The sequence below is a fragment of the Streptomyces sp. NPDC040589 genome (assembly GCF_055594445.1).
In genome coordinates this window covers 1-57,671 of sequence record NZ_JBVIWP010000009.1, presented here as the reverse complement: position 1 = coordinate 57,671, position 57,671 = coordinate 1, and the positions used below count along the sequence as shown (strand labels likewise).

Genomic DNA, 57,671 nt, shown 5'->3' with positions numbered 1-57,671 from the left:
GTCGACGGCTTCGACGTTCTTCTCGAAGTTGCCCGGCTGCCAGCGCGGGTCGACGGTGCGTATGTCGGTGGCTTCGTACTGGCCGGCGGGCTTGGCGGTGCCGGTGATGAACCCGCGGCCGAGGGGGGAGTAGGCGACGAAGCCGATGCCGAGTTCATCCAGGACGGGGAAGAGCTGCTCGACGTCCCGTTCGAACAGGGAGTACTCGGTCTGCAGGACGGATACCGGTTGCACGGCGTGCGCCCTGCGGATCGTCTCGGGTCCGGCCTCGCTGAGGCCGAAGTACTTCACCTTGCCCGCGTCGATCAGCTCCTTGACGGTGCCCGCGACCTCCTCGATGGGCACCTCGGGGTCGACGCGGTGCTGGTAGAAGACGTCGATGTGCTCCACGCCGAGGTAGCGCAGGCTGTTCTCGGCGACCTTGCGGATGTTGTCGGGCCGGCTGTTGACAGGGCCGCCGATCTGCTCCGGAGACACCGACATGTCGACACCGAACTTGGTGGCCAGGACCACGTCGTCGCGGAAGTCCCTGACCGCCTTGCCGACCAGGATCTCGTTGGATCCGGTGCCCCAGCCGTACATCTCGGCGGTGTCGAAGAAGGTGACGCCCAGGTCGTGCGCGCGGCGGAGGGCAGCGACGCCGGCCGCCTCGTCGGTGGGTCCGTAGGCCATCGTCAGGCCCATTGCGCCGTAGCCGATCGCCGAGACCTCAAGGCCCTGGCTCCCCAGTGTCCGATGCTGCATGACGCACTCCTCTGAAAGAAACTGAAAGGTGTTGTTTGCCGGACCGTTGTGTCAGTGCGTTGCGGCGGTCAGTCCGGCACGGTGGACGCGGGTGTGCTCGGCGACGCGTCGGCCGAGGTGGCGAGCGGTGTTCATGTCTGCGTCGTGGACCGCGGGGGTGTCGTTGAAGCTTTGTGCGCCGGCGCCGAGGTAGAAGCCGAGGCGGTTGTCGTCCTGGGGGCTGGATGTGGTGGTGTTCCAGCCCGGCAGGAGGTCCAGGCTCACCCAGAGCATTCCGTGCTGGGCCGCCAGGAGTGAGAGGTACTGCAAGGTGTGCAGCTTGTCGCCGCTCATGGAGCCGGAGTTGGTGAATCCCGCCGCGAGCTTGTCGCTCCAGGCGCGGGTCATCCACCGCTTGCTGCTGGCCTCGGCAAAGGCGTGGAACGCCCCCGACGCGGTGCCCATGTAGGTGGGGGTGCCGAAGATGATGGCGTCCGCGGCGTCCATCAGTTCCCAGTCGGCGTTGCCGAGGGAGGCGACGTCCACACGGTGGACGTGCGCCCCGGCGACGGAGCGCGCGCCGTCCGCGACGGCCGCGGCGATCTGCGCGGTGTGGCCGTAGCCGGAATGCGACGCGATGACGATCGAGATATCGGACACGGGTGTTCCTCTCCTGCCGCGATGGCGGCGTGTTCGGTGGTGGTGTCGGCGGATGACGAGCTGTCCGCTGCGGCGGTCGGCCGCACTGCTCCACGCGTGGCACCGACGGCCCCGGCCGGGTTGCGGCGCATGCCCGGGTCTCGCGGGCCGGCGCCGACCACCATCAGCGTGGATCGTCGATCCGCTTTGAACGGTAGCACCGATAAGGCGACGATACGCAAAATAGGGTATCGTTGTTCCATGAGTGAGGGACGACGCGCCGCGCGGCGCCAGGCGCTTCAGGTGGCCGCCAAGCTTTTGGAGGAGGGCGGCAGCGAGGCGGTCTCCACGCGCGCTGTCGCCGCAGCCGCGGGCATCACGGCCCCCGCGCTGTACCGGATGTTCGACGACAAGGACGGACTCCTGGCCGAGCTGGCCGCCTACGGATTCGAGATGTACCTGGCCGAGAAACGGGAGGCGCTGGCGCTGACCCCAGACGACCCGGTAGCAGACCTCTACCGCGGCTGGGACCTGCACGTCGACTTCGGAGTGCAGCACCCCGCGTTCTACATGCTCATGTACGGAACTGTGCGGCCCGGGCGGCGGCCTCCGGCTGCGGACGAGGCGCACGCCCTGCTGGTGAGACTGCTGGGCCGGGCGGCCGACGCCGGGCGCCTTCGGGTTCCGGTGGCGCAGGCGACCCGCGTCATCCACGCGGCGACAACGGGCGTCACGCTGGCGCTGATCGGCGAAGAGCCCTCGGAGCGGGACCTGACCACTTCGACACGGCTGCGGGACACCGTCATCGCCTCGATCACCACGGACTCGCCCGCCTCATCCGGGTCGGACCTGGCCTCGCGCGCACTCGCCCTCGATGCCGCACTTCAAACCGCGCTCACCACCGAGCCACCGGCCGCGGGTGCCGGGGTGCCCCTGCGAGACACGGAGACGGCTCTGCTGCGCGAATGGCTGCAGCGGCTGGCAGACTGAACCGGCCGCGTGCACCGCAGCAGGTGGGCGCAGTCGGTTATGACACCCGCGCGGTGGGTGTCCAGTCGCAGGGGCAGGCTGCAAGGGGCTTTGGGGGTGTTGGTGCCCCCGGCTGTCCGAAGATGCGCAAGGGCGTCGAGATCGGCAGGTTCCGTGGGCGCTTCGGCTTCGGCGGATCCAGCCAGCCCCCGAGGCCCCAGCGCGTTTACCGGTGGCTTTCTGGGGGTTGTCGGTGAGCTTGCGAAGATGGGGGCGCGCCGAGCAGGTCGCAAGGCTGCGGTGCAACTGGCCCGCGGTGGGAATGTGCCGCCACGTTGCCACCCGCCTGGAGCGAACGCATCCGGTCTCCATCGGGACCCGGGATTGGCCGTGACGGTTTGAGTCGGCCCCACTCGGACGGTCTGAAGTGGCCCCACCCAGAGATCGATTGGTGCCGTGTGACGGTTTGAAGTGGCTCCGGCTGTTGGCGCGAGGTGGCCCCACCGCCGTCGTCTGGTGGCATGATCGCGGCATGACTGCAGTGCTGCCGCGGACGATCCGGGCCGTCGACACCGAGCAGCTCATGCTGCTGGAGGAGGAAGCGGCGCGGTTGGGCTTCAGCCAGCGGCTCCCGGTCGACTGGCTGCGGGAGCACGTCGAGGCTGCGGCGGTGCACTATCTGTTCCCGGCGATGGAGCATCGGCTCGGTCATCGGCCGGAGGTGTCGCCGCAGTGGCGGTGCGAGCTGTTGCTCACGGTCCGGACCGGCGAGGAGGTGTTGAGCCTGCTCGACGTCCTGCCCGCCACTTTCCAGGGGCTGCTGGAGACGCTGGACGCGACAACGAAAACGGACATTGCCTCCCGCATGAAGGGGGCGCTCGCCTTGCCGGAGTGGATTGAGGGGGGTCGGTGATCTTCCGTGGTCCGCGGGGTCAGGGGACGGCCTTGAGCTGCTGCTGGGCCTTGGTGTGGGCGAGGCGGTAGGACTGGGTGCCGGTCTCGATGATCGCCCCGTTGAAGGTGAGGCGGTCCACGATCGCCGCGCAGAGCCGGGGGTCGGTGAAGGTCTTGGTCCAGCCTCCGAACGACTCGTTCGAGGCGATCGCCACGCTGTTCTTTTCCTCCCGCTCCGTCAAAACCTGGAAGAGCATCTCGGCGCCCCGGCGGTCCAACTCCAGATAGCCCAACTCGTCGATGCACAAAAGGTCGACGCGTCCGTAGCGGGCGATCGTCTTGGTCAGCTGCTTTTCGTCCGCCGCCTCCACCAGCTCGTTCACGAGCTTCGCGGCGAGGGCGTAGCGGACCCGGTAGCCGGCCATCGCGGCGGCGGTGCCCAGCCCGATCAGCAGGTGGGACTTGCCGGTGCCGGAGTCACCGATCAAGCACAGGGGCTCGCCCTTGCGGATCCACTCGCAGGTCGCGAGGTTGTTGATGACCGCAGGGTTGCTGTTGGGGTTGGCGCTGTAGTCGAAATCCGACAGCCACTTCTGGCGCGGGAAGCCGGCGGCGCGGATCCGGCGTTCGGAGCGGCGCCGGTCGCGGTCCTCGCACTCGGCCATCAGCAGCTCGGCGAGGAACCCGCGGTAGGACAGGCGCTCGCGTTCCGCCCGGCTGACGAGGTCCGGGAACTGGGCGCGCGTGGTGGGAAGCCGAAGCACCCGGCAGGCGGTGTCGATGGCGGCGTCCGAGGCCGGCTCGGTCAGGGTGTGGTGCGGGTGGGTCATGACGACTCCTTCCGGGGACCACGCAGCAGCTGGTCCCATGCCTCCAGGGCGGGCAGCGGTCGGGTATCGGTGGGCAGCTGCGCGACCCGCCGCATGGTCAGGCTGGTGACCTGCGGATCCGGGACGGGCGCCACGGGCTCGGGGCTCGGGGTGCCGGCGCTGACGGTCGGGGACCGGCCGCCGGCCTCGGCGACTTTGCGGGCCTCCAGGGCCACGACATCGTGGGTGAAGGCACCCACCGCCAGGGCGGCCCGGATGCCGGCGATCACATCCGCGTGCCGCAGGTGCCGGTGCAGCAGCAGGACCTGCACCAGCGCCTTGGTGCCCTCGACGTCGCCCAGGGCCGACTTCGCCGCGGCCCACAGGGCTTCATGGGTGGTGGTGAAGGAGCCGTCCGCCGGGCCTGGTCGAGGGCTTCGGAGCCGGCGAAGGCGCCGGGCTTGCGCAGCAGGACCTCCAGGAAGTGGTCCAAGACGATGCGTTCCTCGCCCCGGCCGGTCAGCCGCGGGTGCCGGGCGATCTCGGTGCGGCCGTCGCAGCCGATCAGCTCGGTGGACCGCAGCACGACCCGGATCTTGTGCCCATCTGAACCGGGCCGGGACCGAGTAACGGCACATCTTCACGGTGATCTTCGCGTAGCGGTCGACCCGCGGCGTCAGGGTCAGCCCCGTCTCGAACGCCTCGTCGGGCAGCGGCATCAGCAGAGGCGCCTCGTGCGCGAAGTCCTGGCCGATGGTGCGGATCCGCAGACCGATCCGGCGGGCCTCCTCGCGCCGCTCGAACTCCAGAAGCCGGGCATTGAGCTCGTCCAGGCTGCCGGTCTCCGGCACCGGGGTGAGGTAGTTGCGGCGGAAGTAGCCGACCTGGCCCTCCACCCCGCCCTTCTCGTGGGCACCGCGCAGGCCCGGCTCGCAGTAGAAAGGAACGAAGCCATAGTGCTGGTGGAAGGCGGTCCAGCGCGGGTTCTCCTCCCGCGACCGGCTCCGGAAGATCACTTTGGTGACCGCCGGGGTGAGGTTGTCGAACCGGACCTGACCGCCGGGGACACCTCCGAGTACGGAGAAGGCGTGCACGTGTCCTTCGAGAAACGCCTGCTGGCCGCAGGAGACCGAGATCCGGTGCACCGCCTTGCCGGAGTAGGCCAGACGCAGGGCGAACAGATAGCACCGGGTCATCGCTCCGGACAGGTTCACCCAGACCTCACCGAAGTCGACCTCAGCGTGGTCGCCCACGACATCGGCGGGGCAGTGGCGCTTCGGACATTGCTGCTGGAGGAGAGGAGCTACCAGGATCTGACCCTCTTTGACGCGGTGAGCGGTGGCGAGTGGGAGCGAGGGCTCTTCCAGCTCTTCCTGGAGCACGAGGAGGTCTTCCAGAAGCTTCCGGGTTACGCGCACGAAGCGCTGGTCGCCAGCCACCTGCGGCACGCCACGCACGTCGGCCTCCGGCCGGGAGTTCTCGATGCGTTCCTCGCACCGTGGCGAGGGGACTCAGGGCAAGCGGCGTTCTACCGTCAGTACAGCCAGATCAGGCAGGCGGACACGGTCACGTACGAGCACTTGCTGGGCGGTATATCGCTTCCGGTGCGGCTCGTCTGGGGCTGCGAGGACCGCATTCTTCCTCCGCAGTACGCCGAGTGGTTGCACGAACGCGTTCCGCACGCTGAGCTGCACTGGATCGAGGGCGCCGGCCACCTTCTCCAGGAAGACGCGCCGGGCCGGCTGTTGGCCTGCCTGACAGCCGGTTTCCCCTCGGCCTAAGCCGCGGTGCGCGCGGGGGTAGCTCGGCGGACCGTACGCAGGGCTCCTCGGGCAACGGGGCGTCCCCGCGCCCGCGGTGGTAGCTCCGGGTCCTTGGCCGCGGTCGGCTGGGAAGGGCTGCTGAGGGTCCGTCATGGGCGCGGATTTTCGCACAATGCAAGTTTCAGAAGGGGGTCCATCCCGCTTTGAGTGAGAACGGGTTCTGCGAACGAATCCGGGGTCGACGGGGGTCCGGCGGCACATAATTGATCTTGCCCGCGCGAAGGACTGTTTGTGAGGGCCGGGCTGTCGAATTCGCTTAAGCAGGCAGGCCGCCTGCGAAGGCGGTGATGGCGTCGGCGAGGGCGTGGGGGCCGGTGAGGAAGGCGTCGTGGGCTTCGCCGGGGATCTCGACGAGTCGGGCGTCAGGCAGGGCCTGGTGCAGGCGGCGGGAGACATCGGTCAGCCAGCGGGGGCTGAGTTCGCCGATCACGAGGAGCGTCGGGATGCCGAGGGCGGCGAAGCGGGCGAGGTCGTCGCCGAAGCTGTCCATCGCGCGCATCTCGCGGGCCCACGTCGGAGTCATGGACGCGCGGATGGCCCAGAACGGGGTATGGCGGAACTCCTCGATGGCTTCCTCGGGGAACTTCAGGAAGTTCCGCAGCCCGAGGGTGAGGGCCTGGCCGAGGTTGCCGGCCTGGACGGCCTCCTCGAAGGGGGCGAGGGCGTCGCCGCCGACGGGGCCGCCCAGCGGGATCGGGGGCTCGTAGAGGATGAACGCCGCCGGGGGCTGGTGCAGGGCGTGGGCGAGGGTGACCAGTCCGCCGTAGGAGTGGCCGAGCAGGATCGCGTCGGGTCCGGCGAGGTCGAGGACGGCGGCGATGTCGTCGGCCTCCCGTTGGATGGTGTGCTCGCCGTTGTCGCCACTGGCGCCCCGGCCGCGGCGGTCGATCGCGTAGGTGGTGAAGCGCGGGGCCAGCAGGTCGGCGAGGTTCTGCCAGTCCTGGGCGGCGTTGAGGGCGCCCGGGGAGACAACCAGGGGGCGGCCCTGGCCGGTGATCGTGACGGCGATCTTTGTGCCGTCGGTGGAGGTGACGTGGGCCTGGCGGGGAGCAGGGGCAGTCATGGTCTTCTTCCTTATGTCGCGCTCTCGGGGAGAGGCACGGCGCGGGCGGCCGGCCCGCCCGCGCGGCCTTGTCGGCGGTACGGCGGGGCGCCGCCTCCCTCTGCACGGTAACATCGAAACGATGCACACATCGTTTCGATGTGAGAGCCTGGGGTCATGCTCGAACTCGCGATCCTCGGTTTCCTCGCCGAAGGCCCCCTGCCCGGTCACGAGCTGCGCCGCCGCATCACACACCTGACCGGCTACAGCCGTCCGGTCAGCGACGGCACCCTCTACCCGGCGATCAACCGGCTGACGAAGGCCGGGCTGATCGAACGGCGCCCCGCACCCGAGGCGGGCGGCGGCCGGTACGTGCTGAACCTGACCACGGCAGGACGCGAGGACATGCTGCGGCGGCTGCGGGAACCGGCCCAGTACGAGATCACCGACTTCTCCCGCTGGTTCGTGATCCTGGCGTTCCTCTCGCTGCTGCCCGACCGCGCCGAGCAGCACGCCGTGCTGCGCCGCCGCCTGGACTTCCTGGAGGCCCCCGCCAGCTTCTTCTACGACGGCGACACACCGCTGCGCGCCGAGCAGCTCACCGACCCATACCGGCGCGGCATGCTGCTCACCGCCCGCGCCATCAGCCGCGCCGAGCGCGCCTGGCTCCACGAGGTCCTGGACGGCGACGGCATCCGAGGAGCGGACGAGCAGCCCCGCCCCCAGACCTACACCCCTGACCGGAAGGACTGAACATGCTTGCGTCCTGGTACGACCAGCAGGGCCCGGCCGCCGAGGTGCTCCAGCTCGGTGAGCTGCCCGACCCCACCCCCGGCCCCGGTGAGGTCCGTGTCCGCGTCACCGTCTCCGGCGCCAACCCCGGCGACACCAAGAAGCGGCGCGGCTGGACCGGCTCGGCCATGCCCTATCCGCGGGTGATCCCGCACAGCGACGCCGCCGGCATCGTCGACGCCGCCGGCATCGTCGACGCCGTCGGCGACGGCGTCGACGCGCGCCGCGTCGGGCAGCGCGTGTGGTTGTACGGCGCCCAGTCCTACCGCCCCTGCGGTAGCGCCGCCCAGTACACCGTCGTCCCCGGCGACCTCGCCGTCCCACTGCCCGACCATCTGCCCGACGACCTCGGCGCGAGCCTGGGCATCCCCGGCATCACCGCGCACCGCACCGTCTTCGCCGACGGCCCCGTCGACGGCAAACTCGTGCTGGTGAACGGTGTCCTCGGCGGGGTCGGCTCGCTGGCCGCCCAGCTCGCCCGCTGGGGCGGGGCCACGGTCATCGGCACCGTCCGACGCGGCACCGACCTTGACCGGGTCGACCCCGCGGTCGTCACCCACGCCGTCGCCCTCGACTCGGGCGACCCTGCCGCCGCGATCCGCGCCCACGCACCCGACGGCGTGGACCGGATCATCGAGGTCGCCCTGTCCGACAACGCCGACCTGGACGACGCCGTCGCCGCGAACGGCGCCATCATCGCCGCGTACGCCACCCGCTCCGACCGCACCGCGATCCCGTTCTGGACGTTGCTGTTCAACAACGTCACCCTGCGCCTGCTCGGCAGCGACGACTTCCCCGCCGAGGCCAAACGCCAGGCCGCCCGCGACCTCACCGCCGCGGCCGCCGTCGACGCCCTCACCGTCGATGTCGGCGCCCGCTTCCCGCTCGCCGGCATCGCCAAGGCCCACGACCGCATCGACGCCGGCGGCCGCGGCCGCGTCCTGATCGACATCCCCCAGTAGAGAAACTCTGGCGCGATCTCCTCATCCGCACAGCTGAGCACGAGGGTGCTGCGGGCTGGGTGGACGTGCACGGTGCTGCAACCCCGCCTCGCCCTTGGCCCGGCCCTCACCGGCCCGGCGCCTCACCCCGGTCAACGATCCAGCCACCCGCTGGCGAAGCCAAGGTACAGGTCTTCAGGATGCCGCCCTGGACGGGCAGTGGCCCGAGGAACGACGCAAGCCGCGGCGGCGGAAGTCGCGGCTGGACCCTTACAAGTCGCTGATCGACGGGATTCTGCAGGCGGATCTGGACGCGCCGGCCAAGCAGCGGCACACCGCTCAGCGGATCTTCGATCGGCTGGTGGACGAGCATGGTGCCGGTGACATCTCGTATCCCATGGTCCGCGCCTATGTGAACCAGTCACTCGGTCAGGGCACGGCTCGCTGCGTTGATGTACGTCTTGATGGCGCCGGTGATGAACGCGCGGCTCCTGTCAGGGCTGAGGGCCTGGGCCTGGAGCTGCTCGTACATCACGCCGTAGTGCTGCACGTCCGACGGTTTCTCCAGGTAGACATCGCTGGTGAACTGTCCCACGTACACAACTGCCTCAGGGCTGCCGGCGAACTTCAGGATGGAGAACTGTCCTGACAGGCCCGGGTGAGCGCCCACGGTGTCGGGGAGGACCTGCACGGTGATGTGCGGCTCGGCACTGAGCGCGTTCAGGTGCTCCAGTTGTTCGCGCATGCTGTCGGGGCTGCCGACGACGCGGCGCAGTACCGATTCGTCCAGGACGACCCACAGGCGCAGCGGGCAGGCCGGGTCGTAGATCCGGTGCTGTCGGCGCAGCCGCACCCTGAGGAGCGTGGCGGCTTGGTCGGCGGTGAGCGGGGGGAACGTTTCCTCGATGACGGCTTGGGCGTAGGCGGGGGTCTGCAGGAGACCGGGGATCACCATGGGCTCGTAGGCATGAAGGGTGGCGGCGTCTGCCTCCAGGCCGATGTAAACACTCTGGGGAATGTCGCCGTATGCGTGCCACCAGCCCTGCTGTCCGGATTCCTTGGCCATCCGCATGAGCGAGTCGATGACCTGCTGGTCCGTCACTGCGTAGATCGCGCACAAATCGCGTACATCGCGGGGGCTGATAGCGCGGCGGCCGTTCTCCAGGAGACTGATCTTGGGCTGGGAGACCATGAGCCGTACGGCCGCTTCGGTGCTCGTCAGTCCACTGTCCTGGCGGAGTCGGCGGAGCTCGGCTCCCAGACGACGTCTCCTGACGGTGGGGTTGATGTTCGCCGCCACGAGCTGTGCACCTCCGGCCCGAAGTCACTGTGCGGACCGGATGTTGTCATGGGACAAGGATTGTTGATCGCGCGCCATGCCGTAGTGATGACAGGCAGCCGAAACGGACTGTGACTTCGTCATGTGCCTCGCGGCAGGAACGCCAGGCGTTCTACCGGGTCGAAAACAGACACTCACTGCATGGCGGACACGCTCGCGTCAACAATCAGCCCGCTGCGTAGCCCTGCCGGCCTGACGCAGCGACACAGTGACATCAATTCTCGGTTCTGGCACAGATCTTGGGGAGCAGTCGCAGAGCGTCACCTCGCTGTTCGATCGTGAGGGGCCGGGTCGAGTGATGCTGCGGCCGTCATCTCAGGTGATTTTGAACCGTTGAGGCCCGGTCGTCGCTCATTGCGGTGTAGACGGTCACGACCGAGGCGGCAGCTTCAACTTCGGCCGGTCCAACGATCCGCAGCCACGCGAGCTCGCAGAGTCCGTCGAACCGCCGGGCACGGGCAGCGGTGTCCGCAGGCCATGGGTGCGGGAGCACCGGGAGGTGGATCAAGGAGATCTCATCGATGAAGCTACCGGCGATCTGCGGGGGCTTGTCGACCGAGACGTGGTGGAGATTGGAGAGGGAGATTACTACGTCCGGCTTCCACGGCCCCTCCCTGAGGGTGATCTCCAGGGAGTCTTCCTCGGCGAAGGCGTCGAACGAGATGCGACTGATGGTGTAACCGACGCATGCTGAGAGTGTGCGTGCGGCGTTGGTGCATCGATTCTTGAAGGCGTCTCGCGCCTCAGTCATATCCGTCACAGCGAGAGGCTACGAGCCCAGTGGCCTGCGTCGATCGGGTTGGCTGGACCAGCCACTGGTACAGGACGATGAGGGTCATTGAAGCAGGATCATCTTGCGGAGAAGTTCGAATCCGGCTCGGCCGTAGAGCTGTCTCTTGATCTTCTTGGTGCGGTTCACGGCTCCCTCGATGCTGCCGGAACTCCAGTGCAGGGTCAGCCCCGCTGTCACGGCGTCGAGGTCGCGGAGCAGGTGGAGTGCGAAGCCGGTGAGACCGGGTAGCTGGCTGGCATCGACTGCGTCGATCCAGGCAGGGAGCCTGGCACCCAGACGGTCGCTGAGTATCTCGCCGAAATCGCGGACATGCCCGGCGGCCATGTCCAGTTCGGGGCAGCGTGCCAGGACATCCTTCAGGCCGGCGCGGTCGTCCTCGCTCAGCGCGGTGGGGTGTCGGGTGAGCCAGCCAGTGACCTGGCGCACCGTCGGCGGCCGGGGCGGCGCGCCGGCCGGAGCCCCGCGGAGGGTGGCGATGTGGGCGCGGACCATCTGGTAGGTGACGGGCGCGTTGTCGGCAACGAGTTCACTGTGGAGGTGGGTGACGCTGGTGCATCCCGCGGCGAATCGGCGCCCCAGGTAGGGCTTGTAGGGGTCCAGCCTGCTGGGTCGGGGCCGGTTTTCGCGGATGGTGTCCTGCCAGCGTGCGGCGTTTGCGTACCGGAGGACGGTGTTGAGGCCCCAGCCCAGCTGCCGGGCAATCGCCCGGCGTGAGTGACCTTGAGCAAGGAGCTCGTGGACCAGAGCGTGAGCTGCCTTCTTCCGCTCGGCCCGCCGGCCGGCGGGCACCAAGTCGTCCTGCGGCCGACCGGAAGCCAGTCGGGTGGACTCCAGCAGCGTGCCGCTGGGCGAAGGGTTGCGTAGGCAGTCGCGATGGGCGGCAACGCAGGTCTCCACCCCTCGGCCCAGGCCCTGCCATAGATGGAACCGGTCAGCGACCTGCAGAGCATCGGGGGCCCCGCGGCGGGCGCCTTCGGCGTAGGCGCCCGCCCGGTCCCGGCAGATGATCTCCACGCCGGGGTGGCGGATCAGCCAGGCGGCCAGCGGCCCGGCTTCACGCGTCGGGAGCACATCGACCACGCGATGGTCTTCGACGCTGGTGAAGACGGTGGAGTAGGTCTGGCCGCGACGGATCGCGAAGTCGTCCACGCCCAGCACACGCGGAGTACTGAACTGCGGATCAGGCAGTGCCATGACCCTGCGTAACAAGGTCATCCGTCCCGCGCCGAAGCCCAGCCGGGCGCCGGCCCGCCCGGCCAGCGCGAGCCCCACCCGCTCCAAGGCGCGGTTGAGCCGAGTCGTGAACCGTGCGTACGGGGCAGCCAGCCGGGAGAACGGCTCGGCGAACGTCCGACGCGGGCAGTCCGCCGACCCGCAGATGAAGCGCCGGACCGTCAGCCGGATTACAACACCCCTGCTCAGCGAGCGGAAGATCCTTCAGCCTGCGCTGGTATCGGTCGTGGACTCGGTCCGAGAAGCGGCCGCAGTCCGGACATACAACCTGGGCCGCGCGGCCTCTCGCCACCACCTCGGCCGTGCCGAACCCGGCCGTAATCGCCTCGACATCCACATCCTCGAGCCCGTCGAACACCAGCGAGTCCCAGAACGGTGCATCGGTCTGCATGACCAGCACCATCACCGTCCACGACCGACCACAGCAGCGACCGGCCAGCACCTGAGGGAGCGTCACTTCCGACTGTCAGACGACAAGGCGCACGCCGTCTCACACGAGCCAGTCTCCTCGCAGTGGAACATCGAGGTAACGCTCCGCGACGACTCCCCAAGATCTGTGCCAGAACCGACTTTTGATGTCACTCGCGTGCTGCGGGGCTGCCCGCTTGGTCGCGATGAGAACCGGAACATCCCGTTAGGGAACCGTCCCCTTGGGGCGGCAGGGTCTGACGTCGGGGATCTTGGTAAGCGTGCTGCCGCAGGGCTGCATCTGCGAGAGACTTCCGGGGTGCGTGATCGTTTAGCAGTGTCTTCGAAGTTGTGGTTGCGTCGTTGGTCAGCTGACGATGCGCAGTCGGTGCTGACCGCACTCGCGGACCCCGCGATGTCGTGGCAGGTCAGCGAGCCGATCGCGTCGCTGGATTCTGCTGATCGATGGCTGGCGGTTCAATCTGATCAGTGGGCCAGAGGCGTCGCCTTCGCGTTCGCGGTGGTCGACGGCGAGGACACCGTGTTGGGCAATGTCGCGGTGAGTGCAGTGAATCGGCGCCATGCGACGGGCTGGGTGTCGTACTGGACGACGCAGAGAGCACGAGGCCAGGGCGTCGCATCAAAGGCTTGCCGGGCGCTGGCTCGTTGGGCCTTCGACGACGCAGGTGTCTTCCGGTTGGAGTTGGGACATCGTGTCAACAACCCGGCCTCTTGCCGGGTGGCCCTTGCCGCGGGTTTTGCGGTGGAAGGAATCGAACGCCAGAAACTGGAGTACGACGGCACACGTTATGACGTCGAGCGTCACGCCCGGCTGGCCACTGACGAGGAGCCTGCGCTGTCCTGATCGGACGGGTTGAGTCGGGCGACTGCCGAGAGCGGGGCGTGTCAGTGCCTCCACCAGGGCGGTCGCCCGGGAGCCCTCAGCTGGCCTGGGCTTGTTCGGCTTGGGCCTTGGTGTGGGCGAGACGGTAGGACTCGGTGCCGGTCTGGATGATGGCGCCGTTGAAGGTCAGGCGGTCGACGATGGCCGCGCAGAGCCGCGGGTCGGTAAACGTCTTCGTCCACCCGCTGAAACTCTCGTTCGAAGCTATGGCGACGCTGTTCTTCTCCTCGCGTTCGGTCAGAACCTGGAACAGCAGCTCAGCACCCCTGCAATCAAGCTCCATGTAGCCGAGTTCGTCGATGTACCTGCCAGGCATCGAGGGCGCCCACGAGAAGGGCGGGGTCGAAGGTCAGATCGGCTGGTTCCGCCGCAATCACATGGTCCCCGTCCCAGAGGTCGCCTCCCTCGCCGAGCTGAACGCGATGATCGAGCAATGGGATGAGGAGGACGAACAGCGCCGGATCGGCACCCGGCCACGACCGGTGAGAGAGTACTTTGCCGTCGAACGGCCACTACTGCAGCCATTACCGGACGAACCCTTTGAGACGGGACGGCTGTTCAGCCTGCGGGTGGACCGCTTCAGCCAGATCAGCGTCCGCACCAACCGCTACTCGGTGCCGGTACGGCTGATCGGCCGGACGGTCCGGGTCATGCTGCACGCCTCCGAGCTAGCGGTCTACGACGGCCAGCAGGAAGTCGCCCGCCATGAACGGCTCATCGCCAAGGGACAGGCCCGGCTGGATCTTGACCACTACCTGGAAGCCCTTGTCCGCAAGCCCGGCGCGTTCCCCGGTGCCACCGCCCTGGAACAGGCCCGTTCCGCAGGGAAGTTCACGCCGGTCCACGACGCCTGGTGGGAGGCGGCGAAGGCTGCCCACGGCGAGTGGGACGGCACCCGGGCCCTGATCGAGGTCCTGCTGATGGGCCGCCACGTCTCCCACGAACACCTGGTCGCCGGGCTTGCCTCCGCGCTCAGAGCCGGCGCCCTGACCGCGGACGCGGTCGCCCTGGAGGCGCGGAAGGCGGCCGAAGCCGACGAGGTTGCGGCTCCGGTTGTTCCTGCGGAGCCGGAACGGACGAACGTGACCTCACTGACCGAACGGCGGCTGGCCCAACTGCCGCCCGACACCCGGCCGCTGCCCTCGGTCGCAGCCTACGACCAGTTGCTGCGAGTACGGCAGCCTGCCGACCGCCCCACCATCCAGGGAGAGATGCCGTGACGCTCAAACGCCATCGCGGACTGACCGAACAGGCCGCCGACGCCGCCATTTGACCAGGCATGCCGCATGCTCCGGCTGCCCACCATCCGGGCCCAGTTCCCCGAACTGGCCGAAGCTGCGCTCCGAACGGCGGATCAAGGCGGCGCAGTTCCCGCGGGAGAAGTCGCTGCGGGCCTTCGACTTCGAAGCCAACCCGAACATCGACGCAGCCGTCATCCACACCCTGGCCACCTGCGAATGGGTCAAGAAGGGACTTCCCCTCTGCCTGATCGGCGACTCCGGCACTAGCAAGTCCCACCTGTTGATCGCGCTCGGCACCGAGGCCGCCATGGCCGGCTTCCGAGTCCGCTACACACTCGCCACCAAACTGGTCAACGAGCTGGTCGAAGCCGCGGACGAGAAGATCCTGACCAAGACCATCGCCTGCTACGGACGCGTCGATCTGCTCTGCATAGACGAACTTGGCTACATGGAGCTGGACCGCAGGGGCGCTGAGCTGCTGTTCCATGTGCTGACGGAGCGGGAGGAGAAGAACAGCGTCGCCATCGCCTCCAACGAGTCGTTTGGAGGGTGGACAAAGACATTCACCGATCCGCGGCTTTGCGCGGCCATCGTCGACCGCCGCACCTTCGGCGGGAACATCATCGAGACCGGCACCGACTCCTACCGGCTCGCCAGCACCCGGGCCGCCCGGGCGCAGAGCGCAGTCTCAGGCTGACCCGTCCGAGCCCCAAAAACCGGCCAGAGACTGCGTTCACCGCTACCCATGCCACGACCGAGTGCGCGTGCGCTGAACACGCTAAGCCGGGCGGGGGAGCGAGTTGAGGCCGTCGATCGCGATGTCGGTGGCCCTTTGAACGGCTTTGTAGGTCTGCTCCGGCCGGTTGCCCCGCTTTTGGCATGCGGCGACGACGACCTTGATCGCCCCGACCAGCGAGCCCACCGCCGCGGCGGCCTCGACGAGGTCCAGCTCGGGGCAAGCGAGGTTGAGCGCTTCGGTCAGCTGCAGCTGGATGTCGAACAGCAGGTGCAATTCGCGCGCCTGAAGTGCCGGGACCGACGCAATCAGCCGGGTCCGAGCCGGGCCGACCTTCCGCGCCAACTCCGAGTCCGTGTCCGCGAAAACACTCTGGTCGATGACGCGCCGCAGCAGGTCGGCCACCGGTTCGCCGGGCTGCCGTTCTCCGATGATCTCGACCGCGCGCTCCAGCCGCGACCTGTCGTCGAAGAAGACGATGTCGTCCTTGCTGTCGAAGTAGCTGAAAAAGGTCCGTGTCGCGACGTCTGCGGTGGCCGCGATCTCCGCCACGGTTGTCTGGTCGTAACCCTTCTCGGCGAACAATCGCAGGGCGCCTTCGATGAGCGCTTGCCTCGTGCGCATCTTCTTCCGCTGGCGCAGCCCTGGGTCGCTGGTCACGACAGCACCCTACCGCATGTGATGCAATTTTGCATTCATTGACGTTTTGCATCGAGTGCTGTTTTATCGGGAGGTCCGTACCGACCGAGGAGCGGCCGATGGAGAGCACATCCCCGGCAATGGTCATGCCCACGGCCCGCCAGAACCCCTTCGACCCGCCCGAGGAACTGCACCGCCGGCAGGGACTCGGCCCAATCCATCGGATGACCTACGTCGACGGCGGTCAGGGGTGGTTGGTGACCGGCTTCGCCGCAGCGCGGGCGATCCTGGCAGATCCCCGATTCAGCGTCCGCCCGGACCACATGCGCTCACCGGTTGCCCAGCCGGCAAGGACGCCCGTGCCGCCGGGATTCTTCCTCCGCATGGACCCGCCCGAGCACGACCACTATCGGCGGTTGCTCACCGGTGACTTCACGGTGCGCCGGATGAAGCTCCTCGAACCGGAGATCGAAGCGATCGTCAATGACCAGTTGAACGCGATGGAGTTCGCCGGGGGCCCGGCCGACCTGTTCAAGGCATTCGCGCTGCCGATCCCGTCACAAGTGATCGGCGAACTGCTCGGGGTGCCCTACTCCGACAGGCAGGGGTTCCAGCGGAACGCCGCCACGCTCTTGAACATCGACCTCACAGCGGAACACCGGCAAGAGGCGGTCAGGGAGCTCATGGCATATCTGCGGGACCTGCTGCGCCACAAGCGTTCCTGGCCAGAGGAAGATGTGCTCAGCGGGCTCGCTGCGCACGAGGGACTTACTGCGGACGAGAGAGCCGGACTGGCGCTCCTGCTCCTGATCGCCGGGCATGAGACAACGACGAACATGCTTACGCTGGGCACTTTCGCTCTGCTGGCCAACCCCGCACAGTTAGCCGAGGTCCGCGACAAGGAGGAAGACGCCCCTGCGGTGGTCGAGGAGCTGCTGCGTTACCTCACGATCATCCATCACGTGGTCCGCGTCGCGCTCGAGGACATCGAGCTCCACGGCTGCCTGATCAAGGCTGGCGAGTCCGTCACCGTCGCACTTTCCGCGGCGAACCGGGACGCTGACCATTTCGCCGCCCCGGACGCGCTTGACCTCACCCGCTCCACGGCCGGACACCTCGCGTTCGGTCACGGCCTCCACCAGTGCCTCGGGCAGCGGCTGGCCCGCGCCGAAATGCGCATCGCCCTCCCCGCACTGCTTCGCCGCTTCCCGGCACTACGTCTCACTGTCGCGCCCGAGGAAGTGCCACTGCGGTCGGCCATGACGGTCTACGGCGTCCATGAACTTCCGGTCACCTGGTAGGGAGATCAAGGTCGAGAAGAACGACGTGTGCTCGGCGCCTTGCAGCGCGACGTGTGAGTCTGAGCAACGCCCCTTCACTGCCAGCTCCCCACCGCCATCCGGCCCTTCAAGTCCGGGTCTAGATCAACTCACTCAGGCACACGGCATGGATCAGTTGCGGCCTCCGGTGTTGTCACTTCTCATCGACATTTCCGACCCGTGTGATCGCTAAGTGCTGCCGGAAACCGCCGACAAATGTTGTCCCCTCCCACCTACGAAACCAAGTCCGTAACGGCGAAGGTGCTGGTAGGGGCTGCGGAGGGCTTCTCCTGCTCCGTGGGGTATGCGTGGTGAGCAGGTATTTCGGTGAAGTGCGGAATGTGGGTACCAGGCTCGATCAGCTCAGGGTCGGTCGGGCCCGGATCATGCATGGCGTCGCCGACGAACGCATACAACGCCGCAAGTAACCGCCGGTCTCAGGGTGGATCTCGTTGGCGTAGACCCGCGGACGGTCGCCGGCCTGAAGCTTGTTGCCCTTGGGGAAGGTGAACTTCCTGTCCGTGTGGGCTCCCGTGATGGTGTAGCCGGCCAGGTCGAGCGGAGCGTCGCCGACGTTGCGAAGCCCCACGTACTCGTCGGACTCGCCGGGGTTGACGCCCTGGCGGTTGACGTTCGCTTCCAGGCGGGGCTTGCCCCCGACCTTGGTGAACATGGCGACGACGTCCGCGCTGTTCGAGCCGCCCTCGGGGCTCACGAAACGCCGGGTGATGTGTCCGTTCTGCTTGAAGCCGCTGAGAACGGCCTTGTACGAGCTGCCGTCGATGTCGAGCAACTTCCCGGTGCGGCGCGGACGATTCACCGCGACGCACCCACCCACAAGACATCGATGATCAACATCACCATCTACAACGGACGCCGGTTACTTCACAGGCTCTAACGGTTGTCCAAGGTTCGCTCGTTAGGAAGTAGGCATCAGAGAAGCGATGTAATCCGTATGCAGGAGGCTAGTGATGGCAATCAACGCAGCGCCGTCCGGGGAAGCGCCGGCCGGTCGGTTAGCAGGCCGGTGGGTGCCGTGGTTGGTGATTGGCTTGTGGTTGATGCTGGCGGCGTTCATGGTGCCGTTGAGCGGAAAGTTGAGCTCGGTCACCACCGACAGCGCCGTAGACACCCTGCCGGCCAGTGCCGAGTCCACCAAGGTGGCGGTGCTGGACGACAGTCTCCCCGGCGGTGACAACAACACGTTCGTCTTCGTGTACCACCGCGCCGGCGGCATGACCGACGCCGACCGCGCGACGGTCGAGCGCCACTACAACACCCTTGCCAAGCGGTACCCGCCGAAGGCGACGGCCGGCGAGGACGACGAGGGCTCACCGACGAGCCCCTCCACCGACCGCAAGGCGATGATGTTCACCCTCGAGGTGAGCACGACCTACGGCGCACCGGAGGACATCGTCGGCCCATTGCGTGACGCCGCGAAGGAACGCCCCTCCGGCCTGGAACTCGACGTGACCGGCCCGGGCGCGATCGACGGCGACATGGATGCCGTCTTCGACGGCATCGACGAGCAGGTCCTCCTCACCACCATCGCCGTCGTCACGCTCCTGCTGATCCTCACCTACCGCAGCCCGGTGTTGTGGATCATCCCGCTGGTGGCCGTCGGCGCGGCCGCACTGACCTCGATGGGGACCGTCTACCTGCTCGTCAAGGGCTTCGGCATCGTGGTCAACGACCAGAACTCGGCGCTGCTGACGATCCTGGTGTTCGGCGTCGGCACGGACTACGCGCTGTTGCTCATCGCCCGATATCGGGAGGCACTGCACCACCATGAGAACGTCCGGGTCGCGATGGTCCACGCGATACGCGGCGCGGCGCCGGCCATCGTCGCGTCCGCGGCCACCGTGGTCGCCGGCCTGCTCTGCCTGCTCGTCGCGGACCTGAACAGCACCAGAGGGTTGGGCCCGATCGGTGCGGCCGGCATCCTGTGCGCGCTGGTGGCCATGCTGACGCTGTTCCCGGCGGTGCTCGTGGTGCTCGGCAGGCGGATCTTCTGGCCGGCCATCCCGCGGTTCAGCACGGCCGTGGAGGAGAAGCCGGGGCTGTGGGGACGGCTCGGCACCGCCATCAGCCGCCGCCGGTGGGTGGCGACGCTCGGCTCGCTCGGAGTCCTCGGCGTGCTCGCCCTCGGGCTGGCGGGCAACACCGGCGCCCTGCGGGAGCAGGACCAGTTCCTGTCCGCGCCGGAGTCGGTCACCGGCTTCACCGTTCTCCGCCAGCACTTCCCGGAGCTCGGCGGCCAGCCGATGGAGATCTTCACGCGGCCGGCGCACCAGGAGCGGGTGCTCGACGTCGTCAAGGACACGCGCGGTGTGGCCATGGCCATCCCGGAGCAGACCAGCGGTGGCTGGGCCAACATCTCCGTGTTCCCGAAGGACGCGCCGGACACCGCCGCGGAGTACGACACGATCAAGCGGGTGCGCACCGCCGTGCACGCGGTGAGCGGGGCGGAGGCGATCGTCGGCGGGCCGAGTGCGGAGAACCTCGACACCGAGGTGACCACCAAGCGCGACGAGAAGCTGGTGATCCCGCTGGTGCTCGTCGTCGTCCTGATCGTCCTCGGACTGCTGCTGCGCGCGATCCTGGCCCCGCTGGTCCTGATGTCCACCGTCATCGTCTCATTCGCCGCAGCCTTCGGCGGCAGCGTGTTCGTCTTCGACACGATCCTCGGGTTCAAGGGCATCGACTATTCGGTGCCGCTGCTGGCATTCCTGTTCCTGGTGGCGCTCGGCGTCGACTACAACATCTTCCTGACCAGCCGGGCCCGGGAGGAGACCGTGCGTCTCGGCACCAGAGAGGGCATGCTCAAAGCCCTCTCGGCCACCGGTGGCGTCATCACCTCGGCAGGCCTGGTCCTGGCGGCCACGTTCGGGGTCCTCGTCACACTTCCGCTGGTGATGCTGGTCGAGGTCGGGTTCCTGGTGGCCTTCGGCGTGCTGCTCGACGCCCTGCTGGTGCGGTCGGTCCTGGTGCCCGCCCTCACCTTGCTGATCGGCCGCCGGATGTGGTGGCCGAGCCGGCTGTCCCGTCCAGCGGCAAAGCTGCCGGACGGTCAACAGCCGCTCGCCGACGAGGAGGAGCCCGCGCTGCAACGGTGAGCGCGGCGGCACGGACGAGATCCGGGACGGGGACCCAGACCCGTCCCGGATCTTTTGATGGGGCTCGACGGCCGCCGCCCTTTGGTCCTACGCCGTGCGGCCGGGGCTGGGGTCGGCGCACCGCGGTGTCCTGCCCCGACGGTGAGCCGCGCGGGGCCATGCCCGAGGGCCGCCGTCCCTTGTCCCGCGCCGCGCCGCCGGGGCGGGTCAGCACGCCGCGGTGTCCTCCCCGGTGGTGAGCCGCGCGATCGGGGCGGGCGGGGCCGCGGCCGGAAGGTCGATGCGAAGCAGCGCGCCACCGCGTGCGGAGCGGGCGACGCTGGCCCGGCCGCCGTGGGCGTCGACGACCCGCTGCACGATCGACAGCCCCAGACCGGATCCCGGCAACGCCCGGGCGCTGTCGGCACGGTAGAACCGGTCGAACACCCGCGGTACGTCGGCGGCGTCGATGCCCGGCCCGGCGTCGTCGACCTCGAGCACCACCGACGCGTCCTCGGCACGGAGCCGGACCTGGACCGGCTGGTCCGCGGGGGACCACTTGCCGGCGTTGTCGATGAGGTTGAGCACCGCCCGCTCGAGCGCAGCGGGACGCCCGCTCACCCACACGGAGGTCACGTCGAGCGCGATCTCGATGTCGGGCACGCGGGAACGCGCCCGGGTCGCGGCGGCCACCACCACGTCGGCGAGGTCGAGCAGCTCGGTGTTCTCGTCGCTGACGTCACCGCGCGCCAGGTCGGTCAGCTCGGCGACAAGGGTGCTCAACTCGGCCACCTGGGCGCCGAGATCGGTCAGCAGCCGGGTCCGGCTCTCCGCCGGCAGTGCGCTGTCCAGGGTGCCGCGCCGATCGAGCCGGATCAGCAGCTCGACGTTGAGGCGCAGGCTGGTGAGCGGGGTCTTGAGCTCGTGGGCGGCGTCCTCGGCGAGCAGCCGCTGGGCCCGCCGGGAGTCCCGGAGCGCGGCGAGCATGTCGTTGATCGACTGGATCAGCCGCCGGATCTCCCCACCGCCCTCATCCGGGATGTCGGCGTCGAGATCCCGGGTGTGCGCGACACGTACCGCGGCGACGGTCAGCCGGTCGATCGGTGCCAGCCCGGTCCGCGCCACGGTCCGCCCGACAAGGGCGCCGCCCACCACGCAGAACAGCCCGATCAGCAGCATGCCGAACCCGAACTGGTTGATCGGGCTGTCGTCGGCGACGCGGGCCACCTGGACCGCGCCGTCGCCCGCCCGCAGCGTGTAGACGAGGTAGCCCTCCTCGTCGCTGTCGTTCGACTCCATCAGGTCGGCCGACGCGCCCTGCGCCACGCGCCCGGCGTGCTCGCTGACGGGGGGCAGCACGGGTTGGCCGGCCGGCGTCCGGGTCGAGCCGTCGGGCAGGATGACCCGCACCAGCCGACCGGACCCGGGATACGGCGGTAGCTGGACCTGCGCCAGACCGGCGCGCTGCGCGTTCGCCGCCAGGACGCGGGAGTCGGCGCGTAGCTGATTCTCGGCGGTGTCCCGCAGCTCCCAGTCCAGTAGCTCGCTGGCCACCTGGAAAGCCACGAACACGCTGACCGCGATGGCCGTCGCCGCGATCACCGTCAGCCTGGTCCGCAAGGACCGCCGACGCCACCAACGGGTCAGCCGGCGCGGTCCCCGGCCGGCGGGCCCGCTCACGGAGGAGTCTCCCGCAGCACGTAACCCAGGCCGCGCAGCGTGTAGATCAATCGCGGCTCACCCTCGGCCTCCATCTTGCGGCGCAGGTAGCTCACGTATACCTGGAGGTTGTTGGCGGTGGCGCTCATGTCGAAGCCCCAGATCGCCTCGAACAGCGCGTCGCGGGTCAAGACCCGGGTCGCGTTGCGCATGAGGACCTGCAGGAGGGAGAACTCGGTCCGGGTAAGGCGCAGCGGCCGCCCGCCCCGCCACGCCTCGAACCTGTCGGGATCGAGCCGGACGTCGGCGAACGACAGGATCTGCGACTCCTCCTCGGTCGGCGTGCGCCGGCGCAGCAGGGCCCGCACCCGGGCCAGCAACTCCTCGGTGGCGAACGGCTTGGGCAGGTAGTCGTCGGCGCCCGCGTCCAGCCCCGTCACCCGGTCGGAGACCTGGTCACGGGCGGTCAGCATCAGCACCGGCAGATCCCGACCTGCGGCCCGCAACCGCCGGCAGGTCTCCAACCCGCCGAGGCGGGGCATCATCACGTCGAGGATCAGTAGATCCAGCGTGTCACCGTCGGCCCCACCGACCCCGTCGAGCACGGCGAGACCGTTGGCGACGGTGCTGGTGTCGTAACCCTCGACCTGGAGCACCCGCTCCAGCGACTCACGGATGGCCACTTCATCATCCGCGATCATGATCCGCACGCCGGCCCGCCCCCTTCCAGTCGATGCTTTTGCCGCTCATTGTCCCCGATCAACCTGAGGCCAGGATTAGCGCGTCGCTGGCCACCGCGCTCTTAGCTTAAAGATCAGAAGCTGTCCCGCTTCCCTGTTTCGGCCGGGTCCGTGGGCATCGGACTCACCATGGAGGGCATGGAGTCGGGTGCGGTGGAGAGTGCCCATCTGCCGTTCTCAGGCGTGGTGGTGTCGAGTCCGCTGGTGGCGACGCGGGCGTCACGCAGCGCGGTGGAGAGCAGCGTGAACACCTCGCATGCTCGATGCAGCGCACTGCCGGCACTGCGCAGCTGGCCGTCTGTGTGTCCCGCGCCGTCGACGGAGGTCAGTAGCCCGGCAGCCCTGGCGGTCGAGGAACTGGGCGGTCTGCTCGATGACCTGATCCAGGCTGTCGGCGGCGGCCCACACGGAGACAAGCAGGGCGTGGGCGTCCTTCATGGTCGAAGTGATGTGGCATGCGGCCGAGGCCGCCGGGTTGCCGCCGCTGAAGGGGCGCCCGAACTGCCAGGACCACCTTCGGGACTTCATGGACGGTGAGATCCCCCAATGGTGACAGGACGGCGGGGCGGCCGAACCGACCAGTCCAGCAGGACGACCGCCTTGCCAGTCACCCGACACCCGACCCCGCGAGCTCGTGAGGTTGCGCTGGGTGTTGCGGCAAGTGTTGCGCCGGATGTTGCGCTGAGCGTTGCGCCAGGTGTTGCGGGACCTGCCGATCCCCTCTCGCATCTGTGCACGTGGTGCGGCCGATGTACTGAAGGCGGCCTTGGTCGTCGTACCTGCCGAGCAGCCGGTTCTGCAGCCGCTCGAACGCTAGGCGCCCCGCGGCGTCCCATACGACCAGCTCGCCGTTTATGCGGGCTGCGACGCCTGTCTCATCGACGGCCCCTCCATGAGGCGCTCTGCAAGGTGGAGTAGATCTGGTAGGTGCAGCACCCGTCCGTCGAAGCCTGGGAGGGGAACATGGAGCGGCTGGGTCCACCGGGCGGGGATTGCATCCAGCCCGTAGTACGCCCCCGCGAGGCCTCCGGTCACCGCGGCGACGGTGTCCGTGTCACCGCCGAGGTCGATCGCCGCGCGTATCGCGTCTTCGAAGTCGTTGGTGGTGCGTAGGGCCCAGACGGCTGAGCCGAGGCAGGGCCAGATGGCGCCGTTGAGCTCGGTTGCCTGATCGGGGTGCCAGTCGGGGGCGAGGACGGTGGCGTAGCGGCCGCGGTGGTCGGGGCGGATAAGGGTCAGGATGTCCGGGAGCGCGGCGAGGGGGTCGGTGTCCTCGAACGTGAGGCGGATGAGTTCGTGGAAGATCGCGGTGCCCTCCCAGGCCGCGCGGTCGCCGTGGGTGAGGGCGGCGATGCGGTGGGCCGCGTCCATGGTGGCTTCCTGGCCGGCGGGTGCGAAGTGAACCGCGGAGGTAGAGGCCCGCATCAAGGAGCCGTTTCCCGCTGCTCGTTGGTTGACCTGGAAGTGAATCGCGGCGGCGAGGTCCCAGGGCATGCCGTTGGTCAGGACCTCTTCGGTTTGCAAGCCGATGTCCTTCGGTTCTGATGTCGCCCACCGCTGGAAGCGGGCGAATATGTCCGGCAGATCCAGTCCGCTGCGATGCAGCAGGGACTCTGCGACCAGGACGGCCATCTGCGTGTCGTCAGTGGCCTCGCCGGGGTCCCAGCCACCGCCTCCGCACATCTCGCCACCGGCACCGGGCGCGGGAAACCGCGCGGAGAACGCTCCTGGGGGGCCAAACTCGAAGGGGGCGCCCAGGGCGTCGCCCACGGCTGAGCCGACGACCGCGCCGGCCGCTCGCTGAATCCGCTTCATTCGCGCAGGTTATCCGCGCCGTGCCGACGGACGCACGGCCCCATTTCCGTCCTCGGCTTCCCGAGCCATCGGCGGCGAACGCGTCTCGTCTATGGAGGTGCACCGCCTGAGACACCTTGGGTCTGAGACACCCGTACAGGTCGCATAACGCCGCCCAGCGCGGTCGCATCCGGCAGTTGCACGGCTCCGGATACGACCTCCGGAAACGACGGCCCCATTTCGATGCCGCGCCTCGAGCGCAGTACCACCCGGCCCGGGTCGACGGAGACCAACGCCCGGAACCCGTCCCACTTCACTTATGTGCTGTTGAGCTGTCCACGGACTATCGTCCAGCGGGATGTCGAGTAGTCCTGAGGCGGTTCGGTAGTTCCGCGTTCCCACCCCTTCGCCGTGATGGTTACGCTACGCTGAGTGATCGATCGCGGTTCATATGGTTCCGTGCGGAGGGGGCAGACAGTGACGGAGTTCGGGGGGCAGGAGGCGCCGGCAGTCAACGGGGCCGTGGAACGGTCCCGGTTGATTCCTTTGGACGTGGAGGGGCAGACCGTCTATCTGGCCGTGCAGGCGCTGGATCTGACAGCGTCTGGGCCTGGTGTCGAGTCTGAGATCGCCTCACGTCGGCCCACACTGGAGCAGGCGTTGGACGGCCTGATGGGCCTGGCCCGTGCCATGGGGACGCGCCTTCAGGACAGCAATGCGTCCAAGGTGACCGTACAGTTCGGCTGCGAGATCGCCCTGGAGTCCGGCACCTTCGTCGCAGTCGTGGGCAAGGCCTCAGCCAAGTCCACCTTCGCAGTGGGGCTGGAGTGGGAGAAACCGTAGGCCGAACGGCAGACTGCAAGGATCTGCTGAGAGAGGCGACCGTATGCCTCGAAAGTCCGGCCACGACCACCGGCGGGAGCCCGCTGCGGGGCACCGGATTCTTCATCACACCGGACACCGTGGCCACCTGCGCCCACGTCATCGCCGCTGCTGGCAGCCCGTTGCCGCACCGCGTGCACGGACGCATCGTGGTGCTGCGCCGTGAACTCACCCTCGCCGTCTTGCCGGACTCATACTTCCGCGATGACGCGAGCGGACTGGATCTGGCACTGCTGAAGGTGGTTCCGGAAGGTGCCGACGCCGAACCGCCAAGCCCGGTGCTGCCTGTGCTCATGTCGGATGTAGCGGAACAAGGCGATGCGTTGTGGACGTACGGCCATCCCGAGGGGACGTTCCGTCCCGGAGAGCCTGCCGCCTTTGTTTACGAGGGCGATGCGCTGCGCAGTACGGAGGACCTCATGAAGCTGCCACGGGTGGTGGGCACCAAGGTGGTCGGCGGCTTCAGCGGAAGCGCGGTGATCAATCTGAAGACCGGCGCGGTCATGGGCATGCTGACGACCTCGAACCACGAAGGCAGCGCCCACATGCTGCCTGTGGCCCAAATCCTTGCTCGCTGCCCGGAAGCCCGCCGTATGGACGAGTCGGCCGTCACATCTCACCGTCCCTGGCTGCGGACCTTGTCCGACAGCCAACTGCTGGCGGGGGATCGGCAGTTCGCTGGCCCGCGGCTCCGCTCGTATCTGGTGGAGGCCAAGCAGGCGACGGAGTACGACACCTACTGGGAGGGCACGAATGACACACCGCCCCTGTCCGCCGTGTACACGCCCCAACGCGTACACGAGCGCGAGGTCCAGGAGGATGGCGAGCCCGTGGCCGGAGGTGAACGGCTGCCGGCGGAATCCGTGCTGGACCTCGACGGCGACACCGTGCTGGTGGGCGGGCCGGGGACGGGCAAGTCCAGCCTGCTGCGCACCGGCCTGGTCTCGCTCGCCGACCGGTGGCTGCGGGACGAGGAAACCTCGTTGGTCCCCGTCCGGCTGCCAGCCGCGGCCCTGGCAGTTCGCGGGCAATGGGCCGAGGCTATAGCCAACGGTGCCAACACCCTCCTCGGCGACAGCGCCCAGCTGCCCTGGCCGCCGGACTTTTTCGCCAGCGCACCGGCGGCAGGAGCCCGATGGCTTCTCCTCGTCGACGGCCTCGACGAGGTCGTGGGCTACGAAGCCCGGGCGAGGGTCTTCGACACAATTACCAAGCTCCGCGGGTCTATACACAGCAACGCCTACAGGATCGTCCTCACCACGCGTCCTCTGCCCGAGGTGGAGATACCCACGCCAGCGGTGTGGCGGGCCCGCCGGTTCGATCTGTTGCCGCTAGAGGCGCACGGGATCGCGGGCTTCGCCGTTCGCTGGTTCACCGCAGAGAGGCTCCCTGACCCAGAGGACGTCGGTGCCCGCTTCGGCGCGCAGCTCCGCCGCTCCGGACTGGAGGAGCTGGCGCGTGTACCTTTGATGGCCGCACTGCTTTGCCGGCTATTCACTGCGCACCCCGATGAAGCGATGCCTGAGAGCCGCTACGGCGTCTACGAGAGCTTCATCGAGCTCCTACGGGAACGCCAGTTCAGCGACGACCCCTCGGGGATCGTCGGGCAGATGCGGCTCGCCGCAGCCCGCTACGGCACCTCCGTCGTTATGGCGGCCGAGATGCTGCCGATCAAGGTCTTCGGTCTTCTCGGCAGGCTTGCGTTGGCTCGCCGCGACGGCGACACGAGAAGCGTGGTCGATCTGCTGACCGAATGGGCACGTCCGCTGTGTCCGGATGGGCTGTGGTACCGGTGGCCCGTGCTGTTGCGCGGCATTCTGCGGCGCAGCGGGGTGCTGGTCCCTTTCGGCGAGGACTTTACCTTCCTGCATCAGACGATCGCCGACTTCCTCGCTGTCCAGCACATCGGTCAGGACGAGGACCGGAGCGACAGGGAGTTCGCGGAACTCTTCGGCAGAGGCCGTTCCCACCCGGGACGGATCGCCCGCCTGGCCTCCAAGGAGAACTCGTTCGCCCGCTTCCTTGTTGCTTCCTGGATCGACCGGCGCCGTACCGGGGTCGAGGAGGGTCTGCACGAGTGCGCCGGGCAGTTCTCCGGAGCCAGTTTCATCGCGGACCTCACGGCCGATCGAGTCAGTCTCGGCCCGACGCTTAAGCAGACGGCCGTCGACACCCTGCTCCGTGCCTGGGACGCCTCCAGATCCCCGCATGACATCCTGGACCTGCGCGTCGATGTGGCGGTGACGTTGGACAGACTGGGGCACGCGGCAGCCGCGGACATGCTCGCAACGCTCGTCGCCGATCCTCGGCAATTCGAGCACGCAGGCGGATGGGAGCGCCGGGAAGCCGCGCGGGCGCTCGCCAGCCTCGACGGTTCGCGCGGGGCGGATCTCCTGGCGTCGCTCCTGAGAGACGACGACGCCTTCACGTACGGTGCGGACCGTGTCGACCTCGCGATCATCCTGGCCGAAGCACGCCACCCGCGCAGTGCCCATCTGCTGGCAGAACTGGCCGCGGCCGATGCCTCGGGGTCGCAGAAACTGAAGGCCGCCGCCACGTTGACGGAGTTGGGCGACGTGCGCGGCCGCGACCTTCTGGCGGCACTCTCCCGGGATGTCAGGGGCGACGCAGGGTTTCATGTCCATGCCGCTCAGAATCTGGCCGCATCGGGCGACCCCCGTGGTCCCCTCCGCCTGTCCGAACTGGCCCTGGACCACTCGGCCACGGGTAACGCACGCTTCTTCGCGGCGCTCTTTCTCGTGCACCGCGGGGATCCAGCTGGACAGGAGGCCTTACGCGCGATCGCTGCCGATGAGTCCCTGGAGACCGATGCGCGCCCGTCGCGCGCGGTGCGATGGTGCATCAGATACTCGACAGGCGCGGACGGAGGACTGTACGTCCACACGAGGGAGTCCTCGCAGGAGAATCATGATCTCTTCTTTGACGCGTCGGCCGGCGGGTTCATCAGCAGCCTCATGGAACGGGACAGGCTGCGCATGAACGCCGCCGAGGCGCTGGCCAGGATGGGAGATCCGCGCGGAGCGGACACACTGGCGGACATGGTCACCAGTGAGGACTTCTACGAGGTTCTCGAAGCGGGCAAAAGGCTGGTCCGACTAGGAGATCCACGAGGCTTTGAAGCCATCCACCAGCAGACCCGTGCAGGTGGCGAGAACCCTTTCACCTTCCTGTCGCGCCTGCACGCTGCCATGGAACTCACCCGGCTGGGCGACCCGCGCGGCCCGGACGTCCTGGCCCGTCTCCTCGCGGACGGGGACGCTCTGGCGGGCGAGGGTGCGCTGGTGCCCGACTTTGCACGGGTCGAAGCGGCGGGGTTGCTCGCGCGGCACGGCGACGCACGCGGTGCCGACATGCTCGCGGCCCTCGCGGCCTCCCCGGCCGTGCACAGGGACTCCCGTGTCAAGGCGGTCGATCTGCTCGTACAACTCGAGGACCCTCGGGGAGCGGGCCTGCGCAATAAGCTCAGACGCTCGCGCGGCAGGCGGCGACGCCAGCACTGAACACCTGCCACAGCACGCAGGAGCGTGGTCTTCCCACAATCACTCGGCCTCAGCACCCCAGTCACCGATCCCGTAGGCACCTGAGTAATTGTCAGGACCTGTGGATTGCTTGACCTGTCTACGGTGATGAGGACTCGCCAGGCCCCGGCTGTGACGTCAGGGCCTCGGCAAGGCGGTCGACGCCAAAACCGCTGATCAGTAGGCGTTCTTTACGGTTACCGGTGAGTAGCTGGCTCCATTGAACGAAGCCGCCGTCGCCGACTTCTAGCTGGTGGCCTCTGATGTTGGTGTAGATCTTGAAGCAGATGCCGGTGTAGTAGCCGCGTCCGGTAGCCCGGTCGGGGTCCTCGCATACTTGTATTCCTGGCAGCCCGGCAAGGTCGTGGCGCATCCGCTCGAGGGTCGGACCAGTCGCGTCCTCGAGAAAGGTCAGTCTGATCTGTGTGTCCTGTGTCCCGATGTCGGCCATGACCCGGGCGGCGAACCGCAGGTGCTCGGCCAAGTGACGGTGCTCAAAGAGTCGGTTGCCGGTGTCTCGGCCGGCGGTCACCAGACCGAAGAGCTGGAAGTGGGCGAGGGCCCTCGGACCGTTGAAGTTCTGAGCGCGAGCCACTCGCTGGCTGGCCGCCAGCCGGATCGGCGCGTTCGAACGCGGATCGGCGGCCAGGGCCAGGGAGCGCCGGTGCGATGCCTCTAGCGCCAGTGTGTTTGTCGGATCGGCCGCGACCTCGCTGCCTCGAACAGTCGCGATCACCTTGCGTGGATCGACGGTCGCCACGGCCGAATGCGCGGCCAGCGGCACGACCGGGGCGAGCACGAGGACCTCGAAGCCGTCGGGCAACGCCGACAGCAACGCGTCCTTGGTGCGGCGCAGTGCGGCGAACTCGACCGGCGCTGGGGCCACGAACCGATCGCTGCGATAGCGCCGCATCACCTCGGCCGGCGAGAGCTGCTCCGCCCGGCGCCGGAACACCTCAAGCAGCAGCGTGGTCAGATCCGCGCCCGACATCCTGCTGGCCAGCAGTTCCAACAGTTCCGGGTCGTTGGCCCGTGCCAGAACCCGACGCAACGCCGGGTTGACCGGGATGTCTCCGGTGAGGTCATCGCGTGTCATAGACATCGAGTATCACGGTGCAGAAATCAGCTGGGCCAGTGAGTTTCTGACACTTCGGCGGTCATGCCACCGCAGGCTCAGGGCGCTCGACCAGGACGCCGTTCTCGAATCGGGCGCCCGCACGGACCATGGGCACCAGGTGGGCTCCGGTGATCGCCCGCCAGCGGGCCTGGGCGGACTCGACCAGCTTGAACACCATCGCGAGGGCTGCGGCCGGGCTGCCGGCGCCGCGGGTGACCTTGGTGCGGAGCCTGACCGTGGAGAAGGTCGACTCGATGGGGTTCGTGGTCCGCAGGTGGATCCAGTGCTCGGCCGGAAAGTCGTAGAACGCCAGCAGTTCCTCCTGGTCGTCGGTGATCTTCGCGACGGCCTTGGGCCACTTCGTGCCGTAGGTCTTCTCGAACGTCGCGATTGCCTTCTCGGCGTGCGCGCGGTCCTCGGCGTTGTAGATCTCCTGCATCGCCTTCGTTGCGCCCGGCTGAGCGGACTTCGGAAGAGAGTTCGTGACATTGCGGGCCTTGTGAACCCAGCATCGCTGATGCCGGGCAGCCGGGAACACCTCGGTCAGCGCCTTCCACAGCCCCATGGCGCCGTCACCGACGACCAGCTCCGGATCGCGCATGCCGCGCCTGCGGCAGTCGCGCAGCAGGTCGGCCCACGACTCGGTGGACTCGCGCAGGCCCTCGGCCAGCGCGATCAGCTCCTTGGTGCCGTCCAACCGGACGCCGAGCAGGACCAGCACGCACGAGTGCGCCTGCCCGAGCCGGACCTTGGGGTGCACGCCGTCGGCCCACACGTACACAAAGTCGCGGTCCGACAGGTCCCGGTCCTGGAATGCAGTGTGGTCGTCCTGCCACTGCTTCGTCAGCCGGGGCACGGTCGCCGCGGACAGGCCCGCCGCTCCGCCGAGGAACTGCTCCAGCGCAGGGACGAAGTCGCCGGTGGACAGCCCGTGCAGGTAGAGCAGCGGCAGCACCTCGGAGATCTTCGGCGACTTACGGCACCAGGGCGGCAGGATCTTGGAGGAGAGCCGCTTGCGCTCCCCGGTGGCCTCGTCCACCCGCCGGTCGTTCACCCGCGGTGCCCTCACCTCCACCGGTCCGGCCGCGGTGACCACGGTCCGCGGCTGGTGGTATCCGTTGCGGACCACCAGGCGGCGGCCGGCTCCGTCCGCCTCGGCCGCCAACTCGGCTATGTACTGGTTGACTTCAGCTTCCAGGGCGGCGGCGAGCATCCGCCGGGCGCCCTCGCGCACGATCTCGTCGATCAGAGAGCCGGATTCGGTGGAGCCATCGGGGTTCACTACGCTGAGCACGGGCGTGCCTTCCCGACCCGCGCTGCGAACGCGGGCCTACTCGGTGACCATCACAGGATCATTCGGGAAGGTACGCCCTCCGCGTCCCTCCCGGGACTGATCCACAGGTCTTGGGCATTGCTCCCGCATCAAAGCGGTGCTGCAGATGGGCTACGACACCTTCCTGCGCGTTGGACTGCTCCCACAAGGAAAGTTCGACCAACTCCTCACCGCCACACCCAAGGAACGCAGCCCACGGCTGCGGGAATTGTTCGGCGCCGAGTCACTGGAACTGGTCCAGCAGATGGCCGCCCGCCACAGCCACACTCTCCAGGCACTGCTGAGCGACGCGAGAGCCAGACGCGCCCCCATGCCGGACAACCCCAAGCAGACTGCCGCAGAAGCCGGCGCAGCCGCCGACGCAGCCACCGCCCACGCCGAACGGCTGAAGACCGCCATCGAGCGCATCACCGCACTGCGGAGCGAGGTCTTGGCAGCCCGGGCCACCGCGGCGTCGGCCACCAGCACCGCCGAAACACTGTCAACGTGCGCAGTGCCCGACGCCGGAGCCGTCCTCGACGCACTCGAGCCCGTCGCCACCGACATCGCCGCACGCCACGACGCCCTGGACCAGCGCGCCGTACACGCCGCAACCCGTGAACTCGAACTGACCGCAGCGATCACCGCGGCAGACGCGGCAGGAGAAGGCCAGGACGCGCTCGCCCAAGCCGCCATGATCCTGAAGAGCCTCGCGACAGACGCCGAGGAACACCGCAGTGAGCGTGACCGGCTCGCCATATTCGCCGAACAGCTCGCCGACGAACGCGACGCCATCACCGAAGCCGAGGCAGAACTGGACGAGGACGCCGAACACGCAAAACCGCTGGCCGAGCAGGCCGATGCCGCCGCAAAGACGAGCAACCAGATCCGCACGTGCGCCACCACCGTCCGCACCGCGCTGACCACAGCCCTCACGGCGGCCCGCCGCGTCGCCGGCACCGCGAGCGCACACGCCGCCGCAGTGGACCGGCGCACATCCGCCCGTGACGATCTCGGCCCAGTGGAGGCGAAAGCAGAGGCAGCACGCAAAGCTGTCAAGGAAGCCGACACTCATCTGGAGGCGCTGCGACAACGCAACACGGCTGCTGCGCTCGCCGCCGAACTGCGCCCCGGTGACGACTGTCTCGTATGCCACCAGCAGGTCCCGGACAACTTCACCCCCCCCGACGGATACTCATACGGCCGAGCTGGCCGCGGCGACGGACCGGCTGAGCCGGGCAAAAAGCGCACGTGACACGGCCGTCGAACGGCTCGCTAAAGCCCGCGCCGATATGACCGCCGCCGAAGCAGCATCACTTGCACTGACCGCTGCCACTGCAGCCTTGGCTGCCCCGACCGCTGATGGCCCTGCACCACTCGAGCAGAACACAGCACCGATCGCCGACGCAATCGCCGCATGCGAGCAGGCAGCCGTCAGGCACACCGAGCAACTGCAGGCCGAAGGGCATCGCCGCATCGCCGAGGTCGAAGCCGGCCGCAAGGCGCTGGCCGAGCGCACGCGAGCCCATCAACGCCACACCGACGACACCGCGCAGGCCTCCGCGCTTCACACCCGTGCCGTGGTCAGGACCACCACCCAGGTCAGCACGCTCCCCTCCCGCATCCAAGCGATGCTGCCGCACGACGCGATCGACATCCTCGCCGATGAGGCAGCCGCTGCCGCCGCCGCTGTCACCACCCGGCAGGCAGAAGTCCAAGAGCTGTTCGACCAGAGGGAAAAGGCAAGGGCGCAGAAAGCCGAGGTACTTGGCGAACAGCGTGCCCTCGAAAGGACACTCAGGTCCGGCTGGAGCACCCGCTGAACCAACTGCGCGGCCGACTGGACGTGTGGGCGCAGGCCGTCACTCAGGCCCTCACGCATCTCGATGCCTCCGACCAGCATCAGGCGCCGAAGGCCCCGGCCCAGTCAGAGATCGCTGAAGTCCGCACGTACGCCTCCGAACTGTCGACGACCACCTCAACGCTGGGTGACAAGCTCATCCAGCGTGCCGTCGCCGCCGCAGACCACGCAGCCACTGCCGAGAACAGCCTCAGCGAGTGCGCCGCCGCACTTACCGATGTCGACGGCTTCGATACCCACGCCGATCTGACAACACCCGAAGCGCTCCACCCCCTCGTTGCCGCAGTCGGACAGGCAACCAAAGAAGCTAAAGACCAGCGCCAGAAGCAGCAGGAAGCGCAGGACCTGATCAAGCCGGCCGCTGACCTGGACTTCGCCATCACCGCGGGCAAGGCCCGCTGTGAAGCCCTGGAAGTCCTGCGCCGCGAACTGGTCGACGCCAAGTTCCTGAACCACCTCACCATGCTGCGTACCCAAGCGCTGCTCGGTATCGCCAGCGACCTGCTCGGCCAAATGTCCGACGGACGCTTCGGCTTCGCCGACAGCTTCGACATCGTCAGCCGCAACTCCGGCGTCGCCCACCCCCCAAACCGGCTGTCCGGAGGAGAGAAGTTCCAGGCATCACTCGCCTTGGCCCTGGCACTCGCCGAACTGCACTCCCGCAGCGGCCCGGCTCTCGGCTCCCTGTTCCTCGATGAAGGCTTCGCCGCCCTCGACACCACCGCATTGGACTCCGCCCTCGAGGTACTGCGCACCCAAGCCAACGGGAATCGCCTTGTCATGGTGATCAGCCACCTGCAGGCTGTCGCCGAGGCCGTCGACGACGTGCTGCTGGTGGAACGGACGCCTGCCGGATCGTCTGCCCACTGGCTCACACCGACCCAGCGCGACGAACTGGCACAAGCCGACCTGGTCAGCGGCCTACAAACAATGGCGCGATAGCTGCGCCGGAACTTCTTCGACGAACACGTCGTCTCACACGGTCACACTGGCCCGCTAAAACGCACCTGTTCCGGGGTTTGTAGTGGATTTCGTGTAGATGGTGCTCGCGGGCGACGGCTTCGGGGGGGGGGGGGCAAGTTTCATGCGGAAAAACGACCTCCCACGCTCCCGGAAGCCTCCAGAGGCAAGGATTCCTACCTAAATACCGCCGGCAGGCAAGGAAAGTGAGTTAAATCTACCGCTCATGACGGCCGACTACGGCCGCGCAGGCCGGACCCTCCCGGGCTGCGCTGCAGCGGACAGCAGGAAGCCATGCGACCGCCGCTGCTGCTTTCCTATCGCGCGCCCGGGTACCCGCCCGGCGGCGGTCCGCCAGCCGGCCTGTCCGAGCTTGCCGACGGCCAGGTCGGCATCGCTGCCGCGGTCCCGGTCCGTCCGGCCGCGTTGGCGGGGAAGGGCGAGCCTGGCCCGAGGACTCGCCTGGGCGTTTGGGCAGGGCTGCCCGGCGGGCACCGGGGCGGGGCTGATCTCGATTCGCGTGCGGCTCTGTACGTGGGCGCAGCACGTGGGCAGTATCAGCGGCGCCGGCACGGCTGCCGGGCCGCGAGGTACTCGCCGATCGTGCGAGGGCGGGACCGGATCCGCCGGTTCTCGTCCTCCTGGCCCCACCGATCGATCATCCCGTTGAGCTCGGTGAGCGTCGCGACCTCCGGCCCTGGGACGAGGTGGTTGCGGTGGAACCAGCCGATCTGACCTTCGACTGGGTGGTTCCGGAGAACGGCGTCAAGCACGACCACCCGACAACGTCACCCCCTGCCCCATCCACCCGCTGCGCCCGGCACGGCAAAAGGCACAGTCTTCCCGCAAAGGAACCGAAGGTTCCCCGGTCCGTGCCGCGATGAGACGAATTGCCCGGACCGGCCGGGTGCGGAACTTACACCTCGGTGTTCAGCGACTGCAGCCGGGCTTCGGCGTAGGCGACGACCTGTCGCGGTCCCTCGGTCATCCGTCCCTCTGCGTCAGTGATCGGGCAGCTCATGACCATGACGGCGAGGCTGGCGAGATCCACCATCTCCGCCACCTCGGCGCGCCGAGGTGGGTCGTACTGGGTGAAGTCGTCGCACGTTTCGACCAGTGAGGTGAATGACGGCAGCCGTCTCAGCAGGGTGAACTGGAGACCCTGCAGGATGCGCTGCATGTCCTTGCTGCGCGCGTCCAGGGCGGGCGCAGCGTCCTCCGCCTCGCGCATCTGTGCTTCGAGCCGCTCCAGCTCTTGTGCCTTCTCCTGTTCGCTGCGTCTGAGTCTGCGGCTCTGCCATTCCCCGAGAGCAGCCAGCGAGAGGACGGCCGGAGCAGCGACGAGCCCGGTCAGCACCATTGTTCCGGCCGCCACCCCGCCACCGCCGGCGGCAAGAGACCCGCCGCCCAGCCACGCGAGCGTGGCACTGGTGGCCGCAGCTCCGGACAACCCCGAGATCGCCGTGCCGGTGGAGGCGGAAGCGAAGGCTCCCACTGCGAAAACAGTGCCTGCCCCGACGCTGTAACCGGTGAGCGCGCTGCCTGCCAGTGATCCGACAGCGGCCGTCACGGCTTTCTCGCGCAGCTCCCAATGCTCGGTATCCACTTCGTCGGCGACGGTTGGCATCACGATCACGGACAGCTTGCTCAGTTCGGCCAGCTCGACCGGATCGATGTGCTTGAGACGCTGAAAAATGTCACGGAAGGGGACGATGGCCTGGTCGTAGAGGGTCTGCCGCGCCTTCTGCTGGGCAGCATTCTCCGCGGCGGCCCGCTGATTGAGCTTCTCCTGGCGCTCGTTCAGCTGTTCCTTCCTCTGCTGGTTCGTCTTCGCGAGCCTGACCGCGTCGACTATGGCGATAGCCACGTTGCCCCCCTTGATACTCGGCTCGGAGATCTTAGAGCCGCATCAGGAGCTCTGATCCAGGTAGTGCTGCGGTTCTCATTTCATTGCAGCAGAAAGTTCGTTCTGGACCGCCCGCGCTGCGGTGAGACGTCCCGTTCCCCGCTCGGCCTGACATCACCTGACCCCGACCTCTGCCGGAGTAGCCGGCGTGGCCGCCGGTGCCTTCCACCAGCCCCAAAGGCGTGCGCTGGCCGTCTGCATGCCGGGAGTCGATGGCCGATGGGACCGAAGGGACTGGGCTGGGATCGGCTTCCAATCGACTGAAGTCCCGCCGCGGCCGATGCCTTGCAACGACAATGAGTTGAGCGGCGACTAGGACGGGGCAAGTGGCCAGTGAGCAACCAGGACTTCGAGGGCTACTCCGATGCGAACGAGCTGACCCTGGCCATTGCCCGATTGCGGACACGAGAGCGGATCAGCTTCGACGGGGGAGACATCCAGGCCGCCAACGATGCAAAAGTCGCTCTTGGCCGTGCCCAAGCCCGGCTCGTTCAGCTGTACCGTGAGCGCGGCCTGCTCGACGGCGCAGTCCCCGCAGCTGCCACAGCCACCCCGGCTGAGCGCGCTGCCAAGGGATGGAAGAACGTTCTCGCCAACCCGCTTCCAGAGGTCGCGCCGAAGCCGCGTAAGCGTGACAGGGACAGAAAGCCGAGACTGAAAAGTGGTGAGGCAGTGCCAGCTCCGCAGCCGGATCACCTGGAGCGGACGCTGACCTACAGCACGAAGCTCCTGGCAGGCGTGATCCGAGCCCAAAAGTTCACAAAGCGGCATGAAAAGGACCTGGCTCGTCTGCCGATCAGTGCTCTTGTGTTTCTCCCCAAAGCCGCGCAGCCGTTGTGCACCGCAGCCGACCTGGAGGCCCTAGGCTGGAGCCGACACTTGATCACCGAGCTGGGTCCCCTTCCTCGGGGGAGGAAATATCGCCGGGCCCATATCCTCCAGCGCGTCAGCGGCGCCCGCTTCCAGCGCGAACTCGTGCGGCTCTACCAGATTCGGCTGGAGCAGGCGCGGCGCGAGCCGGGGCGGCATGAGCGGGACATGGAGCGCTTCGTCAATGGGCGAGGCGAGAGCGAGGCCGCCCGCAGGTGGAAGGAGGACAACGCCCGATACCAAGAGATCCTCCGGACCAGGAGGACTTTGGAAGCAGGTGACCAAGGCGTAACTCCCATAAGCAAGAAGCCGGACCTGACCGTGACGCCCATGCGGTCGATTCCCGCGCAAGCGTCGAGCGTCTCTGGCCGGACAGGGGAAGCCGTCAAGGGTGTGTGCCCGGTGTGCAAGAAGGGCGACCTCCCGCGCGGCTGGCTCCGGCACCAGCGATGCGAGGCGAGGAGCCGGTCGCATGAGAACGAGACTACGGATCCCGCCTTGCCAGAGGCTGCCCTGGTGTCGGAGCCGCGTGGATCAGGGGAGTACCGACGGCTGGTTGCGTTGGTCGAGCGGAAAGAGGAGGCGGCGCGAGGGAAACGGGCCGCTGGAGCAGCTCGGCCTGTGCGAATTCCGGAGGCCCGCAAAGCGGTGCTGGAGCGGTGCGAAGGTCGGTGCGAGAACCCGGCGTGCACCGGCCAGCCAGACGATGTCACGGATGCCGGCCAAGCACTACTGGAAGTCGATCACATAGACGAGATTGCCGGGGGCGGCCGCGACCACCCGCGAGTGATGGTCGCACTCTGCCCGAATTGTCACGCGGTCAAGACGCGCGGGCGGACCCGGAAGCAGCTCACCAAGATATTGCGCGGCGTCGCAGAGCGAGCACATGCGGCCGCGAACACCCTCTGACCGAGACCGAGAAGTAGCTCCCCTCGGGCGCCGGTAGAGCGCGATTCGTACGGCCTACGTACGCACTTCGTACGGTTATTGAAGGTAGGGTGGTGCTCTGGAGGTGCTGCATGTCCGAGTTGTTTGATGCGGTGGATGCGCTGGTCGCATCTCGCTCGCCGTTGCCGCCTGCGGTGGAGCGTAAGCGGCTGCGTACCGCGCACGGTCTGACGTTGGATGAGGTTGCTGCGGCGTTGCAGGTGCGTCGGGCCACGGTGTCGGGCTGGGAGTCGTTGACGAAGCCGGTCGAGCCGCGGGGCCGGGAGCGTGAGGCGTATGCGCGGCTGCTGCGGCAACTCGCGGAGCTCTACCCCGCCCCGGAAGAGCCGGCCGCCCCGGCGCCCACCGCGGTCGCCGGCACGCCCGCCCCGGCAGCACCCGCGCCCGCCTCGGAGCAGGCGCGCCCAGTGCCCCCCAGTCCGGGACCCGAGGCTGCGGCCGGGACCGTAACTGAGCACCCCCAGCCACCTGTTGCCCCCGTCGCCCCGGCTTCGGAGGGTGCACCGCGTCCCTCGCGTGCTACCGGGCCGTCGTCGACGTCGCGTCGTCCGCCCGCGCGGAAGGCGGCCCCGGCCGGGACCCCGACCGAGGGTGCCGACCCGCGGTTCGAGAACGGGCCGCTGGCGGTCGTCGACGTCGAGGACGGGCAGGTGATGGCGTACTGCACCGGCGGCCTGATCCTGGACGTGCCCGCCAAGTCCCTGCCGACCCTGGTGGACTGGACCCTGAAGGAAGCGAAGCTCGGCCAGCCGAGACTGTCCGGCCCCGGCAAGGACGGCGACCCGCTGCTCGTCCTCACCGAGGCCGCCCTGGAGCGCTACGGCCTGCCCGTCACCCTCGCCGACGACGAGCGCCTCGCCGGTCGGATCCCGGAGAGCCACAAGGTCGTCAAGCAGCTGGTGCGCGCCGAGTGGCAGCTGACGAAGCGCGGGTTCGGGCCGTGGGCGCGGATCTACCGCCCCGCGCAGGGCTCGGACCGTCAGTGCGTGCAGCTGTGCATTCCGTCGTGGCACGCGCTGGGCACCCGGCACTGGGGCGAGGTGGGGCAGCTGTCGCCGGCCGAACTGGCCCGCGTCCTAGGCGTGTTCGCCTCCCGGGTGATGACGCCCCGCGGATCGACGGCGGTGACCGGCCTGGAGCTGATGACCGCACTGCACCCTCCGACCAGGGCCTCCGAGCCGGACGCCGACGGCAAGCGCCACTCTGAGCACAACCCCGGATCCCTGGGCAGGGATCCGGTCGACCCGGCGCCGTGCGAGGCCCCCGACGGACACCCGCTCCTCAAGGACCTGCCGCGCTTCCACGTCCGGGGTTCGGCGGAGAAGCTGTTCGAGGAGGCCTACGACTGGGCGCGGCCGATGACCGACGCCGAATGCATGCAGCGGCACCTGGTCGGCATCGACGTCAACATGGCCTTCGCCGCCGGCGCCAATGGCCTGATCGTCGGCCTGGGCGCACCGACGCACGTGACGGCGCCGGAGTTCGATGCGAAGCTGCCCGGATCGTGGCTGGTGGACCTCTCGCACGTCGCCCTGTCCCGGGTGAAGGTCGGCAAGGACAAGTGGGCAGACCTGGACGCGAGTCTGCTGCCCAGCCCGTTCACGCCGAAGGGAGACCGGCCCGAGGGCCCGGCCTGGTACGCGACACCGACTGTCGCCTACGCGCAGGAGCTCGGCTACGACGTCACGCCGGTCGAGGCCTGGTTGCGGTATGACAACGGCCGCTATCTGGATGGCTGGTACCAGCGGCTGCGCGACGCGTACCTCGCCACGATGGCCGACCTCGGCGTCCACGCCGACTTCTCCCCGGCCGACTTCCTCACCGCGATGGACGGCTACAAGGACCGCGACCCGGAACTGGCGATCGTCGTCTCGGCCATCAAGGCCACGGTCAAGGGCGGCCTGGGCAAGCTGCGCGAGCGCCCGCGCGGGGAGGGCTGGAAGCCGGGCGAGCCGTGGCGGGCGCTGTCGCGTCCGACGTGGCGCCCGGACATCCGCGCGGCAGTCATCTCCCGCACCCGGATCAACCTGCACCGCAAGATCATCAAGCACGCCGCGTTCACCGGCCAGTACCCGGTCGCGGTCCTGTCCGACTGCGTCGTCTACGCCACCGACGGGCCCTCCCCGCTGGACTTCCTGCCCTACCGCGACGGCAAGCCGCTGCCGGGCGGCTTCAAGCTCGGCGTCAACCCCGGCCTGGTCAAGCACGAAGGTACTCAGTCTGTGCTGTGGGGCGAGGAGGTTCGCGAGCGGTTCAACGCCCCGGAGCTCAACCTCGCCCGGTACATCAAGGACGGCACCGTCACCGACATCGACAACGGCGAGTAGGGGAGCAGGCAAGCGATGAGCATGCTCGGGGACGGCCTGGACAAGGCGGTGCAAAAGGCGTTCACCCGCCCCGCACCCAAGTCCGCGGGCCCGCAGATGCGGTACATGGTCAAGCAGCTCGGCGGCACGAAAGCGGTCGCCGAACTGCTCGGCATGTCCCAGCGGCAGGTGGAGCGGTACGTAGCCGGCACAGCCAAGAAGCCGCGCCCCGACCTCGCCGCCCGCCTGGAGCGCGAGGTGATCAAGCGCTGGCAGCCGCAGATCCGGGCTAAGGCCCGCAAGAAGGCCACGACGACCGGCGGCATCGTCATCGACGCCCGCGCCCGCATGGGCTACACCGCGCCGATCGGCTCGACCGACCAGGACCGCATCCGGCACCTGACCGTCGCCCTGCCGCCCCGCTACGCTGCCCGCCTCTTCGACGCCCAAGCGGCCGGCGCAAGCGACACCGAACTCCAGGAGATCGCGGCCGAAGCCCTCAAGGAGGTCTACTTCCAGGACGGCGGCCGCCGCGCCGGCAGCCTGGAAGAGGTCCGGTTCACCGACGTCGAACACCTCGAGTTCGACCTGTAGCAGCCCGCCCCGAACAGGCCGCGAGCCCGGCCCAGTTGGTCCGGGCTCGCTTGCGTATCCGTGGGGGCTCGGATGTTCATGCACACGTGCCGTGTCCAACGACCGCGGCCTCTACCAGCCAACACCCGAGGTGAGTACCTAATCCTGACCCATGCATGACAAAACGCCTTCCAGGGGCGCGTGTAGAGATCGGGGATGCAGGTTGCACACGAACGTCCCGAGCTTCGTCGCCGACAAGCGCCTGCGGGACTACGGACAGTTGATCAGCCCATAATCGGAGTCAGTGCCGAGCGACCCGGCACATCGCACCCGCCCCGGGTGCGCTCACCGCGATCGGAGAGCATCGTGAAGAACAGCGCGTTGTGGCGAGTGGTTGACAACGAGAGTGGTAGCCAGTCCATCGTCAGCACGCCCTCCGAGGCGGTCGCGTTCGTCAACAGCCGGTTCGACACCGATGACGACGACGAGCCGTTCAGCATCACCGAGGTCGGTCCTCTCCTTCCGAAGCCGCTCGGGGTCATCACTGCATGGGCCGCCGAGAAGGACGGCGAGCGAACCGACGGACGTACTGCGCCGATCACCATCAGGCCGGTTGTGACGGACAACGCCAGCGAGTGCGAAGACGTCGTGCTCTGGGGCGACGTATATGTCTCCTGGGACCACGACATGTACACCGTCGAGGAGCCGGAGAGCTCCGAGTACAGCGAGGCTTACAGCGCAGCCGAGTTGAGCGCGATCCTCGACGAGTACGCCGACGACTACGAGTACGCGCCTGAAGGGCCTGAAGGGCCCGACAGCCACAGGTGGCCGAAACCGGAAGAGTTGATCACCTACGGCGCCCAGGAGTGTGCCAAGCGGTTCGGGCACCTCGACGACGACGCCCTGCTGTGGCTGGCCGCCACCCGCATCACGCTCGCGGTGTGGCGCAACACACCCGTCGAGAACTGGCATGCCGGGAAGAGTCCGCTGCACGACGGCACAATGATGCGGATCAACACGGCAACCACCCGACTCGTGCGCTCGATGCTGTCGTTCGACCATGTCGACTGGATCGCTGTCGGTCTCGCGATCGTCAACCCGTCTCGGGTTCTACCGACCGCGCAGTCTGTGCTCGAGCTTGGGCTGTCCTGCCACAACCCTGACGACCCGGCGCACGAGGTTGATCCGCGAGAAGAACTCGCGGAGATGGCACAGGTCGCGATCTCATGGGGGCGAAGGTACTGCCTTCACGAGAAGGAGTTCGGCCTGCGAACCCTGATCGAATCCTTCTGCGCGTCCGACAACGGCTGGTTCGGAGCTCCGAGTTGGGGGCGCATCGTCGATCGGTTCCTTACGGCTGTCGACGACCGGAAGAATGCGCACTGGCGCATGCACCGGGACAAGCCTTGGTTCGACGATTGGTTCACCAACCGCCCGGCCGACATTGCGGACACCACGGAATTTCGTCGGCTGCTCCATGCCGGGCCCGACCTGCTGTCCGAGGAGGCCGCCGAATGGTGCGTGGACGGTGCCATCGGCTACGTCTGCCCGGACGACCACGCAAACGGCTGCCCGCGGTGCGGTATCCCGCTGGCAACGGAGTCCTCAAACGAGTGACGGCAGTGGCCAGCGATTCTCAATCCCGTGCCAGTTCGGCCAGTCACATGACACCGCGACTGAGAAAATGACACGGGATCTGAGAACAGGAGAGCTTTTACCCGTCCCGCGCCGAAATCCGCAACAGCCCAGATGAAATTCCTCCTCACGCGGGCGCAGGGCTCGACCAAAGTCCTGACGGAGCGCCTGGGCATCTCACGCCGCACCATCGAGCGCTACCGCTCCGGAACGCTGAAGACCCCGCAAAAGCGTCTGCAGGCCGCCCTGGTCGAGGAGACTCAATGCAAGGGGAAACCGCAGGTCAGGGATCAGACTCGGAAAAAGGCGTCGACCTCCAGCAGGATGATGGTGGAGGTGACGGCCTACTTCGGGTTCATCGCCTAGGGCAGCTCCGACAACGGCCGTACACGCACCATCACCACCCCGATCTCGCCCACCTCCGTGCAGCAGATCCTGGACCTCCAGGAGGCCGGAGCGACGGAGGAAGACCTGCATCCCCTCGTCGTGGAGGCCATCACCGAGTCGTATTTCACTGAGTGGGGCACTCGCGCCCATGGTCTGCGTGCGGATTTTTACGCACGTTCAAGCTGTGGATTTCCTGTTCTGACGCAGTCGAATTCCAGCCTGCTATAAAGAAATCCGGCGGGTAGCCTCAGAAGCGTTCTGGCGGCGGTCCGCTCTGATTTCTCACCACGAATGCGAGGTCGAAGACGACCAGGATATGGCTGCCCGACGGCGGTACCCGCCGACCGCTCACCCTGCTGTGGCGTAGCTGTTGCGTGTGCTTATTGATCTTGGTTGTGGCGTGGTGTTGCTTAGTTGTGTTGAGCGGTAGGTCTGTTCCGTGGGTGGGCTCTACGCATAGCCGAGTGTCCGGCGCCGGTGGATAAGTGAGTTGAGCTGGCTGTTTGGTGTTGCGCAGTGTGCTGGGTGGGGCAGCGGTTTTTGCGCAGGGTGGTTGGCGCGTCTAGAGGTACGGGGACTTGTTGGCCGATGTGCTGAGGTCAGGGCAGCAGGGGTACGTGGGTGGTTCAGCGGGTGGTGAGGCGTTGCCAGAGCAGGTCGTGGTCGGCGGGTGCGAGGCGGGGCAGGTTCAGGCGGCTGGCCAGGTCGTGGAGGAAGGCGCTCTGCTCTGTGCGTGTCAGGGGGTGCGGGGGCAGTCGGTCAAGGGCCGCGGCGAGGGTGAGGGTCTCCGGGTAGGTGATCAGTTCCCGGCAGGTCAGGGCGGGGGAGGCCGGGCCTGGGGGGATGTGGGGGTTGGCGGCGGTGAGCCGGTTGAGGCGTGTGCCAGCGTTCGTGCAGGTGTTGATGGTGGTCGTACCAGCGTGTGGTGATCGTCGATGCCCAGCTCAGGGAGGTCGCTGTCGGGCGGCGGCAGGCGCCGAGGCGGGCCCGCGTGAGTTCGGGGACAGGGCGGATGCCGAGGGGCGCGGGGTGTCTGGGGTCGCTGGCGGCCTGCTGGTGGCGGGTGCAGATCATGATTCTGGGCAGGTCCGGTGCCGGGTGGATCCATGCGGGGACGGTCTGGTGGGGGCTGCGGCGGATGGTGCAGGCGGTGCATGCGGGCAGCGGCTGTATCGCGGGCGGGGCGGGCTGCCAGCGGGCGGTGGCAGCGTGAGCTGTGCCGATGGCGGCGGGCGGGGGCCGGCGGGGCAGGGCGCGGGAGAGGTGTGCGGGCGGGATGCGGGTGAAGTGGGACAGGTGGCGGGTGGCTTCGTTGCTGAGGTGGATTTCGGTGGCGGGCAGGCCCGTCGAGGTGCCGGTGGCGGTGATGTGCAGGCCGTCGAGGAGCTGTGCGGGGGAGAGGTGGTAGGCGGCTGCGAGGCGGGTGAGGTAGGAGGCTGCGCTCTCGCGGGGCAGTGGCCTCACGCGCAGTGCGCCCGGCGGGGTGGGCCACATGGTGCCGGCTCGCACGGCGGGGCGGGTCGCGGTATGGGTGGTCACCGGCTGCCGGGCCGGGCGCGGCGGGGGGTGCGGGGCCGGTAGTGCTCTTCGGCGAGGTGGTCCAGCGCGATGGAGTCCAGCAGCCCTTTGGTGATGCGTTCGCTGCTGTCGAGGATGGCTTCGATGGCGGCTTGTCGGATCAGGCGGGCCAGGCTGCCGATCCGTCCGGCGGTCCGTTCGTGGAGGTAGGGCGCGAGTCTGGGCAGGCTGCCCGGCCGGTGCGCGGTGAGGTCGAGGGCCTGTTCCAGGGCGGTGATCAGTTCGCGGAACGGTTCGCGCTCGCCGGCGCGCGCGGGCAGTGCGCCGCAGTCGATCAGTGAGGCCCGTCCGGCGAGTTGCGCCCCGCGCACGCCGGTGAACACGGCGCTGGCGGTGACGTCGATGCCGGCGTAGACGAACGTCGCGGGCACACGTTCGGTGAGGTCTTTGAGCCAGTCGGCGGCCTCCGAGCCGGTGGTGGTGCGGGGGTTGAGGCGGTGGATCTCGTCGATCAGCACGAGCTTGATGCCGGCCGCGGTGTAGGTGTGGCAGACAGCCGTGGTGATCTGTGCGGTGGTCATGCGTGAGGTGACGGGGATGCCGAGGTAGCGGGCGAACTCCCCGGCCAGGGTCTTGGCGGTGGCGCCGGGCGGCACCAGCACATACGCCACCGGCACACTGTCGTCGCCCGGGGCGGCGCGGCGGGTGTGGGCGAGGTGGCATGTCCGGCCGACCTGCAGCAGCGCGGTGGTCTTGCCGGTGGTGGCCGGCCCGGTGACGATCAGGGACGGACGTGCGGTGACGCGCTGATGCCGGCCGAGGATCATCAGCGTGCGGACCTGGCGTGCCAGGGCCTCGATGGCCGGGGTGCGCACGGTGACGAACTGCGAGTGGTAGGCGAGGCGTTCCTCAGGCGGCCGTGGTGCCTGGCCCGGCTTTGGTGGCGTCGGGGGAGCGGTGTGGGCGAAGCGGGCGAAGGCGTCGAACGTCGTCACCGTCCCCGCGGCTGCCTCCCCGTCACCGGGGGCGGGGGGATCGGTACGGGTCACCACAGTTCGGCCTCCTGATCGGCGTCGTACAGCGTGAGTGCGCCGGTCACCGGCAGCGGGTGCGCGCCGGGCTCTTCGGCGCCGGCGTCGTCACGGGCCTCAGCCTGGGCTCGGGCTTCCAGTGCGTCGAGGCTGTCCTCGGCCTCGGTCTCGTAGCGGCTCACCGCTGGTCGGTCGCCCGCTGCCTGGGGGGCTGCCTTCGCGGTGTGCGCGCCCGGCGTCGTCTGGGGCGGTGCTGGTGGTGCCGCGGTGGTGGGCCGGGCGCGGCGCAGGACATGGTCGGCGGCTTCCGCGAGGGCGGCTTCGTGCGCCTCGCGGCCTGCGCGCCGCTCGAGGGCGGTGCGGATGTGGCGCCAGGTTGTTTCGCTCATCGGGGCGTGGACGTGGTCGCGGTGGATCCACGGGATCTCGTGCAGGTGTCCGTCGGGCAGCCGGATGTGGATTTGCCGTACGTCGTGCGGGTTGAGGTGGACCTCCCACTTGCCGCCCGCGCCGGCGGGGGAGGGGCGGCCGCGGTGCTCGTTGAGCAGGGTGTGGTCGTAGGTGCGGTGGTTGATGCGGATGCCGCGGCCGGTGACGGGATGCCAGCGCACGGGCAGCAGTTCCAGGTAGTCGGCTCCGGTCAGCGGCAGCGGCACATAGCCGGATGCGCCCAGCAGCGCGCCCCACATCTCGTTGGGGGCCAGCGCTTTCTTGGGCAGGACCGGGTGGCGCAGCCCGTCGTGGGGGCGGTGCTGCCAGCACGCGGTGATCCATTCGTCCAGCAGCTCCTGCAACTGGACTACGGTGAACCGGGCTTCGTCCTCCACTGCCTCGCCGCGCGCGAGGACGTGGGGGCCGGTGTAGCCGGCGACGTGCTGCGCGAAGAGCGTGTTGATGCTTGCGAAGGTCCGCTCGACGGCGCCCTTCGCGGCCGGGGACCGGGGCGGTGCGGGCTGCACGCTGACGCCGAGGGTCTCGCACGCGGTCAGGAACGCGGTGGAGACGAACACTCGCCCGCGGTCGATGACGATCGTTTCCGGCACCACCACCGGCCGCGCTGCCGCCTGTTCCAGCCGGTCGTCCAGGGCGAGGAGCCGGTCGTAGGGGAGGGCGGCGTGGGCCAGGCGCAGGTGGTCGGGCCAGCCGGGCCGCGCCGGGTGCGGCACGGCCATCTCCGCCAGCAGCAGGGCGGCGTCCACAGCCTTGGTGCCCTCCTCGCTCAGCACGGCCGCCACCACCGACCTGGTCGCCACCTCGAGAGCGATCGTGAGTTCCGGGCGTACCGTACGGCCGTCCTCGCTGATGGCCATCACATCGAGGCGGGTGGTGTCGATCTGCACCAGCTCGCCCGGTCGCAGTGCCACCGTGGGTGTGAAGGGCCGCACCGGCGCGGTGGCGGTGCGGGCCGGCCGTCCGGGATGCTCCAGCGGGTCGGCCAGCACCCGTGCCAGGCGGTTGAACGTCGACGGCGGCGGCAGTGCCACCGTGCCCGGCCCGTGGGTGTCGGCCAGGATCTGCCCGGTCAGCTCCCGCAGCCCTTTCAGCGTGCCTTTGGAGCGGCCGCGCTGGCGGCGCAGCGCCTCCAGGATCGCGGCCACTACCCGTTCGTCGGCCTGCCCGGTCGCACTCGATGGTTTGCGGCGTCGGATCAGACCCCACAACCCTTGGTCGTGGTAGCGGGCGCGCATGCGGCGCACGGTGGCCCGGCTGACCCGCGGCCAGCCCAGCCGGGCGAGTTCGTCGGCCTTGGCCTGCTCCCGCTCGCCATCGATGTGCGCTGCGGGTCGTACTCGGGCCGCGGCGTCCCCACGCTGCCCGGGCCGCCGGGCAGCCCGGTCTCGATCTCGCGGATGTGCCGCTGCCAGGCAAGAGCTCGCTCCCGCTCCCGCTCGGGCACCGACTCCAGCAGCCCCCACGGCTGCACCCCGGCGGCCGGAGAGCCCACCACCGTGAACGTCGGGTCGGTGAACAGGAACGAGGCCAGCACCGAAGCCGTCTGCCCGTCCTCGCCGACCAGCGTCATCGACGCACCGGCCACCGCGGCCACCTGCCAGGTACCGCCCTGGAACGTCACATACGCCCCCAGCTTCACCTGCCTGCCGCCCGCAGCGGCCACGGGCCGGCCCGGACGGCCGGGTGCACTCACCACTGCTCGGCCTGCGCCTGCGCGTCCCACCAGGCCATCGCCCGCTCCCGGGCAGGCAGCTGCAGCGTCGCCCACACGGGGGCGGCTGGAACCTGCAAGGTGGCCTGGCCGAGGACCTCGAAGCCGTCGGCGGCCACCAGGTGGGCGGCCAGCATGCACCCGGTGGTCCCGTCGTCGGCGGCCAGATACACCCGCCCGTCGACCAGACCGGTCACCTGCCAGGTGCGGGCCTCGAACCTGACCTGAGTGCCCGCCTCAACACACCGCCCGCCGGGGGCGGTTCCCTTGTGTCTGCTCACCTGCCGTGCTGCTCCTGCTCCCCGTCGCCTGTAACCGGGCCGGGCGCAACGAGGGTGTGCTCGCCCAGCGGCCGTGTCAGGTCCGCGGTCAGTCGGCCGTGCCATAGCGCGTGGTAGAGCACCGGCAATGCCGCCAGGACCTCGCCCGCCGCCGCGGCCCCGGCCATCAGCGGCCGCGGGGCGGCGAACGCCTCCAGTACCGCCTGCTCGAGCCCGCCGGCGTCGCGGTGGCGCGGATGGCGGTAGCCGGCCAGCCACCGCACATTCGCCGCCACCGCCTTGTCCGGCGCCACCAGACGCCGGTAGGTGAACCCGACCGCCGCACACGCCGCGGCAAGCACCGCGGCGGCGTGCTCGGCCCGCGTCCCGGCGGTCGTCGAGACGGCGGGGCAGTCGGCGAGCAGCGCGCGGCCGTCGGCGTAGCGGGCGAACAGTTGCGGCACCCACGTCAGGGCCCGCCCGCTGTCCGGATCCCGCCAGATCAGCCGCACCGGCCGCGCTGAGAGGCCCACCACCTGCGGATCGCGGTCAAGGACCATCAGTTGCATGCACATCGCCTGCGAACCGTGCATCACATGCCGCCCGGTCGTGGCCGACCACCACCAGCCCGGCCCCCACCGCCGCCCGGGCACCACCGGGAACGCCGCCACCGGCGCAAGCCGCTCGAACCGCACCGCCACGGCCGCCTCAGTCCAGCGGCGCTGCACCAGCGTGCCGTCCACCCCGGCGAACTCAGCCTCCACCGCGCCCGCCTCCGGCACCCGGCAGGCGCCCGACGCGGGCGCGGGCAAGCCGCCCTGCGCGCTGTCCTGGCTGCTGTCGATGATCACGAACTCCACATAACGCCATACCTGTCCTGCCACGCAGGCGAACCGGCCGGTAACCCCAACTGCGGCGTGCACTAAGCCCGTTGGGGTGCGCAGCGAGGTCAGGGTGTCACCCGGAAGCGCCGGTGTCAGTGCGAACTCCTGCACTTTCCGGCTGCCGGGCCGCTCTCCTTCGGCACCACTCGCTGCTCTCAGAGCGGACCGCAATGCCAGGGGCCGCTGCCCGGCCTGGCGTCGGGTGCGTCAGTCTTCACCGCGGCCCGCGGCGAGTATCTGCGACAACTCCTCGGCGGGCAGGCGGGACCACTGGGCCACCTCCTCAAGCGCCACCCCGGCCACGACGGCCGCGGCGGCGGTATCCAGCACGGCCCGGTCGATCAGCTCGGCACTCCGACTGAGGTGTTCCAGCAGTTCCCGGGCCACCTCGGCGGTGGTGCCGCTCTGCCCGCCGCGCAGCTGCACCAGCTCCTCGCGGGCCTCGTCGAGCAACCGCGTGATGTGGAAGCGGTGTTCGGCAGAAACGGTGGCACGCCACCGGGTACCCGAGCCGCCCGCCTGCGCCTCCGCCGCCATGACACGCAGCTGGCCGGCCATCGTTGCGGACTGCTGCTCCCGCTTCAGATGCCACGGATCGTCCCGCCACCCCGGCGGCCCGCTGACGCGGCGGGCGCGCACGATCGCACCCCTCCAGCCGCTCAGCGGGCCGCCGAAGTCGGCCGCGGCCAGCGGCCCCAGCCAGTCCCGGTCCACCCGCTCGCCCAGCCGATGGCAGAACGGGTCGTCCCCGCCCCGCACCCGAGGCCGCGTCCCCCCACTTGCTCGCCAGGCCAGCTCGGCCATGGCCGGGCACAGCAGCGCGTCGGCGACGGCCACCACTTCGGGGAAGACGACCGCGTCCCGGCCCACGATCCGCCACCGCTCCAGCTCTGTCCCGGCGTTGCCGCCTGCGACCTGGTGCAGGCGCCGCGGCCAGATGTTCTCCTGCTCCCAGTGCAGGGCCTGTTCCCACCACCGGGCCACCACCGCGTGCGCCAGGGCGAACACCCGCTCCGGGTCGGCCCCGGCCCGTACCGCCCGCCGCGCCACCCCGGTCCACCGCCGCTGTGCCGCGGCCACTTCCGGCAGGTGTCGCACGTCCAGATGCTCCAGGGGCTGGTCGGCGTCCGCGTCCAGGAGCCACCGCCGGTGCCGGACACACACCCGCTCCGATCGTGGCGCGTACCGCATCACCCGCACGGCCGTCCCTGTGCGCCGGGCCGTGCACAGGCGGCATCCGAAGGCGACCGGTCCGGCGACCGCGCCGCCGGTCCGCCACGCCGCCGCCGGCGCCGCGTCCTCCCCGGCGGGCAGCTTGGTGTCTTCCTCTCCCCAGGACGGCAACGCCCGCGCCAGGACGTCTTCCTCGGCGCCGCACAGGCCTGCCAGGAGCTGCCGTCCGGCCGCGTTCAGCAGCACCTCGGCGTCGGCCCGCGTGCCCCCGCCGTCGTGCCCCGGCGGGTAGTTGCGCCACTGCCAGCACGACCGCAGCACCTTCGCTTCCATCCCGTAGCGGCCTGCGATGCGGCAGATCAGCGACGAGGTCGTCTCTCCCCGCAGGGGAGCTGTCCGTAGGAGGCCGGGATGATGGGTCACTCCACCACGGTCTCGTGTTCGCTGATCCGGGCGGGCGTTTTCGCAGTAGCCGTCCGGTCCTCGGCCCGTCGTCTTCTTACTTCCCAGGCCGTGGGTCTCCCTTCCCTGGAGCCGGCAGGCGTCGGTGGGGCGGGGGATTGGCCCGTTCGAGCGCATCGTGATGATCCGATCGCACTAAGCTACGCCTGTGGTGGTTGGCGAAGATGCTCAGGTGAAGGGCTTCTCGGGAGCCCGCAGAGCCAAGCAGTGGCTCGAGGGCACGATGCGTATCTTCGGCGCGTACGCGAACACGGACTCGGAGTCCTGCGGTCGCAGGCTGACTCTGCCGTGGCCGTACGGAGGCCGGACGTTCTCCTTCGACTTGGGGGGTGCCATGCGCGGTGACCCCTACCAGAACGACATGTTCTGCGCGGAGGTCAAGAACTACGCGCAACCCAGCGATCAGGGAACCCAGTTCGACGAGTTCCTCGCCAAGTGTTACGTGGCCGCCCAGGCCCAGCACCATCTCAGCGATCACTTCATGTGGATCACCTGGGCACCGTTCCGTGCGAACTCCTGGTCCACCCTCAACTCACCCGGCCAGGTGGAGGCCGCGGTCCTTCAGCACAGCAGCCGCGTTTTCGGCACCAGCGACACCGAGGAAGCCCGAAAACTCCTGGACGCTGAACTCGCCCGGTCGGTCGCCGCACGCCTGTGGCTGATCGTGCTCTCGGACAAGCAGGAAACCCTCCTGCCCCTCAAGGACTGGGCCGCCATCGTCGCCGCCGAACTCACCCGCAGAGAGGGCTCGTGGTGAACATCGTCGAGCAGTCGATCTCCCAGGCCATGGACGAGCCCGACGACCGGATGATGTTCACCCAGGTCAAAGACATCGTCGCCCGGCACCTGCGCCGCATGGACCCCCGGGCCACCGTCACCAAGACCGAATTCTTCAACCACACTCATGTCCCCGACATGGTCTTGGAATGGCCCGGCAGACCCCGCACACCACGCCGGTTCATCTATCTGCGCACCACATCGGACCAGCGCGAGCTCGAGGACGACCTGCAGCGCCTTCCCCGTACGGACCGGCCGGTGCTTGTGGCTCTCGGCCAACTGTCCTCCGCCCGGCAGCCGAGAGATCTCCCCCCGCTTCCCGGCAGCAACACCGCGCTTCTCCTCGACGCTTCCGCGCTCGGCACACTCCAGCCGGCCGATCGCTCTCCCGGCATTCCCCATCTGGTGTCCCGCTCCGTCCTCGAAGGCGGCCGCGGCACCCTCGACAAAGCAGCGACCGAGGAGTTCTTGAACACGATCGTTCAGGGAGCCGAGGCAGCCCGAGCGGGAGAACGCGTTCCCACCCGCGACGCCGTCAACGCCCTCACCGCGCGGATGACCACCGACGTCGCCGACCGAATGTCAACCTTCCTCGCCGCCCTCTGGCAGGGCGGCGGATCCACACTCGCCAGCTTCCCCGCACCCCAGCGAGGCGTCGGCCATCTCGACGAGACGGCCTTGATGTACCTGCTGGAATCTGAAGACATCGCCGACGCCGCGTTCTGGAACCGGGTCGTCCGCATGATCAGCCTCCCCGTCCTGCTGGGTACCCCGGCCGCTGGCACCGGCAATCTTCAGCACCTGATGCGTGAGGCGATCCGGCTCTGGACCAGCCGCGTCTGCATGATCGTGCCCGGCTTGGCTGACGCGGACATCAGCCCGTGGCGCTGGGCGGTGAAGGCCGGACAGCTGATCCTGCAGACCCCGCGTTTCCATGTGCTGGTTGCCCAGTCCCGGCGCCAGCTCCCGCACGGGCAGGAGCACGACCTGCCCCGCCTGGACGAGGTGAGGAACAGGGCCGACCGCTTCGGCATTCCGTTGACCTCTCTTCGCATGGTCGTGACGGACCGCCACGTCGGATACGGCGGCCCCGGCGACGACATCTCCCACGACGCCCAACTCGACGGCATCAGCGACGCGCTGGGACAGGCCGAGGGAGTCATCGAGGCCGATGCCCGCATCCCCTCCGGCGAGACTCTCCAGTGCTTGTTCGGCACCGGAACCGCTAGCGCCCGCGGCGCACGTACCCAGGTACCGCTGGACACCCTCCTCGGCACGACGACGCGCCTGCTGTCCGATCTCTCGAGCGACGAAGCCGAGAAGATCACCCAGCTCATCGGTGCCCAAGGCCCGCCTCCCGACCAGCCGTGGAGTCAGCCCAGCTTTGACGACGCATAAGGCTCGTGCCGGTTACTGCAACGCTTGACGCTCGCCCCCCGGGGCCGTCATGGCCGCAACGTCCCCACCCGACGCACGCCGTCCGTCGGCATGCACGCTCCAGTGGTGATGTTGATGTTGTTGCCTCACCGAAGTGATGCAACAACACCCCGGCAACGCACGGACTGGATCCGGCAGCGCCGACGCTCATGACGGCGGGCACGTCCGATGATGCACAGCTCGTGCCCCGGCAAGGCGCCGGGCGTCGGCCCCAGGCGAGAGCCCCGTGGGCGGTTGCCTTTCGATCGATGAAGACTCGTGTTTCCGCTGATCAGAGGGGGTCTCGCGCGGCAACTGGGGTCCATGGGAAAAAAGTTGGTCTGTGGCATCCGGATTCGGGCCTCTCGGCGCGTGTAAGGGGGTGAGGGCCTAGGGGCCCTCATCAACGAGTCGATGATGGGAGGCCGGTCTGGTGACCTGGCTCGAGTGGATGGGAGCGGGTGGGATCTCGGTCCCGCTGATGTTCCTGGCGTACTACGCGCTGCGCCGTACCAAGAGCGCGGTGGAGATGTGCCTGAAGGCGTACCTCCAGGCCCGCACGGAGCGCGAGCAGCGCGCGACGATGATCGCGATGGCGGCGGCGCTGCCGGAGGGCGGTGCCGCGGCCCGTTTCGAGGAAGGGCAGCCGGCCTGGCTGTTCTACAAGCACTCGGAGCAGGGCCAGGCGGCGATCGTCACGCGGGAGGCTGCGTGACCGAGCCCGACCGGGGCACGGACTTCGAGGCGTTCGTCCTCGAGACCAGCGCGGCGTTCTCCCGCGTGGCCCGGGCCGAAGCAGGCGGCGACCTGCACAGCGCGGAAGATGCTGTGCAGGTCGCATACATGCGCATGTTCACGTCGTGGGAAACGATCGTAGCGCGGCCCGGAAACCGGGCCGCCTACGGCCGCACCGCGGTCAGGAACGCGGTGATCGACCAATTCCGGCGTAACCAGCGCATCACTCCTGCACCGTTGCAGGACCTGCCCGAACAGGAATCCCAGACCGGCATCCCCGATGCCGCCTACGAAATGATCAAAGAGGGTATCGATGAACTAGTCGCCAAACTTCCCGACCGGCAGCGGCAGGTCATCACCCTGTGCGTTCTCCAGGACATCAGCCCTGAAGACGCCGGGAAGGGCCTGCGCCTTAAGGAGGAGTCGGTGAAGAGCTACATCCGTATGGCCATCAAGAACCTGAAGAAGTATGTCGACGAGACCGGCGAGGAGGGAACCGCATGAGCACCTGGGGCAACGAACACGAGCAGAGCGCCATCCGGCTCCTCGCCGTATGGGCCCTGCTCGAACGCTCCGATCAGGCACTTTCGAAGAGTCCACGGACACCCGAGGACTCGGCACAGGCGGAGGGGGGCCAGCTTGCCGGCTGGCCCCCGGCCCCCGCCCCATGCCCAGACGACCGAGAGCACACCGAAGCCAAGGGCGAACTCGTACTCCTGCTGGCACGCGAGTGCGCGCATAAAACCACCGCACAGGAAACACGCCGAATCGCGGAACTCCTGGAATACCTTGACCGGGACGAAGAGGCATTGCGTTGGTGGCAATGGGCAGCAGAACGAGGCGACGAGGACGCGCGAGACTACCTAGAGATGCTCCATTCCGAAGGGCAGGAGCAAGAGAACTCGCCAGCTGACTCTCCAATCTCGGAACTGGAAAAAAGTGCAGCACTATACGTGTGGAAAGCCAGCAGAACAACGGCAGGATCACACACGTTCGCAGCCGTACAACTGGCTTTGAGTGCCGCAGTCAACCCAGAGCTGAGCGAAGACGCAAAGCAGCTAGTGAGGGAAAACGAAGAGTACTTGCAGCACCCCGATCGCATGACAGACGGAAGGCGACGCTGATGCGTAGCACTCTTCTGCCATGCCCAAAAGAAACGGGAGCCGCTCTATAGGCAGACCATCATGAGTGCCTCACGCTGAGGCACAACGACTCGTTGAGGCAGCGGCCCGCCATACCGGCGGGCCGCTGCCGCGTTTCAGCAACGCAAAACGACTCACGGACCCCACAGCCGCTCCTGAGATGAGCCTCGGCCACCGACCTGACCAAGCCAACACAGCGCCAGCGGGTGCGTCCTGCATCCCGCAACACAAAGAGGGCCCGTGCCAGATGCGTCCGGCACGGACCCTCGCGTAGCCTCCCACGCGCGGCTACACGGCCGCCCAGTCGAGTCCGAGGGCGGCGAGCTGGGCGAGTTTGTCCGCGGTGAGCTTGGCCCGCCTCGACTTTGTGTTCGACAGAAAAACCCCAAGCCGCACAGTATGTTCTTGGCCGTCGACCGTGATCGTCTCTGTGTGCCCTCGGGGGACGGTCACGGAGCCGGTGCGGGCCTTGTACTGCGCCAGGGCCGCAACGCCCCGCTCAAAGGCTCCAGAAGGCCCCTTGGAGGCCTTGGCGGGCGCCTTGGACTCTGGCGGGAGAGGCCGGATGCCGAGCTGCTCCAGGAGCTGGCGCTGCCCGTCCATGAGGCCCTGCCAGACCGTGTGCTGCCGCTGCCGGGCCAGCCACTTGCCGATGTCCATGCCGTGGACGGTGACGCCGGGCAGGACGTCGGCCTGGTCCTCGTCGCGTACGAGTCCCCGCAGCGCGGCGTAGTGGCGTTGCCAGTCGGCCGGCCACTCGGGGTTCCAGTGCTCGTCGATCTCTTCGAGCGCGGCCTTCCACTCGGGGTGGCCGTCCAGGGCGCCCGGCCGCCTGAGGTTGCTCAGCCATTGCCCAATGGGTTTGTCGAGAGCCACGGCCGACCGGGGAGCGGCCAACGTCCAGAACTGCTCGTGGTACGCCTTCGCGGCCTCCAGGTTCTCCTGGAACCGCTCATCGGCCATGGACCAGACCATGCCGAGTGCTTCGAGCCGACGGGCGCGCTGGCCGCTCATCTCCCCGGCCCCGTAGGCCCGTCGCTGTTCTGCCACCCACTGCCCAAGGGGTGTGGCGCCTTCCCGGTGGCCGTACGGCACTCTCGCGTTCCCGACCCGCTCGACGTAGGCCTTCAGCTTTGCCCAGCCGCGGGCCCAGTCTTGCCGCTCTGTGTCGATCACGTTGAAGGACACCCAGTCCGCGACCATCACCGGGTCACGCGGGGACGCGAAACGGAGCAGCAGACGGGATTCTTCCTCGCCTTCCTCCGGCTCCGCACCGATGCTGACAGACGGCTGCGCCACGCCCTTCTGCGGCTCCTGCGGAATGGCGAGCAATTCGACGGCCTCTTCATCATGAGCCCGCAGCCCCTCAAGTACTCTCACCAGAGGCCGGTACGAGCCGGAGGTGAACATGTCCTCAGGGGCTTCGTCGGGCTGGAGGAATACGGGCACGATCAGCGAAGCCAGCTTTCCCTGTCCCGGCTTCTGCCGGAGTGCCCGGCCGATGGCCTGGACGATGTCGTGCGGGGCGCCCTTGGGATCCATTAGGGCAACCGAATCCACGCTTCTAATATCGACACCCTCGCCCAAAACGCGACAATTCGAGAGCACGGCCCGCTGCGCCGTGGCCCCGAACGATCCCAGCACCTCCCGCCGGTGCTCGGGGGCGTGTTCGCCGCACAGCCAGTTGGCCCAGATCCGTTTCGGGTACGTCTCGGGCTGGTTGGCGTGCAGCTTGGCCGCCACCCGCGGCAGGCCTTCCGCGTAGGCCTGGGCCTCTATCGTCCGGTGGTGGAAGGTGATGCACGTCTGCAGGTCGTGTTGCGCCATGGTGTGCAGGAGCGCGGCCTGGAGCGCCCCGAGCCGCTGCCCGCGCACTTCCTCGCTGCGCCGCTCCTCACCCATCAGCCGTTCGGGCGTGACGAGGGGGTCCTGGAGCTCGAGGACGATGATCTGATACCTCGCCAGTAGACCCCGGGACACGGCCGACGCCAGCGACAGCTTGTACAGCACGGGCCCGAACACGGTCTCGTCGTCCATGGAGGCCGCCATCTCCCGCGGCAACGGGTCCCGTGCCCCCTCGGCGACCTCGCGGCTGAGCCGTTCCTCCCAGATGCGCGGCGTCGCGGTCAGGTACAGCCGGCGGTACGCGGGGATGACGGCCTGGTCGTGGATCTCCGCCCACGCCTTACCCATCGACCCGGAACTCCTGTGGGCCTCATCAACCACCGCGAGATCCACAGGATCAAGCTTCTGGCCGTAGGCACCCTCGAAGGCCTCCGCGAGCACGCCCAGCGACGCGTACGTCGCGTAGATAGTCACCGGCCCGGAACCGTGCCACAGCGCCAACTGCACCGGGCTCGTCGTCGCACGAACCTTCAGGTTCCACAGCTCCGGGTCGTCCTGAAGCGAGCACACCGCAACCGCCGGCCCCCGATGCCCAACCTCGTGCCACGCCTTCACCGTCTGCGCCAACAGGTCCAGCGTCGGCACCAGCACGAGAGTGCGCCCCTTGGGCACGAGCCGCTTGGCCGAGGCGGCAGCAATAATCGTCTTCCCTGTGCCGCACGCGGCGTGCACCTGCCCGCGCAGGCCATTCCATGGAATACCGCCCGGCGGGACATCGAAGCCGCGCACAATGGCGCTGACGGCCTCGACCTGATGGTCACGCAGTTTCACGGCCATGCTCGTGCTCTCCTTTTAGCGGAATGCGGAGCGTAATCCAGAAGGGGAATCCCGGTGCGGTCGAGGGCTGGTCCCGGGGTATGCTGTCTGATACCAGATTCTACACAGTGCATCACTGTGAGGCATCCGCCTCGCGACAACTTCCTATCTCGGAGTGACACATGGCCGAATCCTGCTCAGCCAGGGCCGATTACCCTATATGCTGAGGGGTATTGTTGAGGTTGACCGAGTGAGGCTTTGAGGACTGGCAAGGGGTTCGGGTGGAGCGTAGCGGAGCCCGTCTCTGCGACGTAGGTCGGCGCGTTCGATCGAGCCGACGGCCTGTCACCTCCGTTGTGGGGGTGGTGGGTAGGAATCCCAGTGGCTACACAGCTCCGCGCATGATGCACCCTCCCCTCGTAGCCAGCCTCAGGAATCCCGCTTGCGGGATTCCATCAATTCGCGCTTGCGCGAATTGACACGTTTTCAGAATTCCGCTTGCGGAATTCAATTCCCCCGCTTGCGGGGGAATATGGCGGAGCGTCAGCGGAGCCATGCCCGAAGCGAAGCGGAGGGCGCAACTCTGCGGCGCGTCAGCGCCGCAGGACCCGCTCCGCGGG

The 57,671-nt window shown here is 68.5% G+C and carries 50 protein-coding genes and 3 pseudogenes (1 of these 53 running past the window's edge); 25 read left to right on the top strand and 28 right to left on the bottom strand.

All coding sequences use genetic code 11. The features are described from left to right. Together ACZ58V_RS32070 and ACZ58V_RS32065 are read right to left on the bottom strand one after the other, a co-directional pair. Positions 1–744: the 5' portion of an aldo/keto reductase gene (locus ACZ58V_RS32070; RefSeq protein WP_471294413.1), read on the bottom strand. The gene continues 246 nt to the left of window position 1, outside the view; the window shows 744 of its 990 coding nt (coding positions 1–744); its start codon is at positions 742–744; the stop codon falls past the left edge of the window. Between the two features lie 51 nt (positions 745–795). Beyond that, complete coding sequence (locus ACZ58V_RS32065) at positions 796–1,383, bottom strand: flavodoxin family protein (RefSeq protein ID WP_468195466.1); 588 nt, start codon at positions 1,381–1,383, stop codon at positions 796–798. Positions 1,384–1,623: 240 nt separating this feature from the next. On the opposite strand from ACZ58V_RS32065, the gene ACZ58V_RS32060 reads away from it, so the two are divergent. Then, positions 1,624–2,352 (top strand): TetR/AcrR family transcriptional regulator, encoded by a 729-nt coding sequence (locus tag ACZ58V_RS32060; RefSeq protein ID WP_468195463.1) that lies wholly within the window; start codon positions 1,624–1,626, stop codon positions 2,350–2,352. A gap of 511 nt (positions 2,353–2,863) precedes the next feature. Next, positions 2,864–3,244, top strand: coding sequence for a hypothetical protein (locus ACZ58V_RS32055; protein ID WP_471294411.1), 381 nt, complete (start codon positions 2,864–2,866; stop codon positions 3,242–3,244). A 19-nt stretch (positions 3,245–3,263) separates the two neighbouring features. Here ACZ58V_RS32055 and istB (ACZ58V_RS32050) read toward each other — a convergent pair whose 3' ends face one another. Together istB (ACZ58V_RS32050) and ACZ58V_RS32045 are read right to left on the bottom strand one after the other, a co-directional pair. Further along, a complete protein-coding gene (istB, locus tag ACZ58V_RS32050) occupies positions 3,264–4,055 on the bottom strand; it encodes an IS21-like element helper ATPase IstB (protein WP_471294409.1) in 792 nt (263 codons plus the stop codon). Beyond that, positions 4,052–5,287, bottom strand: a complete 1,236-nt coding sequence (locus ACZ58V_RS32045; protein WP_471294406.1) for a transposase — start codon at positions 5,285–5,287, stop codon at positions 4,052–4,054. The genes istB (ACZ58V_RS32050) and ACZ58V_RS32045 overlap by 4 nt, the downstream gene beginning before the upstream one ends. On the opposite strand from ACZ58V_RS32045, the gene ACZ58V_RS32040 reads away from it, so the two are divergent. Continuing rightward, complete coding sequence (locus tag ACZ58V_RS32040; protein WP_471294403.1) at positions 5,276–5,815, top strand: alpha/beta fold hydrolase; 540 nt, start codon at positions 5,276–5,278, stop codon at positions 5,813–5,815. The two genes, ACZ58V_RS32045 and ACZ58V_RS32040, sit on opposite strands and share 12 nt — an antisense overlap. 298 nt (positions 5,816–6,113) lie before the next feature. Here ACZ58V_RS32040 and ACZ58V_RS32035 read toward each other — a convergent pair whose 3' ends face one another. Next, positions 6,114–6,920, bottom strand: a complete 807-nt coding sequence (locus tag ACZ58V_RS32035; RefSeq protein ID WP_471294401.1) for an alpha/beta fold hydrolase — start codon at positions 6,918–6,920, stop codon at positions 6,114–6,116. 156 nt (positions 6,921–7,076) lie between these two features. On the opposite strand from ACZ58V_RS32035, the gene ACZ58V_RS32030 reads away from it, so the two are divergent. After that, positions 7,077–7,652, top strand: a complete 576-nt coding sequence (locus ACZ58V_RS32030; protein WP_468195442.1) for a PadR family transcriptional regulator — start codon at positions 7,077–7,079, stop codon at positions 7,650–7,652. 2 nt (positions 7,653–7,654) lie between these two features. Continuing rightward, positions 7,655–8,653 carry an NADPH:quinone reductase gene (locus ACZ58V_RS32025; protein ID WP_471294399.1) on the top strand — a complete coding sequence of 333 codons (999 nt, stop codon included), beginning with the start codon at positions 7,655–7,657 and terminating at the stop codon, positions 8,651–8,653. Between the two features lie 106 nt (positions 8,654–8,759). Here the strand turns inward: ACZ58V_RS32025 and ACZ58V_RS32020 are convergent, their stop codons facing one another. From ACZ58V_RS32020 to ACZ58V_RS32000, 5 genes are all read right to left on the bottom strand, one after another. Further along, positions 8,760–9,005, bottom strand: coding sequence for a hypothetical protein (locus ACZ58V_RS32020; RefSeq protein ID WP_468195437.1), 246 nt, complete (start codon positions 9,003–9,005; stop codon positions 8,760–8,762). Between the two features lie 48 nt (positions 9,006–9,053). Further along, complete coding sequence (locus ACZ58V_RS32015; RefSeq protein WP_468195434.1) at positions 9,054–9,932, bottom strand: helix-turn-helix domain-containing protein; 879 nt, start codon at positions 9,930–9,932, stop codon at positions 9,054–9,056. Between the two features lie 349 nt (positions 9,933–10,281). Then, on the bottom strand, positions 10,282–10,722 hold the full coding sequence (locus ACZ58V_RS32010; RefSeq protein WP_468195978.1) for a hypothetical protein: 441 nt from the start codon (positions 10,720–10,722) through the stop codon (positions 10,282–10,284). Between the two features lie 84 nt (positions 10,723–10,806). Further along, positions 10,807–12,036, bottom strand: coding sequence for an ISL3 family transposase (locus ACZ58V_RS32005; protein WP_471294396.1), 1,230 nt, complete (start codon positions 12,034–12,036; stop codon positions 10,807–10,809). After that, positions 11,945–12,388 (bottom strand): transposase family protein, encoded by a 444-nt coding sequence (locus tag ACZ58V_RS32000; RefSeq protein WP_471294393.1) that lies wholly within the window; start codon positions 12,386–12,388, stop codon positions 11,945–11,947. Before ACZ58V_RS32000 ends, ACZ58V_RS32005 begins: the two co-directional genes overlap by 92 nt. 354 nt (positions 12,389–12,742) lie before the next feature. Here ACZ58V_RS32000 and ACZ58V_RS31995 point away from each other — a divergent pair, with 354 nt between their 5' ends. Next, complete coding sequence (locus tag ACZ58V_RS31995) at positions 12,743–13,270, top strand: GNAT family N-acetyltransferase (protein ID WP_471294391.1); 528 nt, start codon at positions 12,743–12,745, stop codon at positions 13,268–13,270. 76 nt (positions 13,271–13,346) lie between these two features. Here ACZ58V_RS31995 and ACZ58V_RS31990 read toward each other — a convergent pair. Further along, a pseudogene (locus ACZ58V_RS31990) lies at positions 13,347–13,610 on the bottom strand (ATP-binding protein); the annotation flags it as partial. Between the two features lie 4 nt (positions 13,611–13,614). Between ACZ58V_RS31990 and ACZ58V_RS31985 the strand changes: the two are divergent. Both ACZ58V_RS31985 and istB (ACZ58V_RS31980) read left to right on the top strand, forming a co-directional pair. After that, positions 13,615–14,529, top strand: a complete 915-nt coding sequence (locus ACZ58V_RS31985; protein WP_471294774.1) for a Mu transposase domain-containing protein — start codon at positions 13,615–13,617, stop codon at positions 14,527–14,529. Further along, a pseudogene (gene istB, locus ACZ58V_RS31980) lies at positions 14,526–15,247 on the top strand (IS21-like element helper ATPase IstB). Before ACZ58V_RS31985 ends, istB (ACZ58V_RS31980) begins: the two are co-directional and overlap by 4 nt. Before the next feature lie 81 nt (positions 15,248–15,328). Here the strand turns inward: istB (ACZ58V_RS31980) and ACZ58V_RS31975 are convergent. Next, positions 15,329–15,946, bottom strand: coding sequence for a TetR/AcrR family transcriptional regulator (locus ACZ58V_RS31975; RefSeq protein ID WP_471294388.1), 618 nt, complete (start codon positions 15,944–15,946; stop codon positions 15,329–15,331). Positions 15,947–16,044: 98 nt separating this feature from the next. On the opposite strand from ACZ58V_RS31975, the gene ACZ58V_RS31970 reads away from it, so the two are divergent. Beyond that, entirely contained in the window at positions 16,045–17,226 is a 1,182-nt protein-coding gene (locus ACZ58V_RS31970; protein WP_471294386.1) for a cytochrome P450, read from the top strand. Between the two features lie 376 nt (positions 17,227–17,602). Here ACZ58V_RS31970 and ACZ58V_RS31965 read toward each other — a convergent pair whose 3' ends face one another. Next, the gene (locus ACZ58V_RS31965; protein WP_471294383.1) at positions 17,603–18,064 is read right to left on the bottom strand and encodes a lamin tail domain-containing protein; all 462 of its coding nucleotides are present in this window, start codon (positions 18,062–18,064) and stop codon (positions 17,603–17,605) included. Between the two features lie 151 nt (positions 18,065–18,215). Between ACZ58V_RS31965 and ACZ58V_RS31960 the strand changes: the two genes are divergently transcribed. Next, a complete protein-coding gene (locus tag ACZ58V_RS31960; protein WP_471294381.1) occupies positions 18,216–20,360 on the top strand; it encodes an MMPL family transporter in 2,145 nt (714 codons plus the stop codon). Positions 20,361–20,567: 207 nt separating this feature from the next. Here the strand turns inward: ACZ58V_RS31960 and ACZ58V_RS31955 are convergent, their stop codons facing one another. From ACZ58V_RS31955 to ACZ58V_RS31940, 4 genes are all read right to left on the bottom strand, one after another. Further along, entirely contained in the window at positions 20,568–22,019 is a 1,452-nt protein-coding gene (locus ACZ58V_RS31955) for a HAMP domain-containing sensor histidine kinase (RefSeq protein WP_471294379.1), read from the bottom strand. Beyond that, positions 22,016–22,708 (bottom strand): response regulator transcription factor, encoded by a 693-nt coding sequence (locus ACZ58V_RS31950; protein WP_471294377.1) that lies wholly within the window; start codon positions 22,706–22,708, stop codon positions 22,016–22,018. Before ACZ58V_RS31950 ends, ACZ58V_RS31955 begins: the two co-directional genes overlap by 4 nt. A 104-nt stretch (positions 22,709–22,812) precedes the next feature. Then, positions 22,813–22,989 (bottom strand): hypothetical protein, encoded by a 177-nt coding sequence (locus tag ACZ58V_RS31945; RefSeq protein ID WP_471294375.1) that lies wholly within the window; start codon positions 22,987–22,989, stop codon positions 22,813–22,815. Between the two features lie 601 nt (positions 22,990–23,590). After that, complete coding sequence (locus tag ACZ58V_RS31940) at positions 23,591–24,553, bottom strand: ADP-ribosylglycohydrolase family protein (RefSeq protein ID WP_468195383.1); 963 nt, start codon at positions 24,551–24,553, stop codon at positions 23,591–23,593. 411 nt (positions 24,554–24,964) lie between these two features. On the opposite strand from ACZ58V_RS31940, the gene ACZ58V_RS31935 reads away from it, so the two are divergent. Continuing rightward, positions 24,965–25,375: a CU044_2847 family protein gene (locus ACZ58V_RS31935; protein ID WP_468195381.1), complete on the top strand. Its 411-nt coding sequence runs from the start codon at positions 24,965–24,967 to the stop codon at positions 25,373–25,375. Further along, positions 25,360–28,935: a trypsin-like peptidase domain-containing protein gene (locus tag ACZ58V_RS31930; RefSeq protein WP_471294371.1), complete on the top strand. Its 3,576-nt coding sequence runs from the start codon at positions 25,360–25,362 to the stop codon at positions 28,933–28,935. Before ACZ58V_RS31935 ends, ACZ58V_RS31930 begins: the two co-directional genes overlap by 16 nt. Positions 28,936–29,053: 118 nt before the next feature. Here the strand turns inward: ACZ58V_RS31930 and ACZ58V_RS31925 are convergent, their stop codons facing one another. Next, positions 29,054–30,049, bottom strand: a complete 996-nt coding sequence (locus ACZ58V_RS31925; RefSeq protein WP_471294369.1) for a hypothetical protein — start codon at positions 30,047–30,049, stop codon at positions 29,054–29,056. Positions 30,050–30,110: 61 nt separating this feature from the next. After that, a complete protein-coding gene (locus ACZ58V_RS31920) occupies positions 30,111–31,364 on the bottom strand; it encodes an IS256 family transposase (protein WP_471294366.1) in 1,254 nt (417 codons plus the stop codon). Positions 31,365–31,509: 145 nt separating this feature from the next. Between ACZ58V_RS31920 and ACZ58V_RS31915 the strand changes: the two genes are divergently transcribed. From ACZ58V_RS31915 to ACZ58V_RS31905, 3 genes are read left to right on the top strand one after another with little or no spacing between them, the layout of a single operon-like run. Continuing rightward, positions 31,510–32,637, top strand: coding sequence for a hypothetical protein (locus tag ACZ58V_RS31915; RefSeq protein WP_471294363.1), 1,128 nt, complete (start codon positions 31,510–31,512; stop codon positions 32,635–32,637). Positions 32,638–32,674: 37 nt separating this feature from the next. Beyond that, positions 32,675–33,205, top strand: coding sequence for a hypothetical protein (locus ACZ58V_RS31910; RefSeq protein ID WP_471294361.1), 531 nt, complete (start codon positions 32,675–32,677; stop codon positions 33,203–33,205). A gap of 23 nt (positions 33,206–33,228) precedes the next feature. After that, entirely contained in the window at positions 33,229–34,185 is a 957-nt protein-coding gene (locus ACZ58V_RS31905; protein WP_471294359.1) for an SbcC/MukB-like Walker B domain-containing protein, read from the top strand. Positions 34,186–34,760: 575 nt separating this feature from the next. Here ACZ58V_RS31905 and ACZ58V_RS31900 read toward each other — a convergent pair. Both ACZ58V_RS31900 and ACZ58V_RS31895 read right to left on the bottom strand, forming a co-directional pair. Continuing rightward, the gene (locus ACZ58V_RS31900; protein WP_471294357.1) at positions 34,761–34,982 is read right to left on the bottom strand and encodes a hypothetical protein; all 222 of its coding nucleotides are present in this window, start codon (positions 34,980–34,982) and stop codon (positions 34,761–34,763) included. Between the two features lie 137 nt (positions 34,983–35,119). Beyond that, entirely contained in the window at positions 35,120–36,070 is a 951-nt protein-coding gene (locus ACZ58V_RS31895; protein ID WP_471294354.1) for a hypothetical protein, read from the bottom strand. 372 nt (positions 36,071–36,442) lie between these two features. Here ACZ58V_RS31895 and ACZ58V_RS31890 point away from each other — a divergent pair, with 372 nt between their 5' ends. From ACZ58V_RS31890 to ACZ58V_RS31870, 5 genes are all read left to right on the top strand, one after another. Continuing rightward, on the top strand, positions 36,443–37,888 hold the full coding sequence (locus ACZ58V_RS31890; RefSeq protein WP_445529507.1) for an HNH endonuclease: 1,446 nt from the start codon (positions 36,443–36,445) through the stop codon (positions 37,886–37,888). Positions 37,889–37,998: 110 nt separating this feature from the next. Next, complete coding sequence (tap, locus tag ACZ58V_RS31885) at positions 37,999–40,254, top strand: telomere-associated protein Tap (RefSeq protein ID WP_471294350.1); 2,256 nt, start codon at positions 37,999–38,001, stop codon at positions 40,252–40,254. A 15-nt stretch (positions 40,255–40,269) separates the two neighbouring features. After that, complete coding sequence (tpg, locus tag ACZ58V_RS31880; RefSeq protein ID WP_471294347.1) at positions 40,270–40,827, top strand: telomere-protecting terminal protein Tpg; 558 nt, start codon at positions 40,270–40,272, stop codon at positions 40,825–40,827. A 345-nt stretch (positions 40,828–41,172) separates the two neighbouring features. Beyond that, positions 41,173–42,423: a hypothetical protein gene (locus tag ACZ58V_RS31875; protein WP_391440790.1), complete on the top strand. Its 1,251-nt coding sequence runs from the start codon at positions 41,173–41,175 to the stop codon at positions 42,421–42,423. A gap of 132 nt (positions 42,424–42,555) precedes the next feature. Further along, positions 42,556–42,807 (top strand): hypothetical protein, encoded by a 252-nt coding sequence (locus ACZ58V_RS31870; RefSeq protein WP_471294344.1) that lies wholly within the window; start codon positions 42,556–42,558, stop codon positions 42,805–42,807. A 780-nt stretch (positions 42,808–43,587) separates the two neighbouring features. Here ACZ58V_RS31870 and ACZ58V_RS31865 read toward each other — a convergent pair. From ACZ58V_RS31865 to ACZ58V_RS31840, 6 genes and pseudogenes are all read right to left on the bottom strand, one after another. After that, on the bottom strand, positions 43,588–44,337 hold the full coding sequence (locus ACZ58V_RS31865; RefSeq protein ID WP_471294342.1) for a TniQ family protein: 750 nt from the start codon (positions 44,335–44,337) through the stop codon (positions 43,588–43,590). A 26-nt stretch (positions 44,338–44,363) separates the two neighbouring features. Then, positions 44,364–45,341: a TniB family NTP-binding protein gene (locus ACZ58V_RS31860; protein WP_471294773.1), complete on the bottom strand. Its 978-nt coding sequence runs from the start codon at positions 45,339–45,341 to the stop codon at positions 44,364–44,366. Between the two features lie 50 nt (positions 45,342–45,391). Then, positions 45,392–47,526: pseudogene (locus tag ACZ58V_RS31855) on the bottom strand (transposase family protein). Beyond that, positions 47,520–47,822 carry a hypothetical protein gene (locus tag ACZ58V_RS31850; protein ID WP_471294339.1) on the bottom strand — a complete coding sequence of 101 codons (303 nt, stop codon included), beginning with the start codon at positions 47,820–47,822 and terminating at the stop codon, positions 47,520–47,522. The pseudogene ACZ58V_RS31855 and the gene ACZ58V_RS31850 overlap by 7 nt, the downstream one beginning before the upstream one ends. Then, positions 47,819–48,685: a TnsA-like heteromeric transposase endonuclease subunit gene (locus tag ACZ58V_RS31845; protein ID WP_471294337.1), complete on the bottom strand. Its 867-nt coding sequence runs from the start codon at positions 48,683–48,685 to the stop codon at positions 47,819–47,821. The genes ACZ58V_RS31850 and ACZ58V_RS31845 overlap by 4 nt, the downstream gene beginning before the upstream one ends. 207 nt (positions 48,686–48,892) lie before the next feature. After that, on the bottom strand, positions 48,893–50,281 hold the full coding sequence (locus ACZ58V_RS31840; protein ID WP_471294335.1) for a DNA-binding protein: 1,389 nt from the start codon (positions 50,279–50,281) through the stop codon (positions 48,893–48,895). 211 nt (positions 50,282–50,492) lie between these two features. On the opposite strand from ACZ58V_RS31840, the gene ACZ58V_RS31835 reads away from it, so the two are divergent. The 5 genes from ACZ58V_RS31835 (at position 50,493) to ACZ58V_RS31815 (ending at position 54,372) form a co-directional block, all read left to right on the top strand. Then, complete coding sequence (locus ACZ58V_RS31835; protein WP_471294333.1) at positions 50,493–51,077, top strand: hypothetical protein; 585 nt, start codon at positions 50,493–50,495, stop codon at positions 51,075–51,077. Further along, the gene (locus ACZ58V_RS31830; protein WP_471294330.1) at positions 51,071–52,495 is read left to right on the top strand and encodes a hypothetical protein; all 1,425 of its coding nucleotides are present in this window, start codon (positions 51,071–51,073) and stop codon (positions 52,493–52,495) included. The genes ACZ58V_RS31835 and ACZ58V_RS31830 overlap by 7 nt, the downstream gene beginning before the upstream one ends. 451 nt (positions 52,496–52,946) lie before the next feature. Next, complete coding sequence (locus ACZ58V_RS31825) at positions 52,947–53,228, top strand: hypothetical protein (protein ID WP_060946659.1); 282 nt, start codon at positions 52,947–52,949, stop codon at positions 53,226–53,228. Then, positions 53,225–53,752 (top strand): RNA polymerase sigma factor, encoded by a 528-nt coding sequence (locus tag ACZ58V_RS31820; RefSeq protein ID WP_471294327.1) that lies wholly within the window; start codon positions 53,225–53,227, stop codon positions 53,750–53,752. Before ACZ58V_RS31825 ends, ACZ58V_RS31820 begins: the two co-directional genes overlap by 4 nt. Further along, on the top strand, positions 53,749–54,372 hold the full coding sequence (locus tag ACZ58V_RS31815; RefSeq protein ID WP_471294325.1) for a hypothetical protein: 624 nt from the start codon (positions 53,749–53,751) through the stop codon (positions 54,370–54,372). Before ACZ58V_RS31820 ends, ACZ58V_RS31815 begins: the two co-directional genes overlap by 4 nt. A gap of 306 nt (positions 54,373–54,678) precedes the next feature. On the opposite strand, the gene ACZ58V_RS31810 is transcribed toward ACZ58V_RS31815, so the two are convergent. Further along, entirely contained in the window at positions 54,679–57,072 is a 2,394-nt protein-coding gene (locus ACZ58V_RS31810) for a helicase associated domain-containing protein (protein WP_471294323.1), read from the bottom strand. Positions 57,073–57,671: the final 599 nt, after the last annotated feature.

Bases quoted from the DNA above. Each gene is read 5' to 3' on its own strand.
- ACZ58V_RS32060 (WP_468195463.1), top strand. From the start codon at position 1,624: ATGAGTGAGGGACGACGCGCCGCGCGGCGCCAGGCGCTTCAGGTGGCC.
- ACZ58V_RS32055 (WP_471294411.1), top strand. From the start codon at position 2,864: ATGACTGCAGTGCTGCCGCGGACGATCCGGGCCGTCGACACCGAGCAG.
- istB (WP_471294409.1), bottom strand. From the start codon at position 4,055: ATGACCCACCCGCACCACACCCTGACCGAGCCGGCCTCGGACGCCGCC.
- ACZ58V_RS32035 (WP_471294401.1), bottom strand. From the start codon at position 6,920: ATGACTGCCCCTGCTCCCCGCCAGGCCCACGTCACCTCCACCGACGGC.
- ACZ58V_RS32030 (WP_468195442.1), top strand. From the start codon at position 7,077: ATGCTCGAACTCGCGATCCTCGGTTTCCTCGCCGAAGGCCCCCTGCCC.
- ACZ58V_RS32025 (WP_471294399.1), top strand. From the start codon at position 7,655: ATGCTTGCGTCCTGGTACGACCAGCAGGGCCCGGCCGCCGAGGTGCTC.
- ACZ58V_RS32020 (WP_468195437.1), bottom strand. From the start codon at position 9,005: ATGCTCGTCCACCAGCCGATCGAAGATCCGCTGAGCGGTGTGCCGCTG.
- ACZ58V_RS32010 (WP_468195978.1), bottom strand. From the start codon at position 10,722: ATGACTGAGGCGCGAGACGCCTTCAAGAATCGATGCACCAACGCCGCA.
- ACZ58V_RS32000 (WP_471294393.1), bottom strand. From the start codon at position 12,388: ATGCAGACCGATGCACCGTTCTGGGACTCGCTGGTGTTCGACGGGCTC.
- ACZ58V_RS31970 (WP_471294386.1), top strand. From the start codon at position 16,045: ATGGAGAGCACATCCCCGGCAATGGTCATGCCCACGGCCCGCCAGAAC.
- ACZ58V_RS31960 (WP_471294381.1), top strand. From the start codon at position 18,216: ATGGCAATCAACGCAGCGCCGTCCGGGGAAGCGCCGGCCGGTCGGTTA.
- ACZ58V_RS31940 (WP_468195383.1), bottom strand. From the start codon at position 24,553: ATGAAGCGGATTCAGCGAGCGGCCGGCGCGGTCGTCGGCTCAGCCGTG.
- ACZ58V_RS31925 (WP_471294369.1), bottom strand. From the start codon at position 30,049: ATGACACGCGATGACCTCACCGGAGACATCCCGGTCAACCCGGCGTTG.
- ACZ58V_RS31915 (WP_471294363.1), top strand. From the start codon at position 31,510: ATGGGCTACGACACCTTCCTGCGCGTTGGACTGCTCCCACAAGGAAAG.
- ACZ58V_RS31910 (WP_471294361.1), top strand. From the start codon at position 32,675: ATGACCGCCGCCGAAGCAGCATCACTTGCACTGACCGCTGCCACTGCA.
- tap (WP_471294350.1), top strand. From the start codon at position 37,999: ATGTCCGAGTTGTTTGATGCGGTGGATGCGCTGGTCGCATCTCGCTCG.
- tpg (WP_471294347.1), top strand. From the start codon at position 40,270: ATGAGCATGCTCGGGGACGGCCTGGACAAGGCGGTGCAAAAGGCGTTC.
- ACZ58V_RS31870 (WP_471294344.1), top strand. From the start codon at position 42,556: ATGAAATTCCTCCTCACGCGGGCGCAGGGCTCGACCAAAGTCCTGACG.
- ACZ58V_RS31815 (WP_471294325.1), top strand. From the start codon at position 53,749: ATGAGCACCTGGGGCAACGAACACGAGCAGAGCGCCATCCGGCTCCTC.
- ACZ58V_RS31810 (WP_471294323.1), bottom strand. From the start codon at position 57,072: ATGGCCGTGAAACTGCGTGACCATCAGGTCGAGGCCGTCAGCGCCATT.